Origin of the sequence: Pontibacter virosus, from assembly GCF_003096355.1 — a bacterium.
Taxonomy (GTDB): domain Bacteria; phylum Bacteroidota; class Bacteroidia; order Cytophagales; family Hymenobacteraceae; genus Pontibacter; species Pontibacter virosus.
Genome location: NZ_QEKI01000002.1, coordinates 401,905 through 459,575, shown reverse-complemented (window position 1 = coordinate 459,575; position 57,671 = coordinate 401,905). Strand labels below are relative to the sequence as shown.

At 51.3% G+C, this 57,671-nt stretch carries 50 protein-coding genes (2 of these 50 only partly in view); 34 read left to right on the top strand and 16 right to left on the bottom strand.

Going from position 1 to position 57,671, the window contains the following annotated elements; all coding sequences use genetic code 11:
* Together C8E01_RS05070 and C8E01_RS05065 are read right to left on the bottom strand one after the other, a co-directional pair.
* On the bottom strand, window positions 1–2,926 hold the 5' portion of the coding sequence (locus tag C8E01_RS05070) for a TonB-dependent receptor (RefSeq protein WP_243409436.1). 221 nt of this gene lie to the left of the window's left edge; 2,926 of the gene's 3,147 nt are visible here — the first part of the coding sequence; its start codon is at window positions 2,924–2,926; its stop codon lies beyond the left edge, outside the window.
* Between the two features lie 321 nt (window positions 2,927–3,247).
* A complete protein-coding gene (locus tag C8E01_RS05065) occupies window positions 3,248–3,886 on the bottom strand; it encodes a C40 family peptidase (RefSeq protein WP_243409435.1) in 639 nt (212 codons plus the stop codon).
* 72 nt (window positions 3,887–3,958) lie between these two features.
* Here C8E01_RS05065 and C8E01_RS05060 point away from each other — a divergent pair, with 72 nt between their 5' ends.
* Window positions 3,959–5,362 carry an FAD-binding oxidoreductase gene (locus C8E01_RS05060; RefSeq protein ID WP_116542256.1) on the top strand — a complete coding sequence of 468 codons (1,404 nt, stop codon included), beginning with the start codon at window positions 3,959–3,961 and terminating at the stop codon, window positions 5,360–5,362.
* A 79-nt stretch (window positions 5,363–5,441) separates the two neighbouring features.
* Here the strand turns inward: C8E01_RS05060 and C8E01_RS05055 are convergent, their stop codons facing one another.
* Both C8E01_RS05055 and C8E01_RS05050 read right to left on the bottom strand, forming a co-directional pair.
* Window positions 5,442–5,687, bottom strand: a complete 246-nt coding sequence (locus C8E01_RS05055) for a hypothetical protein (RefSeq protein ID WP_116542255.1) — start codon at window positions 5,685–5,687, stop codon at window positions 5,442–5,444.
* A gap of 17 nt (window positions 5,688–5,704) precedes the next feature.
* Window positions 5,705–6,604, bottom strand: coding sequence for an alpha/beta fold hydrolase (locus C8E01_RS05050; RefSeq protein ID WP_116542254.1), 900 nt, complete (start codon window positions 6,602–6,604; stop codon window positions 5,705–5,707).
* A 584-nt stretch (window positions 6,605–7,188) separates the two neighbouring features.
* Between C8E01_RS05050 and C8E01_RS05045 the strand changes: the two genes are divergently transcribed.
* Both C8E01_RS05045 and C8E01_RS05040 read left to right on the top strand, forming a co-directional pair.
* Window positions 7,189–8,541 (top strand): UDP-glucose dehydrogenase family protein, encoded by a 1,353-nt coding sequence (locus C8E01_RS05045; RefSeq protein ID WP_116542253.1) that lies wholly within the window; start codon window positions 7,189–7,191, stop codon window positions 8,539–8,541.
* Window position 8,542: 1 nt separating this feature from the next.
* Window positions 8,543–9,508 (top strand): UDP-glucuronic acid decarboxylase family protein, encoded by a 966-nt coding sequence (locus C8E01_RS05040; protein WP_116542252.1) that lies wholly within the window; start codon window positions 8,543–8,545, stop codon window positions 9,506–9,508.
* A 90-nt stretch (window positions 9,509–9,598) separates the two neighbouring features.
* Here the strand turns inward: C8E01_RS05040 and C8E01_RS05035 are convergent, their stop codons facing one another.
* Window positions 9,599–10,843 carry a tetratricopeptide repeat protein gene (locus C8E01_RS05035; protein ID WP_116542251.1) on the bottom strand — a complete coding sequence of 415 codons (1,245 nt, stop codon included), beginning with the start codon at window positions 10,841–10,843 and terminating at the stop codon, window positions 9,599–9,601.
* Between the two features lie 110 nt (window positions 10,844–10,953).
* Between C8E01_RS05035 and C8E01_RS05030 the strand changes: the two genes are divergently transcribed.
* The 12 genes from C8E01_RS05030 (at window position 10,954) to C8E01_RS04975 (ending at window position 23,201) form a co-directional block, all read left to right on the top strand.
* Window positions 10,954–11,868 carry a M20/M25/M40 family metallo-hydrolase gene (locus tag C8E01_RS05030; RefSeq protein WP_116542250.1) on the top strand — a complete coding sequence of 305 codons (915 nt, stop codon included), beginning with the start codon at window positions 10,954–10,956 and terminating at the stop codon, window positions 11,866–11,868.
* 251 nt (window positions 11,869–12,119) lie between these two features.
* Window positions 12,120–14,366: a sodium-translocating pyrophosphatase gene (locus C8E01_RS05025; protein WP_116542249.1), complete on the top strand. Its 2,247-nt coding sequence runs from the start codon at window positions 12,120–12,122 to the stop codon at window positions 14,364–14,366.
* Between the two features lie 98 nt (window positions 14,367–14,464).
* Window positions 14,465–15,007, top strand: a complete 543-nt coding sequence (gene hpt, locus C8E01_RS05020; RefSeq protein WP_116542248.1) for a hypoxanthine phosphoribosyltransferase — start codon at window positions 14,465–14,467, stop codon at window positions 15,005–15,007.
* A 113-nt stretch (window positions 15,008–15,120) separates the two neighbouring features.
* Window positions 15,121–15,711 (top strand): adenylate kinase, encoded by a 591-nt coding sequence (locus C8E01_RS05015; protein WP_101446122.1) that lies wholly within the window; start codon window positions 15,121–15,123, stop codon window positions 15,709–15,711.
* A gap of 111 nt (window positions 15,712–15,822) precedes the next feature.
* A complete protein-coding gene (gene obgE, locus C8E01_RS05010) occupies window positions 15,823–16,815 on the top strand; it encodes a GTPase ObgE (protein ID WP_116542247.1) in 993 nt (330 codons plus the stop codon).
* Between the two features lie 167 nt (window positions 16,816–16,982).
* A complete protein-coding gene (locus C8E01_RS05005; protein WP_101446118.1) occupies window positions 16,983–17,549 on the top strand; it encodes a nucleotide exchange factor GrpE in 567 nt (188 codons plus the stop codon).
* Window positions 17,550–17,552: 3 nt separating this feature from the next.
* Window positions 17,553–18,701, top strand: a complete 1,149-nt coding sequence (gene dnaJ / locus C8E01_RS05000; protein WP_116542246.1) for a molecular chaperone DnaJ — start codon at window positions 17,553–17,555, stop codon at window positions 18,699–18,701.
* A 197-nt stretch (window positions 18,702–18,898) separates the two neighbouring features.
* Window positions 18,899–19,810: an ABC transporter ATP-binding protein gene (locus C8E01_RS04995; protein ID WP_116542245.1), complete on the top strand. Its 912-nt coding sequence runs from the start codon at window positions 18,899–18,901 to the stop codon at window positions 19,808–19,810.
* On the top strand, window positions 19,803–21,137 hold the full coding sequence (locus C8E01_RS04990; protein WP_116542244.1) for an ABC transporter permease: 1,335 nt from the start codon (window positions 19,803–19,805) through the stop codon (window positions 21,135–21,137). The genes C8E01_RS04995 and C8E01_RS04990 overlap by 8 nt, the downstream gene beginning before the upstream one ends.
* A 91-nt stretch (window positions 21,138–21,228) precedes the next feature.
* Complete coding sequence (locus C8E01_RS04985; protein WP_116542243.1) at window positions 21,229–21,765, top strand: STM3941 family protein; 537 nt, start codon at window positions 21,229–21,231, stop codon at window positions 21,763–21,765.
* Window positions 21,766–21,823: 58 nt separating this feature from the next.
* Complete coding sequence (locus tag C8E01_RS04980) at window positions 21,824–22,711, top strand: ChaN family lipoprotein (RefSeq protein WP_116542242.1); 888 nt, start codon at window positions 21,824–21,826, stop codon at window positions 22,709–22,711.
* 10 nt (window positions 22,712–22,721) lie between these two features.
* Window positions 22,722–23,201, top strand: coding sequence for a hypothetical protein (locus C8E01_RS04975; RefSeq protein ID WP_116542241.1), 480 nt, complete (start codon window positions 22,722–22,724; stop codon window positions 23,199–23,201).
* A 67-nt stretch (window positions 23,202–23,268) separates the two neighbouring features.
* On the opposite strand, the gene C8E01_RS04970 is transcribed toward C8E01_RS04975, so the two are convergent.
* Window positions 23,269–23,616: a HesB/IscA family protein gene (locus C8E01_RS04970; RefSeq protein WP_116542321.1), complete on the bottom strand. Its 348-nt coding sequence runs from the start codon at window positions 23,614–23,616 to the stop codon at window positions 23,269–23,271.
* Between the two features lie 156 nt (window positions 23,617–23,772).
* On the opposite strand from C8E01_RS04970, the gene C8E01_RS04965 reads away from it, so the two are divergent.
* Complete coding sequence (locus C8E01_RS04965; protein WP_116542240.1) at window positions 23,773–24,306, top strand: DUF7935 family protein; 534 nt, start codon at window positions 23,773–23,775, stop codon at window positions 24,304–24,306.
* Between the two features lie 82 nt (window positions 24,307–24,388).
* Here C8E01_RS04965 and serA read toward each other — a convergent pair whose 3' ends face one another.
* The 3 genes from serA to C8E01_RS04950 all read right to left on the bottom strand — a co-directional run bounded on the left by serA (window position 24,389) and on the right by C8E01_RS04950 (window position 30,685).
* Window positions 24,389–26,281, bottom strand: a complete 1,893-nt coding sequence (gene serA / locus C8E01_RS04960) for a phosphoglycerate dehydrogenase (RefSeq protein WP_207774868.1) — start codon at window positions 26,279–26,281, stop codon at window positions 24,389–24,391.
* Between the two features lie 282 nt (window positions 26,282–26,563).
* The gene (gene bshA / locus C8E01_RS04955) at window positions 26,564–27,712 is read right to left on the bottom strand and encodes an N-acetyl-alpha-D-glucosaminyl L-malate synthase BshA (protein ID WP_207774867.1); all 1,149 of its coding nucleotides are present in this window, start codon (window positions 27,710–27,712) and stop codon (window positions 26,564–26,566) included.
* A gap of 69 nt (window positions 27,713–27,781) precedes the next feature.
* The gene (locus C8E01_RS04950; protein ID WP_116542237.1) at window positions 27,782–30,685 is read right to left on the bottom strand and encodes a glycoside hydrolase family 3 N-terminal domain-containing protein; all 2,904 of its coding nucleotides are present in this window, start codon (window positions 30,683–30,685) and stop codon (window positions 27,782–27,784) included.
* Window positions 30,686–31,091: 406 nt separating this feature from the next.
* Here C8E01_RS04950 and mutL point away from each other — a divergent pair, with 406 nt between their 5' ends.
* From mutL to C8E01_RS04935, 3 genes are all read left to right on the top strand, one after another.
* Window positions 31,092–32,918 carry a DNA mismatch repair endonuclease MutL gene (gene mutL / locus C8E01_RS04945; protein ID WP_116542236.1) on the top strand — a complete coding sequence of 609 codons (1,827 nt, stop codon included), beginning with the start codon at window positions 31,092–31,094 and terminating at the stop codon, window positions 32,916–32,918.
* Window positions 32,919–33,047: 129 nt separating this feature from the next.
* The gene (locus C8E01_RS04940) at window positions 33,048–33,809 is read left to right on the top strand and encodes a rhomboid family intramembrane serine protease (protein WP_243409434.1); all 762 of its coding nucleotides are present in this window, start codon (window positions 33,048–33,050) and stop codon (window positions 33,807–33,809) included.
* 71 nt (window positions 33,810–33,880) lie between these two features.
* Window positions 33,881–34,795, top strand: a complete 915-nt coding sequence (locus C8E01_RS04935) for a rhomboid family intramembrane serine protease (protein ID WP_116542234.1) — start codon at window positions 33,881–33,883, stop codon at window positions 34,793–34,795.
* Window positions 34,796–35,493: 698 nt separating this feature from the next.
* Here C8E01_RS04935 and mdh read toward each other — a convergent pair.
* Both mdh and tilS read right to left on the bottom strand, forming a co-directional pair.
* Entirely contained in the window at window positions 35,494–36,435 is a 942-nt protein-coding gene (gene mdh / locus C8E01_RS04930; protein ID WP_116542233.1) for a malate dehydrogenase, read from the bottom strand.
* Window positions 36,436–36,610: 175 nt separating this feature from the next.
* Complete coding sequence (gene tilS, locus C8E01_RS04925; protein ID WP_116542232.1) at window positions 36,611–37,942, bottom strand: tRNA lysidine(34) synthetase TilS; 1,332 nt, start codon at window positions 37,940–37,942, stop codon at window positions 36,611–36,613.
* 121 nt (window positions 37,943–38,063) lie between these two features.
* Between tilS and C8E01_RS04920 the strand changes: the two genes are divergently transcribed.
* The 9 genes from C8E01_RS04920 to C8E01_RS04885 all read left to right on the top strand — a co-directional run bounded on the left by C8E01_RS04920 (window position 38,064) and on the right by C8E01_RS04885 (window position 46,314).
* On the top strand, window positions 38,064–39,917 hold the full coding sequence (locus tag C8E01_RS04920; protein WP_116542231.1) for an OstA-like protein: 1,854 nt from the start codon (window positions 38,064–38,066) through the stop codon (window positions 39,915–39,917).
* A 55-nt stretch (window positions 39,918–39,972) separates the two neighbouring features.
* Window positions 39,973–40,797 carry an outer membrane protein assembly factor BamD gene (locus C8E01_RS04915; RefSeq protein ID WP_243409433.1) on the top strand — a complete coding sequence of 275 codons (825 nt, stop codon included), beginning with the start codon at window positions 39,973–39,975 and terminating at the stop codon, window positions 40,795–40,797.
* An 11-nt stretch (window positions 40,798–40,808) separates the two neighbouring features.
* Window positions 40,809–41,135, top strand: coding sequence for a DNA-directed RNA polymerase subunit omega (locus tag C8E01_RS04910; RefSeq protein ID WP_076671991.1), 327 nt, complete (start codon window positions 40,809–40,811; stop codon window positions 41,133–41,135).
* Between the two features lie 68 nt (window positions 41,136–41,203).
* Complete coding sequence (locus C8E01_RS22095) at window positions 41,204–41,701, top strand: flavoprotein (protein WP_317046895.1); 498 nt, start codon at window positions 41,204–41,206, stop codon at window positions 41,699–41,701.
* Window positions 41,685–42,344, top strand: a complete 660-nt coding sequence (coaBC, locus tag C8E01_RS22090; protein ID WP_207774866.1) for a bifunctional phosphopantothenoylcysteine decarboxylase/phosphopantothenate--cysteine ligase CoaBC — start codon at window positions 41,685–41,687, stop codon at window positions 42,342–42,344. Before C8E01_RS22095 ends, coaBC begins: the two co-directional genes overlap by 17 nt.
* Window positions 42,337–43,242, top strand: a complete 906-nt coding sequence (gene porD / locus C8E01_RS04900; protein ID WP_116542230.1) for a type IX secretion system protein PorD — start codon at window positions 42,337–42,339, stop codon at window positions 43,240–43,242. Before coaBC ends, porD begins: the two co-directional genes overlap by 8 nt.
* A 67-nt stretch (window positions 43,243–43,309) precedes the next feature.
* The gene (locus C8E01_RS04895; RefSeq protein ID WP_116542229.1) at window positions 43,310–43,540 is read left to right on the top strand and encodes a hypothetical protein; all 231 of its coding nucleotides are present in this window, start codon (window positions 43,310–43,312) and stop codon (window positions 43,538–43,540) included.
* A 74-nt stretch (window positions 43,541–43,614) separates the two neighbouring features.
* Complete coding sequence (gene recN / locus C8E01_RS04890; RefSeq protein WP_116542228.1) at window positions 43,615–45,294, top strand: DNA repair protein RecN; 1,680 nt, start codon at window positions 43,615–43,617, stop codon at window positions 45,292–45,294.
* Between the two features lie 201 nt (window positions 45,295–45,495).
* Complete coding sequence (locus C8E01_RS04885; RefSeq protein WP_116542227.1) at window positions 45,496–46,314, top strand: enoyl-ACP reductase FabI; 819 nt, start codon at window positions 45,496–45,498, stop codon at window positions 46,312–46,314.
* A 343-nt stretch (window positions 46,315–46,657) separates the two neighbouring features.
* Here the strand turns inward: C8E01_RS04885 and C8E01_RS04880 are convergent, their stop codons facing one another.
* Window positions 46,658–47,029: a cupin domain-containing protein gene (locus tag C8E01_RS04880; protein ID WP_116542226.1), complete on the bottom strand. Its 372-nt coding sequence runs from the start codon at window positions 47,027–47,029 to the stop codon at window positions 46,658–46,660.
* A 17-nt stretch (window positions 47,030–47,046) separates the two neighbouring features.
* Entirely contained in the window at window positions 47,047–47,277 is a 231-nt protein-coding gene (locus tag C8E01_RS04875; protein ID WP_116542225.1) for a Kazal-type serine protease inhibitor family protein, read from the bottom strand.
* A gap of 222 nt (window positions 47,278–47,499) precedes the next feature.
* Here C8E01_RS04875 and C8E01_RS04870 point away from each other — a divergent pair, with 222 nt between their 5' ends.
* From C8E01_RS04870 to C8E01_RS04860, 3 genes are all read left to right on the top strand, one after another.
* A complete protein-coding gene (locus C8E01_RS04870) occupies window positions 47,500–47,889 on the top strand; it encodes a CsbD family protein (RefSeq protein WP_243409432.1) in 390 nt (129 codons plus the stop codon).
* 180 nt (window positions 47,890–48,069) lie between these two features.
* Window positions 48,070–48,387 carry a YtxH domain-containing protein gene (locus C8E01_RS04865; RefSeq protein WP_116542223.1) on the top strand — a complete coding sequence of 106 codons (318 nt, stop codon included), beginning with the start codon at window positions 48,070–48,072 and terminating at the stop codon, window positions 48,385–48,387.
* Between the two features lie 245 nt (window positions 48,388–48,632).
* Window positions 48,633–49,112: a YtxH domain-containing protein gene (locus tag C8E01_RS04860; RefSeq protein WP_116542222.1), complete on the top strand. Its 480-nt coding sequence runs from the start codon at window positions 48,633–48,635 to the stop codon at window positions 49,110–49,112.
* A 74-nt stretch (window positions 49,113–49,186) separates the two neighbouring features.
* On the opposite strand, the gene lysS is transcribed toward C8E01_RS04860, so the two are convergent.
* Both lysS and C8E01_RS04850 read right to left on the bottom strand, forming a co-directional pair.
* Window positions 49,187–50,713 (bottom strand): lysine--tRNA ligase, encoded by a 1,527-nt coding sequence (gene lysS, locus C8E01_RS04855; protein WP_116542221.1) that lies wholly within the window; start codon window positions 50,711–50,713, stop codon window positions 49,187–49,189.
* A 178-nt stretch (window positions 50,714–50,891) separates the two neighbouring features.
* Complete coding sequence (locus tag C8E01_RS04850; protein ID WP_116542220.1) at window positions 50,892–51,920, bottom strand: hypothetical protein; 1,029 nt, start codon at window positions 51,918–51,920, stop codon at window positions 50,892–50,894.
* 266 nt (window positions 51,921–52,186) lie between these two features.
* On the opposite strand from C8E01_RS04850, the gene C8E01_RS04845 reads away from it, so the two are divergent.
* The 3 genes from C8E01_RS04845 to C8E01_RS04835 all read left to right on the top strand — a co-directional run bounded on the left by C8E01_RS04845 (window position 52,187) and on the right by C8E01_RS04835 (window position 57,473).
* Entirely contained in the window at window positions 52,187–53,344 is a 1,158-nt protein-coding gene (locus C8E01_RS04845; protein WP_116542219.1) for a trans-sulfuration enzyme family protein, read from the top strand.
* Between the two features lie 181 nt (window positions 53,345–53,525).
* Entirely contained in the window at window positions 53,526–56,933 is a 3,408-nt protein-coding gene (locus C8E01_RS04840) for a T9SS-dependent choice-of-anchor J family protein (protein ID WP_116542218.1), read from the top strand.
* 153 nt (window positions 56,934–57,086) lie between these two features.
* On the top strand, window positions 57,087–57,473 hold the full coding sequence (locus C8E01_RS04835; RefSeq protein ID WP_116542217.1) for a hypothetical protein: 387 nt from the start codon (window positions 57,087–57,089) through the stop codon (window positions 57,471–57,473).
* A gap of 115 nt (window positions 57,474–57,588) precedes the next feature.
* Here C8E01_RS04835 and ggt read toward each other — a convergent pair whose 3' ends face one another.
* Window positions 57,589–57,671, bottom strand: partial view of a gamma-glutamyltransferase gene (ggt, locus tag C8E01_RS04830; protein WP_116542319.1) — the 3' end only. The gene runs 1,657 nt beyond the window's last position; 83 of the gene's 1,740 nt are visible here — the last part of the coding sequence; its start codon lies beyond the right edge, outside the window — the gene reads right to left on this strand; it ends in the stop codon at window positions 57,589–57,591.

Genomic DNA, 57,671 nt, shown 5'->3' with positions numbered 1-57,671 from the left:
CATCGAGGGTCAGCTGCAGCCTGTGCGCGTTATCTTCCTGTCCTATCCTGAAATCCTGCATCAAACGCAAGTCAACCTGGTTCGTCCAGGGCAGTCTGTCCCCGTTGCGCTCGGCATACTGTCCCCGTCTGTCGCTCAGGTAGTCATTTCCGCTAATAAAGGCATCCAGCGCCTGCCATTGCTGCTCAGACGAAAATACGTTCCCATCCCGATCGGTATAAGGCACCAGGTTTATCTCTGAGGCATTGCCCGGGATATAGATCAGGTCATTGGTTCGGCCAGCATCGTTGTTCACGTCACCGTTGTAGATGTAAGAGAGCGGTACCCCTGTCTGTCCGTTGTAGAAGGCGGAAATAGTTGTGCCTGCGAAGCCCAGGTAATTCAAGTTATACGTAAGGCCCGCTACCACCCTCGACCGTACATCGTTGTCGGCAAAAGCTTCTCTTACGGTATTCAGGCCCTCTACCTGGTTGACGTTTATCCAGTTAGACCGTGCCTGGCTGGAGTTGCCGGGGTTCACATCCTTGGCTCTGGAATAGGTATAGGCCAGCGAACCCGAAATACCGTTCTCCACAAACGTCTTCTGCAGCTGACCCGTCAAACTATAGCCAAAACCGCGGCTGGTGTTTGTCAGGTAGATGATGTCCTGAAAGTTGTTACCCTGAATGCGACCATACACAGGACGGTTGTCTGCCCCTGCCAGTGTGCCGGTCTGCTCCAGGTTCAGGTTCTGGTAGTAGATGTTGTTCAGGTTTTTGGAGTATATACCTTCCAGTGTCGCCACGAGGTCGAAAGGAAGGCGTTGGTCAATGGCTGCATTGATCCGGAACAGCTGCGGAAACTTAAAATCAGGATCGGTGATGTTGATCTCAGCCGTTCTGTCTGACAAGCCCACTGCAGTGGCAGTCGGTTGGGTGTTGGGGTTTGGGTTAAAGCGGATCTGCTCCAGCAACGGACCAGAGGTAAGCGCAAGGCTGCCGAGCATTTGCCCTGTATTGGTGTACTGATTTGCTATCCACACAAACGGCGCTCTACCCGTAAAGACCCCGGCTCCACCCCGCACCTGCGTATTGCCATCGTCCATTACATCCCAGTTTACGCCCACACGGGGCGACAGCATAAATTGAGCGCCCGGCGTCTTGTCCGTCGCCAGGCCCCTGCTGGCAAATGCCTCGTTGAACTCTGCGTTGACGGCAGGCTCGTCATTAAAGGTCGGGATGTCGAGGCGTATACCTGCCGTTAGTTTTAAGTTGTTGCGTACGGCGTACTCGTCCTGCGCATAGAAACCGAGTTGGAAAGCAGAGAACTCAGCACCCTGCTGGCGGTTATCGGTGCGGGAGTAGTTACGGAAAAAGGCCCCGGGTGCAGTCTCGTCGGCAGTGCCAATTGCTTCAAAAGCTTCCAGCGAGTTGTATTCATAAGCCCCGAACTCCTGCCGGATGAACAGGTTGTAGGTTTTGTAAAACTCGTTGTGTGTTCCCAGCGTGATCGTGTGCTTACCCAAAAATGCGTTGAAGTTGTTGGTGATGGTGAGCACGTCCTGGTCAAGTTGGTTTTGGGCAGAAAAGGGCTCACTGCCCAGCGAAATGGTGCGGCCACCTGACAAACGAACCAGGACGCTTGGGAAAGGATCGCCAATGATATCGCGGTCGTCGCGCACAGCGGTGAATCCGATCAGGGCCTCGTTGGCGTACTGCCCGCCAAACTGACTGCGCAGTTGCAATACGCTGGAGTTGGTTGTGCTGGGGAAAAATTCGGCGTTGTTGGCAAAACGGAGGGCGTTCGGGGTGCGGGAGTTGTCAATGTTCTCGCCATACACATAACTGTGGCGGAGTGTGAGTTGGTGCTTATCGGTGATGTTCCAATCGAGTCGGGCAAAGATCTTGTCGCTCAGCGTTTCATCGTCTATCCCACTGAAGCTACCCGGGTCGTAGCCTAGTCTATTGGCGACACTCAGCACACGGTTGGCTTCGTCCACTGTGATGTTAGAGCCGGCGCTTCCGGGTTCAAACAGGAGTGGAGCCACTCTTTTAGTTTTTTCGCCATTCACGAAGAAGAACAGCTTGTCGCGGATGATCGGACCGCCTAATCGCAAGCCCATCTGGTAATCTGTGAAGTCCGGCAAGCGGGTTCGGGCATCGTCAGGACTTTTACCCACCAAATCTTCGTTGTTGCCGAAATAATAAGCAGACCCCGTAAACCGGTTAGACCCACTGCGTGTAATGGCATTGATACCGCCTCCGGTAAAGCCGCTTTGTCTCACATCGAATGGGGCAATCACCACCTGAATCGCCTCGATGGCATCTAGCGAAATGGGTTGCACGCCGGTTTGTCCGCCGTTAGTACCGCTGGCCGAGAGTCCGAACACGTCGTTGTTCACAGTGCCGTCTATCGAGAAGTTGTTAAAGCGGTTATTCTGACCTGCAAACGAGATGCCTGCTCCGGAGGTAGTGGCCTGTGGTGTGATGCGGGTAAAGTCATTCAGGCTGCGGCTGATGGTGGGAAGGGATTCCAGCTGTTCTGTGGATACGTTGGTGGCGGCACCCGTTCTGTCAGAGTTGATGACTTTGTCCTGAGTAGCGGTGATCTGCACCTCGCCGAGGGTGGTTGTGCTTTCTGAGATGGTCAGGTCGAGTCTGAAGTTCTGGCCGAGCGTCAGGTTAATGTTGTCGAAGCGCTGCTCTTGGTAGCCAACGTAGGAGGTTCTTACTGTGTAGGGGCCACCTACGCGCATGTTCTGGATGTTGTAGCGGCCTTCTGCATTGGTGGCGGCTACATACTGCGTGTTTGTAGGCGTGTGGACCGCAATAACTGTTGCGCCTGGCAGCGGGGAACCGTTCTGGTCCTGCACCACGCCGTTCATGGCCGCAGTTGTCGTACCCTGTGCCCACACCAAGTGGCCGCTAAGCAGCAGCAGTAGAGTCACAAGCAACTTTGTGTAAATAGTCCTCATAATACTTATAAGCTAAATTGAAAAAATATAACTTCTTATAAGTACGTATGTATGAGTATTTTATCTCCTTTTTAGTTTGAAATTTTGAGCCAGTGCAAGATTAGTACATACTTGTTATATAGTGAAGCCTGTTCCCTTGGCTCAGGTATAGCCCCTGCCGTATTCACCATAGGTATAGCGCACGCCACAGCTAAACCCAGGTATACCCATATTGGCAAGACATAGAATTATACCGTGAACAATTCAGTGCTGGAAAAGTACTTGCATGGAAATTTACACGATCTCTGGAAAGACTTATTCGTCAAAGGGCCGTACCGCTTTGATGAAGATCTTTTGCCAGTAATCAGAGTTCAGGTTGTTTTCTATCACACCCAGGCTAGTGGAGGCATGTATGAATCTGACTTCGTTATCGTTAACCACTTCCGTCACCATACCTACGTGTGTGATCTCCCTGCTGTACTTGTTGGCCCCAAAGAACACGAGGTCCCCTTCTTTTAGTTCTCGCACCTTTACGGTCTTGCCAAAGCGGCTCTGCTCCTCCGATGTGCGGGGAAGGTTCACGTTGATGCTCTGGAAAGAGGTGCACAGCAGGCCGGAGCAGTCCATCCCTACACGCGTGGTGCCGCCCCACTTATAAGGAGTACCTGTATAGGACCGGGCAGTCTGGATAACAGTAGCCACGTTCTCGTCGAGGCGCCTCGGGTTGGGCACGTTGGTGCGACTGGTGCGCTCTTTGGAGGCGACCTTGCCTTTTCCACCACTTCGGGCCGCAATTCTGGCTTGTTTACGGGCCTGTCGCTTCTCCTCGGCTATCTCTCTGGCCGACTTGTAAGTTTCGCCACGCTTACTGAATGTAGGCTTGGCTGACTGGCAGGAAGCCATCAAGCCAATGAAAAAGATAAATAACAGGTAATTGGTAATTGATGTTCTCAAAGCGTAACTTGGTAATTAGTGGCTAAAATTTTGTAGAGCTTGCTAAATTAAGCATAAGCTATTTAATATAAAATGAATTTCAATAAGATAACCCCCAATCTGGTAGAAGCTTTCGCTACCATCGTGGGGCAAGAGTACCTGGTGTTGCCCGCTGACCGGGAAGGTATGGTGCGCTATACCCACGATGAAACGGAGGACCTTCGCTACCTGCCTGAAGTGGTGCTAAAACCTAAGAACGCAGAAGAAATCAGTCGTATTATGCGACTGTGCTACGAAAATGCTATACCTGTTACGCCTCGTGGCGCCGGTACCGGGCTGAGTGGCGGGGCTTTGGCTGTGCATGGGGGTGTCGTACTATCCATGGAGCGGCTCAATGCCATCATCTCGATTGACGAGCGTAATCTTCAGGCCACCGTGGAGCCTGGCGTGATCACGCAGGTATTCCAGGAAGCCGTGATCTCGCGAGGACTTTTTTACCCACCTGACCCCTCCAGTCGTGGTAGTTGCCAGTTAGGGGGTAACCTGAGTGAGTCCTCCGGCGGGCCAAGGGCAGTGAAATATGGCGTCACCAAAGACTATGTGTTAAATCTGGAAGTGGTACTGCCTACGGGCGAGATCACCTGGACTGGGGCCAACGTCCTCAAGAATGCCACAGGGTATAACCTAACCCAGCTGATGGTCGGGAGCGAGGGCACACTGGGAATCATCACCAAAATTGTCTTCAAGCTTATACCGTACCCGACACAAAACCTGGTGCTGTTGGTCCCTTTCCGGAAAGAAGAGGAGGCTGCCGCTGCCGTATCCAAAATATTTACAGCAGGTATAGTGCCCTCTGCGCTGGAGTTCATGGAGCGGGAAGCCATTGAGTGGGCCTGCCGCTACCTGGGCCTGGAGGTACCCATGGCAGCTGATGAACGCGCCCACCTGCTCATTGAGCTCGACGGCAACGACATGGACCTGCTGTACAAAGATGCGGAGCGGGTGTACGAAGTGCTGGAGACCTTTGATGTAGGCGACATACTCGTTGCTGACACCGAAAAACAGAAAGAAGACCTCTGGCGCCTACGCCGCAGCGTAGGCCATGCCGTCAAAAGCAATTCAGTTTACAAAGAAGAGGACACGGTAGTGCCCCGCGCCGAGCTGCCTGTGTTGCTTCGGGGTGTAAAGGAAATAGGGGAGAGGTATAAGTTCAAGTCAGTTTGCTATGGGCATGCTGGCGACGGAAACCTGCACATCAACATTGTAAAGGGTGATATGTCAGACAATGACTGGAACAACAAGCTGCCTGAAGGGATAAAGGAAATTTTCAGATTGTGTGTCTCGTTGGGAGGCACCATTTCCGGCGAGCACGGCATCGGGCTGGTGCAGCGGCCTTATATAGGCATAGCCCTGAGCGAAGTGCAACTTAGGCTGATGCAAGGGATAAAGCAGCTCTTCGATCCGAAAGGTATACTGAACCCTGGTAAGATCTTCTAAAAATGAAAGCGGCAGTCATACAATGGCTGCCGCTTTTTATAGGTATAAGACCAAGGTATACCCTGGCTTTCGGTATTTATCAGGATTTAGGGTCATGGTCTGGCTTTTTGTCTGCCAAGGCCTCGTCCAACTGTCGCAACGTATCCCACGACTGTAACAGGTGTCGTGGTGACTCACGCAGCTCAGGCACTGCATTTTCATGCTGCTCTCCCTTGTGCTGGCCTGTACTCATGTTATAAAGCTCGCTCTGGTCATGGTTGTCCTTTTCTGTCGCCAGGTGACTGCGAAACAAGGCATCGTTTAGGTTTTTATCGGGTTCCGTCATAATTGCTCTTTTTAGGTTTAGGTGTTGTGTAAGGTCTTCTCCTTTTTCTTGTCTTCCTCTTTTATAAAATTACTAACGTACTGCGCCACCTCATCGGCATGCTCTTCCATCAAAAAATGTCCGCTGTCCTCAAAGTGCAGCACATAGCACTCGTGGAAAAATTTTTTCCAGCGCTGCAGCGCCTCTATCTTAACAAGCTTGTCCCGCTCACCCCATAGTATGAGGGTCGGAATATCCTGAATCTTTTTGCGCTCTTTCCACAATTCGTCATACCATTTGCTTACGCCCACCAACTCCCGGGCACAGGCCAGCGAACTAACCGTATCGTCAGGGTCACCAAGTGCATGGGTGTACTGGTCTTTCAGCTTTTCCGGCATATTGCTTTCCTGTCCGAATAGCTCATGCACCAGCTGGTCCGTTGTGAGGTTGAGTTTGGAGTGCAGAAACTTGCCAAGCGGGCCAACCAGGTACTTGCTGGCCTTCGAAAAGACCTGGTGGTTAGACAGGGACCAGGTCCAGGTATTGAGCATCACAATGCTCCGTACATTTTCGGGATATTTGATGGCATAGGCCAGGCCAATTGGCGCACCAAAGTCATGTACCAGCAGGGTGATTTCACTCAACCCAAGGTGGGCCATTAGCTGCTCAAAGTTGGCAGCATGGGCTCTCGGCTTGTAACTCCAGTCCTTGGGTTTGTCTGACAGGCCAAAGCCGATCAGGTCTAGTGCCACGCAGCGGTATTTTTTGCTCAGGAGCTTGATCAGGTTTCGGTAGGCAAAGGACCAGGAAGGCGTACCGTGAATCATAACGATCGGGTGACCTTGTCCCTCATCGATGTAATGCATCTTGCCGGCTTCTAATTCCAGGAATTTGGATTTGAAGGGATATTCTTTGGTGTCCAGCCAGTCTGGTTTCATAGGTGACTCAGGGTGTTAGCTACCCTCATCTATACTTGAGACAGGAACTCAGGTTGTAGAGAAAAGTAAAAATATGTCCTGCGGTTTTAAATTAACCGAAATAAGGCACCAGGGACATCAGGAAAGTATAAGGCACAGCAACACAGGCTGTCGGTCAAAAGAAAACTCTATTGATTTATTTTAATTTTTGATGATTTACCGCAACTCTTTTTTGCTGAACAAAGTAAGACAAGTCGCCGGTTCGCGGTATTTTGAAGGACAGGTGCTGCTACAAAATCAGATTACCGAGCAGCAAAAAGGTCATAGTTAAGTGATCAAATTCAAATCCTTCTTATAAAATGTTTAATTTTGTCTTTTCAACAACGTGTGTTTCATGGGGAACATCACTGTTTGGTTATTTACATTTTTATCAATAATTAAGCGTTAACCACATTAATTGTCACTTTCTGAAATAGCGGATATCTCGATTTAAGAGGATGTAGTTATGGGAAAAGGCAGCAATGACATGCGGGCAAGATTGTTGAGACTGCATATTGATTATTTTAAAAAACTCTAAGTTTGTACTTCATTAATAACATTTACCTATGAGAATAGCTGTAGTTGGCACCGGTTACGTGGGCCTGGTGACGGGCACCTGCTTTGCCGAGGTAGGCATCGACGTGACCTGCATCGACATCGACTCCAAGAAGATAGACAACCTCAAGCAGGGCATCCTGCCCATCTACGAGCCCGGTTTGGAGGAGATGGTGCTGCGTAACTCCCAGAAGGAGCGCCTTAGCTTCTCCACTAACCTTGCCGAGAGCGTGCAGGGCTGCCAGGTGGCCTTCATCGCCGTGGGCACGCCTCCGGGCGAGGACGGCTCGGCCGACTTGAAGTACGTGCTGGCCGTGGCCCGCGAGATCGGCCGCTCCATGACCGACTACCTGGTGGTGGTGACCAAGAGCACCGTGCCGGTGGGCACGGCCGCCAAGGTGCGCCGCGCCATCCGAGAGGAGCTCGAGGCCCGCGGCGCCGACATCGCCTTCGACGTGGCCTCCAACCCCGAGTTTTTGAAGGAGGGGGCCGCCATCGACGACTTCCTCAAGCCCGACCGCATCGTGGTGGGCGTGGACTCCGAGCGCGCCGAGCAGGTGATGGCCAAGCTCTACAAGCCCTTTCTGATGAACGGCCACCCGCTGATCTTCATGGACATCCCGTCAGCGGAGATGACCAAGTACGCGGCCAACGCCATGCTGGCCACCAAGATCTCGTTCATGAACGACATCGCCAACCTGTGCGAGATCATGGGCGCCGACGTGAACATGGTGCGCAAGGGCATCGGCTCGGACGCCCGCATCGGCAACAAGTTCATCTACCCGGGCATCGGCTACGGCGGCTCCTGCTTCCCCAAGGACGTAAAGGCGCTGATCAAGACGGCCTCCGAGAACGGCTACTCCATGGAGGTATTGAAGTCGGTGGAGACGGTGAACGAGAAGCAGAAGTCGGTGCTCTTCAACAAGGTGATGAACTACTTCTCGGGCGATCTTTCGGGCAAGACCTTCGCCGTGTGGGGGCTCTCCTTCAAACCGAAGACCGACGACATGCGCGAGGCACCGTCATTGGTGATCATCGAGAAGCTGCTCGAGCAGGGCGCCAGGGTGAAGGCCTACGACCCGGTGGCCATGAAGGAGGCCGCGCACTCGCTCGGCGAGCGCATCGAGTACGGCAAGGACGAGTACGAGACCCTGATCGACGCCGACGCGCTGCTGCTGGTGACCGAGTGGCCCGAGTTCCGCTCCCCTAACTTCGCGGTGGTCAACAAGCTGATGAAGGAGAAGGTTGTCTTCGACGGAAGAAACATCTACGACGCCCGCGAGATGGAGGAGAAGGGCTTTACCTACTTCGGCATCGGCGTCAAGCAGGCCCAGGTGGCCCAACAAACTAAAGCAACCGTATAGCATGGCCAGAAAAAGAGTATTGGTTACAGGCGGCGCCGGCTTTCTCGGTTCCCACCTGTGCGACAGATTCATAGCCGAGGGTTACCACGTGATCGCGATGGATAACCTGATCACCGGCAACCTCGAGAACATCGAGCACCTCTTCAAGCTCGAGCAGTTCGAGTTCTACCACCACGACGTGTCCAAGTTTGTGCACGTGCCAGGCAAGCTGGACTACATCCTGCACTTCGCCTCGCCGGCCAGCCCGATCGACTATCTCAAGATTCCGATCCAGACGCTGAAGGTGGGTTCGCTGGGCACGCACAACCTGCTGGGCCTGGCCATGGCCAAGAAGGCCCGCATGCTGATCGCCTCCACCTCGGAGGTGTACGGCGACCCGCTGGTGCACCCGCAGAGCGAGGACTACTGGGGCAACGTGAACCCGGTGGGGCCGCGCGGCTGCTACGACGAGGCCAAGCGCTTTCAGGAGGCCATGACCATGGCCTACCAGATGCACCACGGGCTGGAGACGCGCATCGTGCGCATCTTCAACACCTACGGGCCGCGCATGCGCCTCGACGACGGCCGCGTGCTGCCTGCCTTCCTAAGCCAGGCCCTGCGCGGCGAGCCGCTGAGCATCTTCGGCGACGGCAGCCAGACGCGATCCTTCTGCTATGTGGACGACCTGGTGGAGGGCATCTACCGCCTGCTGCTGAGCGACTACCACATGCCGGTCAACATCGGTAACCCGTCCGAGATCACCATCAAGCAGTTTGCCGAGGAAATCTGCAAGCTCACGGGCGTGGAGCTCAACATCGAGTACCAGCCGCTGCCGACCGACGACCCGCAGAAGCGCCAGCCGGACATCAGCAAGGCCAGAGAGGTGCTGGGCTGGGAGCCGAAAGTGGACCGTGCCGAGGGACTGCAGAGAACGCTTGAGTACTTTAAAGAGAAAGTGAAAGTGCCAGCCGAGCGTATGGTAAACTAGGCACCAAACGAGTCATAAAACACAAAGCCCTGACAGTTTCGCTGTCAGGGCTTTGTGTTTAAGGTAGAAGAAGCTCGTGGTTAGAGGAGCTTAGATCTTCTTATGTGACTTCATAAAATCTTTTGCCTCTTTATTAGCTGCATGTTTCTTGTCGGTAGCCTCCAGTACAATACCATAATAATGCTTCGCTGTTTTCAGCTCGCGCTCCTGCTTGGCAATGCGGGCAAGGTTTAAATAAGAATTGACAAAATAACCGGAATCACGCTCATTGCTCATTTCAGCGAATGTAATGGAGTTCTGGTAATATGCTTTTGCCTTCTGGAAATCGCGGTACTTGTTCTGGTTGATGTAGGCCAGGATGTAGGAGGCATAGCGTCCACTAACAGCTTCGTAGCCCGGCATACGCCGATCGAGCTTGCTCAGAATATCGAGACATACCCGCTCTGCCATGGTGAAGTGGCCCTGCACAAAAAGCGCACGTGCATAGAAACGCTGGAAATAGGCATTGTTAGGATATTTCTCTACGAGTCCTTTTACCAGATCAAGCGCCGCTTCCATGTTCCCCTCTTCATTGGCGTATATCTTCATCAAAAAGAACTTCGCCTCTGTACCGGTATAGAAACCATTGTTGGCTACGTAGCGCAGCTGTTTTATACCCAGTCGCTTATCACCGCTCGGGAAAAATGCCAGCACGGGGCGCAGCATTTTATAGTTTTCATGGATCCAGATGGAGTAGTAGTTAAAGAGCGCCTCCCCGAAAAGAAACTCAGGACTCAGGCCGTTACCGGCTTTTGCTTTCTCAAGGTATTCCAGGGACCGCTTGCTGGCAACAGTCGCTTTGCGCCAGTTGCTGCGCTCAGAATGCAGACGGCCGGCAAAGCCATTGGCAGCCGATAAAAAGAAAGCTGCTTCGTAGTCCTTGTTATTCTGGTCATATAGCTTTTCAGCTTTCTGGATAGTAGAATCCATGTAAGCGAAAAACAGGTCATCATACTCCAAAGTTTGAATGTTGGTAGGCACGATTTTCCACCATTGACTGAGGCCCATCAGAAAATAGGGGAGCGGGTGATGCGGATAACGGCGGCGCAGGGATTTGAATTGCTTTTCGGCTAGCTCGTACTTAAAATTGTACATGTTGTCCACGGCCCCCTCCAGTTCGTACTGGATGTCTTTGTCCATGAGCAGCATACCCTTGATATTGCCGGCCGCTGGAATCACCTCTACTGATTGTATGGTTACTTCTCTGATGGATGTATCGGATTGCGCCTTAGAACCTTGCCCAAAAGCAAAGTTAGTCAGGATGATACCGAGAAACGCAAGTACAATCTTCTTCATAGGTCAAAAGAAAAGTCCGGAGTGCCGTGCAAATAACCCCTTATCTGGAGAACAGGTAATAAAAGTACAACAATTATATTAATTTTGAATTGATACAAAATAAATATTGCATGAAACTTCTGAAACAACTCTGCAGCATACACGCACCGTCCGGCAACGAAAAAAAGCTATCCGATTTTCTGCTTAACTACATTGAGGAACAGAAAGTTCAGTGGAAACAGCAACCTGTTGTAATTCATGGAGAGGGTTTTCAGGATTGTATTTTGTTAATATTCGGTAAGCCCAGGACGGTGGTTTTTGCGCACATAGACTCCATTGGATTCACCGTGCGCTATGGCAAACAGCTGGTAAAGATCGGCGGACCTGACCTGGAAACCGGCTATACGCTGGTGGGGGAGGACTCGCAAGGGAAAATAGAATGTACGCTGGAGTTTGATGAAGAGGAAGGCGATATCAGTTACAGGTACGAACGCGAGATAGACCGGGGAACGGAACTTGTGTTCAAATGCGATTTTCGGGAAACGGAAGAAACGGTGCAATCCTGTTACCTCGATAATCGGCTGGGCGTGTGGAGTGTTTTAAAAGTCGCTGAGACTCTGGAGGATGGCATCATTGCGTTTAGTAGTTGGGAAGAACATGGAGGAGGATCGGTAGCATATCTGGCCAAGTATATTTCGGAGCGTTACGGTGTGCACCAGGCACTTATTTCCGATATCACCTGGGTGACGGAGGGAGTAAAGCCAGGAGAGGGCGTAGCAATCTCCATGCGCGACAGTCTGATACCCCGCCGATCTTATGTCGAGAAAATCATAGGTATAGCCAAGGCCTCCGGTATACCTTATCAGTTGGAAGTAGAAGGTTCAGGCGGCAGCGATGCCAAGGAGTTGCAACACGGACCATACCCCTGGGACTGGTGCTTTGTCGGCGCTCCCGAGGACAATGTACATACGCCCAATGAAATTGTGAACAAGAAAGACATCGAGAGCATGGTAGCACTGTATAAGGAGTTGATGGCGAAGTTATGATATAAATTGTTTGATAATATGAGAAGGCTGTCAGGTATAGACAGCCTTTTTTGTTTGTCTACAACGGTGCAGATAGCGTGGAAGTGGGACACCCGACGCAAATGACTTAACTCTAGTGCTATACCTTATGTCTTGGTTCTAGGTCTTTGGAAGTAAATATTTGGAAAAGTCAAACGAATAAGCTTTCTTTAATAGCTATATATAGCAATTTCAGAATCTCAACCCTTATTTACAAAACTAACTCTTACTGAATGGAACCTATTCTTTACGCAATTCCTGGATTTGGTCTGGCGGCCCTCATTTATACCTTTATAAGGTCGGCCTGGGTAACAAAGCAAGCAGCAGGCAACGAGCGCATGACGGAGATCGCCCGTCACATAGCTGATGGCGCCATGGCTTTCTTGAAGGCTGAGTATAAAGTGCTTTTTTACTTTGTAGTCATTGCCAGTATATTTCTCTTTTATCTGGGCTATACCGGTGAAAAATCGCACTGGACAATTGTATTGGCCTTCATCATGGGGGCGCTTTTTTCAGCCATCGCCGGTTTTATCGGTATGCGCATTGCTACCAAGGCCAATGTGCGCACGGCGGAAGCAGCCCGCAATAGCTTGTCGCGTGCCCTCAGCGTGTCGTTTGCCGGTGGTTCGGTAATGGGCATGGGCGTGGCTGGTCTGGCGGTGCTGGGCCTGGGCTCGCTCTTCATTGTCCTTTACTACTTTTTTGTGCAGAGTGTGAACGGCAGCGTGAACGGGCATGAAATGGAAGTAGCCCTGGAGGTGCTCACCGGCTTCTCGCTGGGCGCTGAAAGTATCGCGCTTTTCGCACGTGTGGGCGGTGGTATCTATACCAAAGCTGCCGACGTAGGTGCCGACCTGGTGGGTAAAGTAGAGGCAGGTATACCGGAGGACGATCCGCGCAATCCCGCTACCATTGCCGACAACGTGGGCGACAACGTAGGCGACGTGGCAGGTATGGGTGCTGACCTTTTCGGGTCTTATGTGGCAACTATTTTGGCCACTATGGTACTGGGCCGCGAAGTGGTTTCGGAAGATAATTTCGGTGGTATGGCCCCGATCATCCTGCCGATGTTCATTGCCGGTCTGGGTATCATCTTCTCGCTCATCGGTATGCTGTTCATCCGGGTGAAAGAAGGTGGCGACGTGCAGGGTGCCCTCAACCTGGGTAACTGGATTTCTGTTGCGCTGACTGCAGTTGGTGCTTACTTCGCCATCCACTGGATGCTGCCGGAGAACATGAACCTGCGCAACTTTGAGTTTACCTCTAACGGTGTGTTCATTGCCGTGATCGTAGGTCTGGTGGTAGGCACGCTCATGAGTATTATCACGGAGTATTACACGGCTATGGGCAAAAAGCCCGTTAATTCGATCGTGCAGCAATCCTCTACGGGGCATGCAACCAACATCATCGCCGGCTTGGCGGTAGGTATGCACTCCACGGTGTTGCCGATTATTGTACTGGCCGCTGGTATTGTGCTTTCGTACGCTTCTGCCGGCCTTTACGGTGTGGCCATTGCGGCGGCTGGTATGATGGCCACTACGGCCATGCAGCTAGCCATCGATGCCTTCGGCCCGATTGCTGATAACGCCGGAGGTATAGCCGAGATGAGCGAACTACCGAAAGAAGTGCGTGGTCGTACCGATATTCTGGACGCTGTGGGTAACACCACTGCCGCTACCGGTAAAGGCTTCGCGATCGCCTCTGCCGCACTTACATCCCTTGCTCTGTTTGCCGCTTTCGTAGGTATAGCCGGCATTGAGTCCATTGACCTGTACAAGGCGCCTGTGCTGGCCGGCCTCTTTATCGGTGCCATGATTCCGTTTATTTTCTCGGCGCTGGCTATTTCGGCGGTGGGTCGGGCAGCTATGGCGATGGTGCATGAGGTGCGTCGCCAGTTCCGCGAAATTCCGGGTATAATGGAAGGTACCGGTCAGCCGGAGTACGAGAAATGCGTGGCAATTTCAACCAAAGCCGCCATCCGCGAAATGATGCTGCCAGGTGCCATTGCCCTGATCGTGCCGGTATTGGTGGGCTTCGGTTTCAGAGGTGTGTTCGCCGATACCCCTTCTGCCGAAATTCTGGGCGGCTTGCTGGCTGGTGTAACCGTGTCGGGTGTGCTGATGGCGATGTTCCAGTCAAACGCCGGCGGTGCCTGGGACAATGCCAAGAAGTCGTTTGAGAAAGGCGTGGAGATTAATGGCAAGATGGAGTACAAAGGCTCTGATGCCCACAAAGCTTCCGTAACCGGCGACACCGTGGGCGACCCATTCAAAGATACTTCCGGCCCTTCGATGAACATCCTCATCAAGCTCATGTCAATCGTGTCGCTGGTAATTGCGCCGCACATAGCCACGGAGCGAACCCCGGCTATACCTGAGGAACCAAACCTGAATATGGAGATACAGCAGGAGGCACCAGCAACAGGCCAAGTCCTTAACGCGGAGAATACGGTCGTGATTGCCGGATTAACTTCCAGATAAAGAATACTATATCCATAAGTATAAATAAGCCCATCCTTTCGGTTGGGCTTATTTTTTATTATCCGTACCTTTGTTTACCAACAAGACCAATACGCTATATGGAGCCCCGTACAATCACGATTCACGATTGTGACTTCAGTACCTACATGTACGAAGAAGAAATTATTGCACGCATTGTGATGCTCGCAGAGCAAATTGAGCAGGACTACGCTGGTAAAAACCCACTCTTTCTGGCCGTGCTGAACGGGTCGTTCATGTTCACAGCCGATCTGATGAAGCGCATCAGCATACCTTGTGAGATCTCCTTTATCCGCATGTCGTCTTACCAGGACATGCAGAGCACCGGCCGCGTGAAGGAGGTGCTGGGCCTGACCGAGAATATAGAAGGACGCGATGTGCTGATCATTGAGGACATCGTGGATACCGGGCATACCGTTCACGCACTACTGCAGCAACTGCGTGAAAAAGCCCCTGCTTCCATCGAAATCGTGACCCTGCTCATGAAGCCCGAGTGCCTGCAGCACCAACTTGACGTGAAATATGTGGCGCAGTCTATACCAAACGACTTTGTAGTAGGCTACGGGCTTGATTATAACGGGCTGGGCCGCAACCTGCGCGATATCTACAAAATCGTGTCGTAGCCAGGGAGCTGGTTGCGTTGAAAGCAGTCGCCCATGATTTGGCGCATCTCAAAAAATATTGAACAGTACATCGATTTTATACTTAAATTTGTTTTTTATCATAAATCAAAGATATGCTCAACATCGTTTTGTTTGGCCCTCCAGGTGCTGGTAAAGGTACACAAAGCCAAAAGCTGATAGACAAGTATAACCTGATACACCTGTCAACGGGTGATTTGCTGCGCTCTGAAATTGCCGCCGGCACTGAACTGGGTATGAAAGCCAAATCGCTGATGGACAATGGACTGTTGGTGCCCGATGAAGTGGTGATTGGCATGATCGCAAACAAAGTGAAAGAGAACAAGCATGCGGGCGGGTTTATCTTCGACGGATTTCCGCGCACCGTGCCGCAGGCACAGGGCCTGGACAAACTGCTGATGGACCTTGGCACTGAGATCTCCTGCATGATTGCCTTGAAAGTGGATGACGAAGAGCTGACGAAGCGCCTCTTGCTGCGTGGTCAGACCTCCGGCCGTCCCGACGACCAGAACGAAGAGCTGATTCGCAAGCGTGTAGTCGAGTACAACACCAAAACCACGCCGGTTGCCGACTACTATGCCGGCCAGGACAAATTCTACTCTGTGGATGGCATCGGTGAAATTGACGAAATCTTCAACAACATCTGCGCGCACATCGACAACCTGAAAGAGAAGCAGAAGAAATAGCTTTTCGAGCGGTTTTTCAACTATTGACTACAAGAGGTATAAGCAGGCCGGAACTCAAACGCTCCGTACTTGCTTATACCTTATAATTTATACCTGTTAGCATTACCTACATTGGCCCAATCCAACTTTATTGATTACGTAAAAATCTGTTCCCGCTCCGGACACGGTGGCGCTGGCTCAGCGCACCTGCACCGCGACAAACGCACCGCTATGGGCGGTCCTGACGGCGGCGACGGGGGCAGAGGTGGCCATATCATCCTCCGTGGCAATGCCCAGCTGTGGACTTTGCTGCACCTGCAGTACCGCAAGCACGTAATTGCCGAAAATGGCCAGAACGGCGGTCCGAGCCACTCCTCTGGTGCGCAGGGCAAAGACGATGTGCTGGAGGTTCCACTTGGAACAATTGCCCGCAACGCTGAGACCGGCGAGTTTATGTGCGAGATTACCGAAGACGGACAGGAGATCATCCTGACGCCGGGCGGTCGTGGCGGACTGGGCAACGCGCACTTTAAGTCGCCTACCAACCAGACACCGCGTTATGCCCAGCCAGGCGAGCCAGGTATAGAAGAATGGGTGATTCTGGAGCTGAAACTACTGGCCGATGTCGGTCTGGTGGGTTTCCCGAATGCTGGTAAGTCAACTTTGCTGTCGGTGGTGTCGGCGGCCAAGCCAAAGATCGCCAATTACGCCTTCACGACGCTGGAGCCTAACCTAGGAGTGGTAGCCTACCGCGATTACCGGTCTTTTGTAATGGCCGATATTCCGGGTATCATCGAGGGTGCATCAGAAGGAAAAGGCCTTGGACTGCGCTTCCTGCGCCACATCGAGCGTAACTCCATGCTGCTGTTCATGATCTCGTGCGATAGTCCGGACATTGCCGAGGAGTATAAAATACTGGTACACGAGTTGGAAACCTACAATCCGGAGCTACTCGACAAGAAACGCATTCTGGCCATCACCAAAACCGATATGATCGATGACGAGCTGGAGGCTGAAATGCGTGAGACATTGCCAAAGGACATTCCGGCTGTGTTCATCTCGAGCATGACGCAAAAGAACCTGACGCAACTGAAGGACATGATCTGGTCAGCGCTTAATTCGTAACCACGTCAGCCAGTTTAAGAATACACATCGGTAGCGGCTGCAGGGCTTGCTACCGATTTTTTTTGAGGTGCAACTATTAAACAAATGCCAATCTGACACAAAACCAGAATTGGCAAGACAATTGAAAAGACAAAATAGACCTATCAACCTATAATTCTTAAGGCATTATGTCAGAGAAAGATATTCAGAAAGAGCAGGAAAACGCAGAACTACAGGATAACACTGCCAATACGGAAGAAAATAACGGACAGGAGCAGACGGAGGAGACAGTAAACGAGACTGGCGCTGAGACCAAAGCCGAAGCCGAACTGGCAGAGATGAAAGACAAATACATCCGCCTGATGGCTGAGTTCGAGAACTTCAGACGCCGAACAGCCAAGGAGCGTATGGATTTGCTTAAAACAGCCAACGAAGACCTGATGAGCGAGTTGTTGCCTGTGCTGGATGATATGGAGCGTGCCCGCCAGTCGATGGAGGCAACTAAAGACGTGGATGCAATGTTGCAGGGGCTGGAGTTGGTGTTCCACAAGCTGAAGCACGTTACGCAGCTTAAAGGTTTGAAGCCGATCGTAATCAACACAGGCGATGACTTTGACAGCGACTTCCATGAAGCTGTTACCCAGATCCCGGCTCCGTCAGAAGAGCTGAAAGGCAAAATAGTAGACGTGATCGAGAAAGGCTATACCTTGAATGACAAGGTGATCCGTTTCGCGAAAGTTATAATAGGAGCTTAATCAATGGCTAAGAGAGATTATTACGAGGTTTTAGGTGTAAGCAAAGGAGCAAGTCAGGAGGAGATCAAGAAGGCTTACCGTAAGCTCGCCATTAAGTTTCACCCCGACAAAAACCCCGACGACCACACGGCGGAAGAAAAGTTTAAGGAGGCGGCTGAGGCCTATGAAGTGCTGAGCGACCAGCAGAAACGCCAGCGCTACGACCAGTTCGGCCATCAGGGCATGAACGGCGGCTTCGGCGGTGGAGGCGGCATGAACATGGAGGATATTTTCTCCCAATTCGGCGATATCTTCGGTGGCGGCGGCGGTGGCTTCGAAAGCTTCTTTGGTGGCGCTGGCCGTCAGGGTGGCCGACGTACCCGCAAAGGCAGTAACCTGCGCATTAAGCTAAAACTCAACCTCGAGGAAATTGCCAATGGCGTTGAGAAGAAGATAAAAGTAAAGCGCTACGTTGCATGTGGCACTTGCGGCGGCAACGGCGCTAAGAACGGCACCGATATGCAGACCTGTGGCTCTTGCCAGGGCTCGGGTCAGGTGCGCAAAGTGGTGAACACCATGCTGGGCCAGATGGTGAGCACGGCAACGTGTCCTACCTGTAACGGCGAAGGCCGCATTGTAACCAAAAACTGCGAGGCCTGCCACGGTAGCGGACGCGAGCTGCAGGAAGAGGTGATAACGATCAACGTGCCGGCTGGCGTAATGGATGGCATGCAGCTGTCAATGAGCGGCAAAGGCAACGTGCCGGAGCGTGGCGGTGTGCCGGGCGACCTGCTGATTCAGATTGAAGAAGAAGAGCACCCAAGCCTGAAGCGCGACGGTAACAACGTGATATTCGACCAGTACATCAGCTTTATTGACGCTGCGCTTGGTTCAGATATCGAAGTGCCAACCATCGGTGGCCGTGTAAAGATCACTATAAAGCCGGGTACACAGAGCGGTGAGATCTTCAGACTGCGTGGCAAAGGCGTGAAAGACATCAACGGCTATGGCAAAGGCGATCAGCTGATCCACATCAACGTGTGGACGCCGAAAACGCTGAGCAGCGACGAACGTGCCACACTGGAACGTTTGCGAGATTCCAACAACTTTGCACCGCACCCGGGCAAGAGCGACAAAGGCTTCTTCGAGAAAGTGAAAGACTATTTTCAGTAAGCCAGTCAATGGCTAGATAAAAAAAAGCCTGCCTTTTCAGTAGAGAAGGCAGGCTTTTTTGTTGCTACTAAACCGCAGCACCCGTATTTGGTATAGCCCATACCTGCATTAGTCGATTAAGTATAGGGCTTTATTGATATTGCTTGTCACTCAGCCCTAAAAAGGCTATTTTTGAACATACCAAAAGGTTAACCGCATTGAGCATACTTAAAATAGATGGCGTCACCAAGCGTTACGCCAACCACACTGCCCTTGACAACGTCAGCTTCGACATCCCGGCCGGCTGCATTTTCGGCCTACTGGGACCAAACGGAGCAGGCAAAACATCCCTTATCCGCATCATCACCCAAATAACAGGAGCCGACTCTGGCGAGATATACTTCAAAGGCGAAAAACTGCGCCCGTCGCACATCAAGGACATGGGGTACTTGCCTGAAGAGCGCGGTCTGTACAAAAAAATGAAGGTAGGGGAGCAGTTGCTATACCTTGCCCAGCTCAAAGGCCTGACCAAAGACGAGGCCACGGCCCGAATCAAAGAATGGGTGGTGCGCTTCGAGATCAAGGACTGGATGAACAAGCACATCGAGGACCTTTCGAAAGGCATGCAGCAGAAAGTGCAGTTTATGGCCACGGTCATGCACGAGCCTTCTCTGATCATTCTCGACGAGCCTTTTTCCGGCTTCGACCCCATTAACGCCAACCTGATCAAAGACGAGATCCTGCGCCTGCGCGACAATGGAGCGACCATTATCTTCTCGACGCACCGCATGGAGTCGGTGGAGGAGCTTTGTGACAACATCGCCCTGATCAACCGTTCCCGCAAGGTGCTCGACGGGCCCGTGCGCGAGATCAAAGACACGTACAAGACCGATACCTACCAGGTGATTGGCAACGGGCAGTTGCTAATCACGTCGCCGGATTTTGAGGTGTTGGAACAGCACGATAACCATGGCGTGTTCCGTGCTTCCATTCGTTTGCTCGACGGCGCTTCGCCAAACGACTTACTGCGTTACCTGATTCAGCGCGTGGAGGTGCACTCCTTTGTGGAGTTGGTGCCGAGTATCAATGACATATTTATCCGAAAAGTAAAAGAAACCTACCATGCATAAGATCTGGCTCATCATACAACGCGAATACCTGACACGCGTGCGGAAGAAAAGCTTCATCATCATGACTTTCCTGACACCGCTGTTGCTGGCCGCTTTCATGGTTATACCTGCCTGGCTGGCCACTATATCGGACAGCGAGGATGTGGTGATGGTGCTGGACGAAAGTGGGCTCTTTGCCGATAAGCTGGAAAGTAAGGAAGACCTGAAAATCATACCTATAGCAGCTGGTTCGCTGGAGCAGGCCAAAACGGTATATCAGGAAACAGACTACACTGCCTTGCTGCACATCCCGCAGCTCGACCTGGACAAGCCGGAAGGTATACGCCTCTACTCGAAGAAGAACACCAGTCTGCAGGTGAAGTTCAGGCTAGAAAACATGCTCGAAAAGGAAATTGAGAGCCAGCGTTTTATGGCCTCAGGTATAGACCGCGAGATGCTCAACAAAATGAAAGCCAACGTGACCATGACGACCGTGAACCTGAGCGAAAGTGGCGAGCGTGACAGCAACGTTTGGGTGACGTCAGGGGCTGGTATCATCGGGGCGGTGATCATATATTTCTTCATCTTCCTTTATGGCGTGCAGATTATGCGCGGCGTGATTGAGGAGAAAACTAATCGCATTGTGGAGGTGATGATCTCTTCGGTGAAGCCATTTCAGCTGATGATGGGCAAGATCGTAGGTATAGCCGGCGTGGGCCTGACGCAGTTTTTGCTTTGGGTAGTGCTGTCGACCATTGTGGTGGGCGGTGTGCAGGCGGCTTTTGACATCAAGCCATCGCCCACACCCATCGAGCAGATGCAAGCCGGACGGGATTTAGCGACTGGCGAAGAGTCGGCCCAGACGCAGGAAGAAAGCCAGGCGAACATGTTGTCGGAAGTGAGCAGCGCCATCTCCAACCTGAATTTCCCACTCTTGCTGGGCTGTTTCCTGTTTTACTTTTTGGGTGGCTACCTGCTGTACGGCTCCCTCTTCGGGGCCATTGGCGCCGCCGTGGATAACGAGACCGACACGCAGCAGTTCATGTTTCCGATAACGATCCCACTGATCATCTCCTTCATCATGTCGTACACCGTGGTGATACAGAACCCGGATGGGCCTGTGGCGTTCTGGATGTCGATCATACCGTTTACATCGCCGATCGTGATGATGGTGCGTATTCCTTTCGGTGTGCCTGCCAGCGAACTCCTGCTTTCGATGGGTCTCCTCATTCTGGGCTTCATCTTCACTACCTGGATCGCTTCCAGAATCTATCGCGTAGGTATACTGATGTATGGCAAGAAGATTAACTACAAAGAATTGTCGAAGTGGTTGTTTTACAGGGTGTAGCTGATCAGGTATAGGTATAAAATTAGAATAGCTGGTTCTTCTGAGCCAGCTATTTTTTTGTACCTTGATAGGGGGAACTTAATATTTGACAATGAACCAGAAAATAGAAATACCGCTTAGCAAAGCGAAAATGATGCTCTTTTTGGTGGGAGCCGTCGCATTCGTCGTTATAGGCGTTTTCTTTGCAATAGAGCCGGCCAGATTCATATCTCCAATTTTTAGGAGTGAGGAGATTATCCGGATAGCTGGAGTTGCTGCTTTACTGTCCTTTGGGTTAGGCGCAGTGTACATCCTTAGAAAATTATTCGATAAGAAGGTAGGACTGACGATTGATGAAGAAGGTATTACGGATAACTCAAGTGCGGTAAGCGTTGGTTTAATTGAGTGGCAGGATATAATTGGCGTAGAAACACTGGAGATCGCATCGAATAAGATAATGCTATTGCATACTAACAATCCTGAGAAATATATGGCGCGCGCTACTAATATGTTCTCCAGGAAAGCAATGCAGGCGAATCACAAGATGTATGGAACACCCTTATCCATTACAGCAAATTCGCTCCAGATTAAATATAAAGAGTTAGAGCGGCTGCTGTGTGAAGGATTAGAAAACAGAAAAGTGCTCTAAACACTGAACCGAATAAGTTTCCCGAATAAAATGACCGTTAAAGAGTAATAACGAAAAGATGACCAATTTTTCCCTTCTCACACTCCTGTTGCTCATGTTCACCACAGGTATAGCCTCCGCCACAGACAAAGACAAACCCGCCTACCAGCTCTTTACGGCAAAGGGCAAGCAGGTAAGGTATAGCAAAATGCTGGACGACTTGCAGAAGGCCGATGTAGTTCTGTTTGGTGAGCAGCACAACGACCCGATTGCCCACTGGCTGCAGTTGGAAGTAGCCAAAGACCTGCACAAGGCACACCAGCAGAACTTTGCCATAGGCGCCGAAATGTTTGAATCGGATGTGCAACTGGTGCTGAACGAATACCTGTCAGGGCAAGTGGCGGAGAACAACTTTGAGCAGGAGTCGCGGCCCTGGAATAACTACAAGACCGACTACCGACCCGTGGTTCGCTTTGCCAAAGAAGCTTCTATACCTTTCATAGCGACCAACGTGCCGCGCCGCTATGCCGCCATGGTATCAGCCGGTAGCCTGAAGGCGCTGGAAAATGTGTCGGCAGACGCCAGGCGCTACATCGCGCCATTGCCCGTACAGGTGGATATGAACCTGCCGGGGTATAAGAACATGCTGGCTATGTTTGGCGGCAGCACCCACGGCAATACCAAAAGTGAAAACATCGTGCAGGCACAAGCCCTGAAAGACGCGACCATGACCCACTTCATATTGCAACAAGTGAGCATCGGTAAAAAAATGCTGCACCTGAACGGCGCTTATCATTCAGACAATTTTGAAGGTATAGGCTGGTACCTGAAGAAAGGTAACCCACAGCTTAAAACGCTGACTATCACGACCGTACTGCAGGAAGATCTGGACAAGCTGACGGAAGAGAACAAGCAGAAAGCGGATTTTATTCTGGTGGTGCCCTCGACTATGACACGTACTTATTAAATACAGTCTTATGCTGATAGCTACTTTTTCCTGGGTGATTTTCCTTATAGTAGCCTTCTCAGGCATTTGTATTGTAAGTTTTTATTACGCAAAGCCTTTGAGGGGAAAGTATCAGCTTGAAAAGTCTACAGCGTGGGTAGGGGGGCTATCCTTTATTCTCTTGAGTTTCCTGCTCACTTACTCTTCGAGCCTAGCTATCTGGCGCTATTACCCGGATACAGAGTTTGATCAGGCAAAATGGTGGGCAGAGCCGGATAAACGGTATAAGATGACAGAAGACTTAATCGCTCGTGAACTGCTTATTGGAAAGACCAGACCGGAAGTTGAAAAGTGGTTGGGTATAACGGGTAGAGAAAACCAAAGAAATGAAAGGTGGAAATATTATACAGGGCGGTTGCCAGGCCCGTTTTCGTTACAGCCTCATGTAATAGATGTTGAATTTAAGGCGGATACTGTAGCAAGAGTTACTCAATATGATGACCGCCATTGATTAAAATAACAAAGCCCGACCAATTGGCCGGGCTTTGTCTTTCTACTAAAGAGAAAGAAAGGTAATTTTAAGCAGAGAACGAGCTTCCGCAACCGCAGGTACTCTTCGCCTGTGGGTTGCTGAAAACGAAGCCGCGCGCGTTCAGGCCGTCCTGGAAATCAACTTCCATGCCCAGCACATACATCGCATGCTTCTTGTCCATAATCAGGCTCAGGCCGTCCAGGTTGTATACCTCGTCCGAGTCCTTTGCCTTGTCGAAGCCCAGCAGGTAAGACATACCTGAGCAGCCACCGCCTTGCACGCCAATTCGCAGGCCGTATTCGGCAGGCACGTTCTTCTCTTGCATTATATTTCTAACCTCAACCAACGCTTTTTCAGTAAGCGTTATCGGTGCAGTTTTTGTTTCAGTTGCCATAGTCTGTTCAAATTTGAAATGGAGCTGCAATTTACGCAATTACTCGCAATTTTGCTGCGGCTCCCCAATGTATTAGCAAAACAGCTATACCCTGAAAATGATTCATGCCAACCTAAATTAATTTTTTCCGATATTTAAGGTTCAAAACGAATGCAAATGGAAGAAGGTACCAATATTATACTCGATATACTTAAGATTTCTATACCTGCCATACTGGTGGCCGCAGTAGCTTACTCGATGCTTAAAAAAGTGCTGGAGAGAGATTACAAGCTACGCCTGCTGGAACTGCGTCAAAAAAATGCTGAAATCGTAACGCCCATCCGCTTGCAGGCATACGAGCGCATCGTGCTACTGCTAGAGCGTATCACGCCAAGTAACTTGCTGCTGCGTGTGAGCGGTGGAGAACACTCAGCCGCTGAGTACCACCGTATCCTGCTCACAGAGATCCGCAATGAGTTCAACCACAACATGTCGCAGCAGGTTTACATGACGGAACAATCCTGGCAGCAGGTACGGCACGCCCGCGAAGAAGTGGTGAACCTGATCAACAAATCTTACCAAAGTCTGGGCGAAAAGGCGAAAGGCACTGAACTGGCCAAACGCATCCTGGAAAACGTCCTCAACAACGAAATAGACCCAACCGCCAGAGCCATCAGCTTCCTGAAGCAGGAGATCGGGCAAGTGTTTTGAGTTATAAAGTAGAGAAGGTATAGCCTATAAGATTGTTCGTGATTTGACCGAATTATGGATCCGCTATACCTGAAACCGTGACTTAATACAAAATCCGGAACTTGATCGTGGCCGGTACCTGCTTCATCTCCTCGATCACTTTCTTATCATACAACTTGTCGATGTCGGTGATCACATAACCGATCTGTTCGTTGGTTTTCAAGTATTGGCCTAAGATGTTCACTTGGTTTCCAGCCAGCACACTGTTGATGTTGGCCAACACGCCCGGCACGTTCTGGTGAATGTGGATCAGGCGGTGTGCATTCTTAAGTTCTGGTAGTTGGATGTTCGGGAAATTGACGCTTTGGTAGCTGTTGCCTGTGTTGATGTACTCCATGATACGGCTCGGGACGAAGGTGCCGATATTTTCCTGCGCTTCCATGGTGCTGCCACCAATGTGTGGGGTCAGGATGACGTTGGGCAAACCGCGTAGTTCATTTACAAACTCTTCGTCGTTGGTGGCGGGCTCGTAAGGAAACACATCCACTGCAGCGCCATGCAACTTGCCTGATTTAATGGCTTCTACCAGTGCTGGCAAGTCCACAATATGCCCACGGCTCAGGTTCAGGAAAATGGCTCCGTCTTTCATAGCGGCAAACTCTTCTTTCCCAAACATGCCTTCGTTGTTGGTGCGGCCATCCACGTGCAGGCTCACAATATCCGATATCTCGAGGAGCTGCCTCAGCGTCTCACATTTACGGGCATTGCCGAGTTGCAGGCGCTCTATCACATCATAATAGTACACATCCATCCCCAGTGCCTCGGCCAGCACGGACAGTTGCGCCCCAATACTGCCGTAGCCGATTATACCTAGTTTCTTATCGCGCACTTCCACACTGCCTGTAGCCGATTTATCCCAAATGCCCTGGTGCATTTTGGTGCTTTTGTCCACCACGTTGCGGCAGAGCATGATGATCTCACCAATGGCTAACTCCACAACACTGCGGGTATTGCTGTAAGGGGCATTGAATACCGCCACACCTGCATCAAGGCAGCTGTTCAGGTCGATCTGGTTAGTGCCGATGCAGAAAGCGCCGATGCACATCAGTTTGTTGGCATGCTCCAGCACGCGCTTAGTTACCTGCGTTTTAGAGCGTATACCAAGCACAGATACGTTTCTGATGCGCTCACACAACTCGTCCTCACTTAAAGCGCCAGATACTGTCTCGATCTGGTAGCCTTCGCGTTTGAACAACTCGATTGCCCTCGGATGCACATTCTCCAGCAACAGCACCCGAATTCGGTTCTTGGGATAGGAGATAGCCATCGGCAGCTTGTGTTGGTACAGAAACTCGTCCAGGCTTGGGGCCACATTATCCGCTTTGGCTACCACGTTGTCCCGCACCACGTTTTCAGTAAAAGCGTAGAACTTATTGGCCAGACCTGCCTCCTTAATCTCGTAATCGGTATACCCATCTCCCAGCACGTACACATCGCCTTCCAGCGCCAACTCTTCCAGTAGCTTTATCTTGCCCCGGTCCAGGCTCAGCAAGTTTTCCTCGTCAAAGCCGATGATATTGCCCTGCTCGTCAAACTTAAAGGTATTGGCGTAGATGTTTTCTTCCTTGATGCCATACTCGGTTACAATCGGGGTGATGAACTCCTTGAAACCACTCGACACGATCAGGATGTTGTCGGCGTATGCCTGGAAGAAGTCTTTGTTGCGCCTGATGGAGTCCGACACCCTGTTTTGTAAAAGCTGGATCAACGGCTTTAGATGGCGACGGTTTGCTTTGAGCAAGGCCAATCGCTTGGACAGCCCCTCGGTAAACGAACTCTTTCCTTCCATGGCGCCGTTGGTCAGGTCACGGATTCGCTGCAGAATCTCCGCTTTGTTTTCCTCGCCTTCAAGCGTTATCTCGCCCAGTTCATCGAGCGCTTCTACCTGTGTAAAAGTGCTGTCGAAGTCGATGATATAGTATTTGTCCTTTGTCATAGTTTCTAATGTCGTAGGGTGAATATACATAGCGAGAGCGTGGACGCTCGCGCTATAAAGTCTCCCGATCCAGTTCTCTATCGCTCTTCTGGATTTCTCAATCCGGAAGAGCACGTGGCAGAAAAACTTGTGGTCAGAGTCTGCAACACACCTTACACTCGCCAGAGGCGAGCGAGGGCGTTGTTTTCTTCTCTCGTCGAGATGACATACAAAAGTAAATATAGGGCATAAAAAAATCCGGCAACAGGTATAGCGGCCGGATTTTTAGTCTTTATTTCTGAATTACAGCGGATTACTGGTTTCAGCCAATTGGGCATTGATAATGCGCAGGTAGAACTGCTCGTAGAGTGGCACAATCTTCTCGATATCGAAATCGTTGGCACGGGCCAGAGCATTTGCTTTGAAAGTAGATAGGTTGGCATCATCAAGGACATACAAGGCATTTCTCACCATGTCGTCCACATTGCCTACTTCACTCACAAAACCAGTTACGCCATGCACATTCAGCTCAGGTATACCTCCGGCGTTGGTCGAGATAACGGGCACCTCGCAGGCCATCGCTTCGAGCGCGGCCAGACCAAAGCTTTCTTTCTCAGACGGCATCAGGAAAAGATCGGCAACGGAAAGCACTTCTTCGACTGCCTCCAGTTTACCCAAAAAGCGCACGTCGTTGTAGATGTTCAGGTCGCGGCACAGCTTCTCCATTTTAGGGCGCTCAGGGCCATCTCCCACCATCAATAGCTTGGATGGCATTTGCTCACGCACTTTGGCAAAAATCCGGATCACGTCCTCCACGCGCTTCACGCCCCGGAAGTTGGAAGTATGCACCAGGAGTTTTTCGTTGTTTGGGCTGATCGCCGCTCTAAAGTGATCCTTTTTTTGGCGCTTGAATTTGTTCAGGTCGATAAAGTTTGGGATCACCTCTATGTCTTTCTCGATCTGGAAAAACTCATAGGTCTCAGTACGTAAACTCTCCGAAACAGCTGTTACGCCATCCGATTGGTTGATACTGAATGTTACCACTGGCTCAAAAGAGGCGTCTTTGCCAACCAAGGTAATGTCTGTACCGTGCAGGGTCGTGATAACAGGTATGTGGATGCCCTTGGTGCGCAGAATCTGTTTGGCCATGTAGGCCGCCGAAGCGTGCGGTATAGCATAGTGCACGTGCAACACGTCCAACTTCTCGAAACGGGCGATGTCTACCATTTTGCTGGCCAGCGCCAGCTCATAGGGCGGGTACTGGAAGAGCGGGTAATTCGGGATGTATACTTCGTGGTAGAACAGGTTCTCGTTGAAAAAGTCGAGTCGGGCCGGTTGGCTGTAAGTGATAAAGTGTACCTGATGCCCTTTGAGGGCCAGTGCCTTGCCAAGTTCAGTGGCGACCACGCCGCTTCCCCCGAAGGTAGGGTAACAAACTATTCCGATTTTCATGGTTTTATGCTGAGGAAACAACAAATGCAGCCCCACGCGGAGCTGCATTTGTCAACAATCCATTCTATGTTAAGTTTTAGGAACAATCGATTTATAAATCACATCGTGTATACGGGTGCGGATGTTATACTTCACCAGTTTGGAATTACCGGCATCCGGGTATACCCTGTTACTCAGGAAAATGTAGATCAGTTGGTTCTCGGGATCTACCCAGGCACCTGTACCCGTAAAACCGGTATGGCCAAAAGTAGCTTTTGAGGCCAGGTTCGAAGTCGGGCCGTTGCCGTCCGGATCGGGTTTGTCCCAACCCAGGCCGCGGCGACTGGTGGTGGACTGGCGCTTCGAAAACTCCGTCACCACCGGGGTGTTGTAGAACTTGTGCCCGCCGTAGTTGCCGTTTTGCAGGTTCATCTGCATGAGCACGGCCAGGTCGTTGGCGTTGGAGAACAGGCCTGCGTGGCCGCCCACACCGCCCATCATGGCAGCGCCCTGGTCATGCACCGTACCCCAGATCAGGTTTTTGCGGAAGTAATTATCATCCTCGGTTGGGACGATCACATCGCGTGAGTGCTTCAGGAGCGGGTTATAGGTCATGGTGCTCAAACCAAGCGGACCGTAGAAGTTCTGATCCATGAACTCATTCAGCGGCTGGTTGAGCATGCGCTCCGACATGCGCTTGAGGATGTAAAAGCCCAGGTCGCTGTACTGGTATTCGTAGGCCTTTGCAGCTTTCGGCTTTGTCAGTAACGGAGAACGCACGGTCCAGGCCCACAGCGAGTCTTCCATCGATTTGATGGAGTAGATGCCCGGTACTACTTCGTTGGGGAACACATCGTTCTGGGCGCTGGCGTAGAAGGTCTGGTTCAACTGCAGCTTATCCAGTGTTTTCTGCCAGTGCGGTATACCTGCGCGCAAACCAGACTGGTGCGTCAGCACATCACGAATCACCAGATTGGCTTTGTTCGTGCCTTTCAGCTCCGGCAGGTACGTGGCTACTTTTTCGTCGAGATTGATCTTGCCCTGGTCTTTCAGGAACATCACCGCCTGCAGCGTAGCCGCCACTTTGGTGATGGACGCGATATCGTATACCGTGGTGTTGGTTACCGGCTTTTTCTTGTCGTAGGTATAGTGGCCGTATGATTTGTTGAAGATCACGGTGCCGTTCTTCACCACCAGTACCTGCGCGCCCGGCGTCGCGGCATAGGCAATGGCTTCGGTGGCGATGTTGTCGATCTGAGCCAAGGTCTTGGAGTCCATGCCCACACTCTCCGGCGTGCCATACTTCAGGCGGCCGAGGGAAGGAGTAGTTATCCCTGTACCTGCCTTCAGCGTAGCAGAGGCGGTAATTGGCAGTTTGCCTTTCGCAGCGCGGGCGCCGAAGAGTACCTGTGGCACCAGCAACTGCGATATGGAATTATCTTCGTAACCTACTACTAGCCAGTCGCTTTTGTCAAAGTACTTCAGACTGTAGGCGTTTCCAAAAACGGCCACTACTACCTTCTTGTCAGTTCGCTCCTGCAGGTACTTGATGAAAGCACGTGTGCCTAGGCCGATGCCAAAATCACGGAAAGGAGTGTTGTTCATGCCGTGCACGCTCACTACTACCACATCATGGTCCTGCAGTTTTGCTATAAGTTTGGTAAAAGCCGTGTCTGGTGCAAACCGGTCTTTGATGTTAAACTTGGTTACAGGCGCGTAGTTACCCAGCGTTTGCTGGAAGATGTTGTTAGGGCCTGTGCCAATGGTTACGGATGCAATGCTCAGTGTATCCAGGTTGCGGAAAGGAATGAGGTTGCCTTTGTTGCGGGCTACCGTTACGGCATGCTCGTAAAGTTGCTCCTGCACCACATTGCTCAGCGGACGATCTACGTCCTGCTGCAGATTGGTCAGCGACACTGGCTTGTAGTTGTTCAGACCGGCCCAATATTTGGCGTGCAGGATCTTGCGTACACGCTGGTCAATGTCCTCCTGCTTGAGTTGCTTGGCAGTGATCGCCTCGTTGATCTTGCGCACTGCGGTCGGTACGTCTTCCGGGAAAAGCAACACGTCGTTACCGGCCATCAGGGCTTTCAGGTCCACTTCACCGGGCTTGTAAAAGCTGCTCACGCCCTTCATGTTCAGGGCATCAGTAAATACAAGGCCCTTGTACTTCATCTTTTCTTTCAGAAGTCCCGTCACGATTGGCTTGGAGAGTGTAGCCGCCTGGTTTTTAGTAGAGTCGATCTTTGGCATGTGCAGGTGCGCGACCATCACGCCCATTACACCGGCCTCAAAAGATTTATGGAAAGGGTATAGCTCCACATCTGTGAGGCGCTTCATGTCATGGTTCACCACCGGAAGGGTCAGATGGGAGTCGGTGTCGGTGTCGCCGTGGCCGGGGAAGTGCTTGGCCACGGCAATCACACCGTGGTCCTGCAGGCCTTTGATATAAGCCACGCCACGACGGGCTACTTCTTCTTTGGTCTCGCCAAAGGAGCGGTTGCCGATCACCGGGTTGGCCGGGTTCACGTTTACGTCCAGCACCGGCGAGAAGCTCACATGCACGCCCATACGCTTCATTTTAAGCGCAATTTCGCGGCCCATCAGGTATACGTACTTGTCGTCGTTGAGCGCGCCCAGCGTCATTTGCTTGGCAAAGTGCATGCTACTGTCGAGGCGCATGTTCAGGCCCCATTCGGCGTCCAGCGCGATCAGCATGGGCACGCGGGCCTTGCTCTGGAAACGGTTGGTCAGCTGGGCCTGTCGCACCGGACCGCCCTGCATGAACATGATGCCGCCAATGCCGTATCGGCTCACCAGGGTATCGATTGACTGGAAATGTTTTTCGTTTTTGTTGGAATAGGCAGCCACCATAAACAGCTGGCCCAGACGCTGATTGGGAGTCATAGACGTAAAGACACTGTCTACCCAGCTTTGCTCTTTCGAAGCCACAATAATGCTGTCTGACGGTGTCAGTGACATCAGTGGTCCCATTCCGAGAAAGATAAGTATAAGTAACCCTAAGCTAAAACTCTTCAACATCCTGTACTGGTATTATATATTGGAACAAGTCGAAATTACCCCTATTTTTGCAGAAGGCGGTTCAAAAAACAAGAAAAATTATTTCCGGTCTTTTTTGCCTCCCTTAGGCGGTGTGGTGGATGGTTCTTGCCAGTGCTAACGCCTCAAGAGACACAAGCCATATAGCTTCTTTTGTCAGAATCAGAATCCGGAAGAACTCTAATTTCCGGTCACTTGATGCAACCGGTCTGTAAATTAGTAATAAAATTCATTCCGAATAAGTTCTGTTTTGACAAAATAGTATATTCAAAAACCCGGCCGATTTCGGAAATTGGGTGCTTTGAAGGGAAGATACCACCAAATTGATTTGAAATAGCGGATGTCCGATATTATACACTTATTGCCCGATTACCTTGCCAACCAGATTGCCGCAGGCGAAGTGGTGCAGCGGCCCTCGTCGGTGGTGAAGGAGTTGCTTGAGAACGCCATTGACGCCCGCGCTACCAGCGTGCAACTGATCGTGAAGGATGCTGGCAAACAACTGGTGCAGGTAGTGGACAATGGGATCGGTATGTCGGAAACAGACGCTCGCATGTGCTTCGAGCGACATGCTACCTCTAAAATCAAATCCACAGAAGATCTTTTCCGAATCCGGACGATGGGTTTTAGGGGAGAGGCCATGGCCTCTATCGGGGCAGTGGCGCAGGTAGAGCTCAAAACCAAACCGCACGGCGCCGAAACGGGTACACGCTTGCTGGTAGAGGGCTCCACAGTAGCTGCGCAGGAGCCAGCCGCTGTATCTGCCGGCACATCGATTGCTGTCAAGAATCTCTTTTATAATGTACCCGCCCGCCGCAATTTCCTAAAGACGAATGCGGTGGAGATGCGTCATATCCTGGACGAGTTTCAGCGGGTGGCCTTGGCTTACCCGGAAGTGGCTTTCACGCTGCACCACAACGACGTGGAAATATTCACGCTGCCGGCCGGTAAGCTGAGCCAGCGCATTGTGGGCGTGTTTGGCAACAACTATAAAGAGCAAATGGCCGGCTGCGAGGAAGAAACGCCCTTTATGAGTGTGCGCGGCTACATCGGCAAGCCAGAGTTTGCCAAGAAGACCCGCGGCGAGCAATTCTTCTTCGTGAACAACCGTTTTATCAAGAGCGGCTACCTCAACCATGCCGTCATGACGGCCTACGAAGGGCTCCTGCCAAAAGACAGCCATCCCTTCTATGTGCTTTTCATCGACATTGAGCCGGAGCGGATCGACATCAACGTGCACCCGACTAAGACCGAGATCAAGTTTGAGGACGAGAAGACGGTGTACGCCATCGTGCATGCCGCGGTGAGGAAATCGCTGGGGACGCACAACATTGCCCCTTCGCTCGATTTCCAGAGTGACGTGAACTTTGCCCCGCTGCAGCCGATTCGCATGCAGCATGGGGGAGAGGGGTTTGAGAAAGAAGGCACGTTCCCAGGCTTTAAAGTACCATCCTCGCCTAAAAAGGCCAGTGCCAGTGGCTGGGAACAGCTCTACGAGCCGCTGAGGAATGGTCAGCCAATGCAGCAACAGGAGGAGCGGATTACGTCCCCATCCGGTATGGGCTTGCTCGACGATACGTTTGCCGCGCCCATGACCACCTCCAGCAAAACTTTGCAGGTGCATCACAAGTACTTGTTGGTGCAGGTGAAGTCGGGTGTGATGATCATCGACCAGCAGGCGGCGCAGGAGCGGATTCTTTTTGAAAAATACATGGCCTCGCTGCAGAAAAAAATGGTGACCTCGCAGGCACTTCTTTTCCCGCAGACCATTGAGCTTTCGCCGGCTGATTCGGCGTTGGTAAAGGAGCTTCGGGCAGAGTTTCAGGAGCTGGGTTTTCAATTTGAGGACTTTGGCGGTAACACCATCATCCTGAACGCTATACCTGCCGACGTACAGGCCGCCAACGAAAAAGAGCTACTTGAGGAGCTGATCGAACAGTACAAAAACAATTTGGCCACCTTGAAGCTTGATAAGCGGGAGAACCTTGCCCGGGCCATGGCCAAGCGACTGGCCTCCAAGCTGCAGCCGCGCATGTCGGACCTCGAGATGAACTCCCTCGTAGACAAGCTGTTTGGTTGCGAAGTGCCCAACTATACCCCCGGCGGACAGAAGACGCTGGTCATCATGGAGCTTAATCAGCTGCATGATCTTTTCCAGAAGGGGTGATTTGAATTGTTAAATGGTTGATTGTTAAATTGTTGTTTTAATTTAAGCTTTTGTCAAGCTCAGGTATAGGGACTACAGATATAGCAAGCGACGCGAGAAAAAGAAGATAAGATGTTCAATATAACCCCCATGGTCAGGAACCTCCTGATCATCAACGTGGTGGTGTTCATACTGCAAGCAAATGGTGTGTTCGACTACCGATCATTTGCGCTGCACCACTTCGGCTCCGACTATTTCCAGCCGGTCCAGATATTCACGCACATGTTCCTGCATGGCGGCTGGGCGCATTTGTTCAGCAACATGTTCAGCTTGTTCATCTTTGGCCCTTTACTGGAGCGGTTCTGGGGACCGCAGCGTTTTCTGAGCTTTTACCTGATCACTGGTCTGGGAGCCAGTATGCTCTACTCTGGTGTGCGGGCTTACGAGCTGAACACGATTGAAAACGAGGCGGTGCAGTACATCGAGAGTCCTACGCCAGCGGGTTTCTATAATTTTATGGAGTCCCACTACGCGGGTGGATACGAGAAACGCTTTGCGATAGAATACCAGCGCAATCCGGATAACGAAGGGTATATAGCAGAAAGCAAGAAAGCCGTTACGGCTGTTTTTAACCAGGCATTCAATATGCCAATGCTGGGAGCCTCGGGGGCCGTGTTCGGTATTCTGATGGCCTTTGGTATGCTGTTTCCAAATCTCGAACTCTTCCTGCTGTTCCTGCCCGTCCCCATCAAGGCCAAGTATTTTGTGCTCCTATACGGGGGTTACGAGCTGTATGCGGGCTTTAACAGGGTGCCGGGCGACAACGTGGCGCACTTCGCACACCTCGGCGGTATGCTGTTTGCGTATATTCTTATAAAAATGTGGCAACGCAACGATTATCAGGATACGTAATAGTAAAAACAATAGGTATATAAGATAGCAGGGCGCAAAAGCCTTTCCGCTCTTTTCAGCTAACAGGTATAATGAGCATTCTCCAAGACATAAAAGACTCTTTCCGGCAGCAAAACAACACCCTGAAGCAACTGATTCTCATCAACGTCATCGTTTTTGTGACTTTGATCGTGCTTCGTACAGTGCTGTACCTGACCAGTAGCAGCTGGGCTTACACGGGGCTGATGCGCTTTATCGCGCTGCCCTCTGACCCGCTCGTTTTCATCACCCGTCCCTGGACGATCATATCGTATTTCTTCACCCACGAAGGTTTCCTGCACATCATCTTCAACATGCTCAACCTGTACTGGTTCGGGCAACTGATCAGGGAGTACCTCGGCGAGAAGAAATTGCTGAGCCTTTATATATTAGGAGGTATAGCCGGTGGCTTGCTCTACATGCTAAGCTACAACCTGATCCCATACTTTGCCGACCGTGCTGCCTACGCCGTGATGATCGGTGCTTCGGCCAGTGTGCTTGCAGTGGTTGTTGCGTCTGCGACGTTGATTCCGAACTATACCTTCAACCTGATCCTGATCGGTCCTGTTCGCATCAAGTATATCGCGGCTTTTCTGGTGATCTTGTCTATCTCCGGCGCTGTAGGTGATAATGCCGGTGGTAACATCGCCCACTTAGGAGGTGCCCTGTTTGGCTGGCTCTTCGTGAAACAACTGCAGCGCGGCCGCGACATGGGCCGACCTTTACATAGCACCATGGATTTCTTTACCAACCTCTTCAAGCGTCGTCCAAAGCTGAAAGTAACGCATCGCCAAAAAGCCACAGTAGGGAATGATTCCCGTCCTTCCACCGGCTACCACACAGGGTATGCCGGCAAGCCCAGCCAAATGGAAATCGACCTGATTCTGGATAAGATTTCGGTGTCGGGTTACGAGAGCCTTTCCAAAGAAGAGAAGCAGAAGCTGTTTCAGGCAAGTCAGAAGGATTAATCAGGTATAACTGTTTTCTCGCTTAGCCAGCGTGGGGCCTTTATGCTATGGCGCGAGCGATCACGCTCGTGACTACTATGGTGGAGCCTCTTGCCCAAGTATAGCTTAGTTTGCTCTGTAGCTAATGCCTTTCGCAGGTATAGCTTCCTTATTTGTTTCATTGCTTGCCCTGGCCGGGCGGGCCCTACTTTTTTTCTTGATAAAAAGAAAGAGGGCCCCTACCCCCAGTAGGCAAAAAAATCAAGACGCTCCAAATCGAGGGCCCCTACCCCCACTCGCTGAACGCTCGAACAGTGGAGCGCCGAAAAGTGCACTTGGCTAAAGTTATCTGCTTCGTTGTGAGCGTGCAAGTTAGTCTCCTATACCTGCCAGTGGTCTGTCACAGGAACTATAAAGATTATACCCGTTGACCGCTAGTTGGAGCAGTTCCCCGCCTTGGATAAGGAGGGGTTAGGGGTGGTTGGACCCGGTACAGCAAAGGAACTGCTGCAACTACTCAGTTCATACCTGTGATTCGGCTGTGGCAGAAATTCCCCTCTGGGGGTAGGGGCCCTCTAAAAAGAAGGGGTAGGGGGATGACAATCGTGCATGAAAATCCTGTGAATCCACTAATCCTGTAAATCCTGATTCAGACAATAAAAAAGCGCCGCTCCTTTGCAGAAACGGCGCTTTTCGTATGGATAAGTAAGGTATAGCGATTAAGCTTTGGCGGCGTTGATGTTGTCGAGCGCGTCCATTACTTCTTTCACGTGACCGCGTGACGTTTCCAGCAGTTGCTTCTCGTCTTCGTTCAGTTGCAGTTCGATGATCTTCTCGATACCGTTTTTGCCCAGAATTACCGGAACACCCAGGTATACGCCATCGATGCCGTACTCACCTTCGAGCTTCACGCAAACAGGGAACACACGGCGCTGGTCGCGCACGATTGCCTCCACCATCTGAGCAGCTGCAGAACCTGGTGCGTACCAGGCAGAAGTACCCATCAGTTTCACCAGTTCACCACCACCGTTCTTGGTGCGGTCAACAATTGCGTTCAGAGTTTCTTCGTCGATGAGCTCCGTTACAGGTATACCACCCACAGTAGTGTAGCGTGGAAGCGGCACCATGGTATCGCCGTGGCCACCCATCAACACTGCTTGGATGTCTTTTGGAGATACGTTCAGGGCCTCAGCCAGGAATGCACGGTAACGGGCAGTGTCCAGGATACCGGCCATACCCATTACGCGGGTGCGTGGCAGCTTGGAAGTGATGTGCGCTGCGTACGTCATCACGTCAAGAGGGTTAGAAACCACGATGATGATGGCGTCAGGCGAGTGCTTTACGATGTTCTCAGTTACCGACTGCACGATACCGGCGTTGGTAGAGATCAGGTCGTCGCGCGTCATACCTGGCTTGCGTGGCAGACCAGAGGTAATCACTACCACGTCAGAACCAGCAGTTTTGGTATAGTCGTTGGTTACGCCGACAGTGCGCGTGTCGTATAGGTTGATGGGGGCTTTCTGCCAGATATCAAGCGCTTTGCCCTCAGCAAAACCTTCTTTAATATCCACTAAAACTACTTCGTTCGCGATTTCGCGGTAAGCCAATACATCGGCGCATGTTGCACCCACGTTACCAGCTCCAACTACGGTTACTTTCATTGTAGGATATACTTTAATTATGGTTTGAGATTCGGTTTACTTCCGTAAAATTAGAAAAATCTATTGTTAAAAGCGTGTTTTTTGGACAAAAGACTGAGTGGCAAAAGATAATAGATTTTCAATTTTCTACTATCACATTTTTTATCCTTTATCAGGATATCCTTTGTCACGTAGCTTAAGACTTCCGCTGCAATGATATCTCCAGCACTTGCTCGGTCTTCTCCGTTACTTTAAAGCGGTTGTCCAGCCGTTGGCCCACAATCCAGGCAATAGACTGCTCTGATACCAATACCAGCGTTTTGGCTTTGAGGTTGGCCGGGATCTTCTTATCGATCAAAAAATCGCTGATCTTCTTTTTGCCGTTCATACCCAGCGGTACAAACCAGTCGCCTTCCTGCCAGGGGCGTAACTTCAGCGGGAACTTGAGTAGGCCAGCGTCTAAGGCAGCCACATGCGGCTTGGTGTTGAACTTATACTCGTTGGCCGGCACGTAGCGTAGGCTTAGCTGCACGTGCTCTTCGTCTACTTCAGTCTGGCCCTCGGCTATCGTTATACTTCCAAAGCGACTCAGGTTGCGGGGCGTGATCACGAGTTGGTCGCGGTCCTTTACCAGGCTGTGGCTCGGAGAGTCAAACTGTTTGCCTGATAGCCCGTCCAGCGCCTCCACCAATTCCAGCACCACAGAATAACTGAAGTTGAAAGGGCGTAGCAGTTCGTGAAGCACCACGGGCAAGCCGGTGGCGTTTTGTAGCGGCACCAGCGACAGGTATACGGCGTCTTCGGTCTCCTTTATACTTTGCAGGCGCAGGTTGTCGATGTAGGCGTGCACAATGGCTTCGGCCTGACTTACCCGCTCGGCTGTGTGCTGCATAGTTTCCTCCAGTTTCGGGTTGATTTCCTTGAGAACCGGAATTACCTCGTGCCTGATTTTGTTGCGCTGGTACTTGGTCGTCTCGTTCGAGGTGTCCTCGCGCCAGATGAGCCGTTGCTCGGTCACGAAGTCAAAGATATCGTCTTTGGTGACAGTGAGCATCGGGCGGATGATGTGGCCGTTTTTGGCAGGTATACCGTGCAGCCCGGCTATACCTGTGCCTTTGGTCAGATGAAGCAATATGGTCTCTGTCAGGTCGTTGCTATGGTGGGCTGTGGCGATGTAGTCGTAACCTTCCTTCTGCCGTACCTGTTCAAACCAGGTATAGCGGAGTGTGCGGGCTGCCATCTGGATCGAGAGTTTCTCCTGCGCAGCAAAGGCTTGGGTATCGAAATTCTCGGTAAAGAAGGGCACCTCGTACTTTTTGGCCAGCTTTTTGGCGAAGAGCTGGTCGGCCTCCGCGTCCTCGGCGCGCAGCCCGAAGTTGCAGTGCGCAATGGCAAACATATACTTGAGTTGGTGCAGCGCTTCGCACAGCACAATGGAGTCGATGCCGCCACTCACGGCTACTAATAGCTTGCTATCGGGTTGGCAGAGTTGGTGGGATTGGATGAAACCGGAAACTTTCTGTAGCATAAGGCAGCGGCTGGTATATTTTTTATAATTTTGAAGTTAAGAACAGGCAAGGGCCCGCAGGTATAGGAGCGTCGGCATAAAACGTTAGTCCTGACAGGTCATTGTCTTTTGTCCATAAAGCATGAACATCACAAAATTAGTTTATTCTATTCTCTTTACGCTATTGTCGCTGACAGTTTTGGCGCAGGAGCAGCAGCAGCAGAAGCCGCCTGTGAATCCGCGCCAGGCCACGCAGCAGGTACGTCCGCCGCAGCCGCCCAAAATTGTGCCGCAGCAACAGCCACCCCAGCCGCGCCTCAACCAGCCGCAGCAGGCCCCTCAGCAACCCCGCACCTCACCGCAGGATACGGCGCGTCCTAGCCAGACACCGGCGCAGCAAGGCCCTCAGCAGCAGGGGCAACAGGATCGGGTGGAATTGAAGGGTGCTGATGAATTTATCGGTACCACGATCAATGGCAGGCGTGTTACAAAGTTGATCGGCAACGTTATATTTCAGCAGAAGGAGACATTGCTTTACGCTGACTCCGTGTACCAGTACCGTGATAGTAATATATTGGAGGCATTCAGCAACGTGCGTATAAACCAGGGTGATACCGTTACCATGACTGGGGCGAAAGCTATTTATGATGGCAACGGGCGCACCGCTAAAATGAGCGGCGGCGTGACCATGCAGGACCCCAACATGACGCTTACGACGCCAACCCTGGACTACAACCTGGATTCCCGTACGGCTGTTTATACCGAAGGCGGCACCATTGTGCAGCCGGAAAACCGCCTGCAGAGCCAGCGTGGCACGTATGACACCAACACCAAAGTCTTCACTTTCCAGCAAAACGTGAAAGTGTTCTCGCCAGACTATGAGATTACGGCGCAGAACATGCGCTACAACACGGAGAGCAAGGTAGTTTACTTCCAGGGGCCGACTTTTATCAAAGGCCAGAATGGCGACCTTTATGCTGAGCAGGGTACTTATAATACCGTTACTAAGGTGTCGCGCTTTGGTCGCAATGCGTATATCGTGACGCCGGAGTACCGGCTGGGAGGAGATGACCTGTACTATGACGAAGCCCGTGGCTACGGCGAGGCGAAGGTGAACATGACCATGCGTTCCCTCAAAGACGATGTGACCATACGCGGCCAGGTCGGCCGCTATTGGCGCGAGCAGGGCGTGGCCAAGGTATGGGGCAGCCCGGTAATGGAGACGATTATGGATGGCGATACCTTGTACATGGCTGCCGACTCGCTTATTTCCCGCGAGGCGAAAGCAGACGGGCAGCCGAGCATGCTGTTTGCCTTTAATAACGTGAAGATCTATAAGTCAGACCTGCAGGGCACCTGCGACTCCCTCAGTTACAACCGTACCGACTCGCTCATGTACATGCACCGCAACCCAACGTTATGGAGCGAGCAAAGCCAGATTGTGGGCGATACCATCCGCATCCACATGCGCAACAAAACCATTGACAAAATGTATGTCTTCAGCAACTCCTTTATTACCTCCGAAGACTCGCTGCAGAATTACAACCAGGTAAAAGGCCGCAACATGGTGGCGCATTTTCAGGACGGTCGTATGCGGCGGGTGAATGTGAATGGCAATGGTGAGAGCATCTATTTTGCGCTGGAGGGCGATTCGGTGCTGACAGGTATGAACCGGGCCGTATGTAGCGATATGGTTTTAAACTTTGCGGAAAATAAAGTGAAGTCTATTTCGTTTCTTGTAAATCCGGACGCGAAGTTCATACCGCCGCACGAGCTGCAGGCCTCTGACCGAAGGCTGGAGGGATTTGCCTGGCTAGAGGAACTGAGGCCAGACAAGAAAGAGGTGCTGGCGCCACGTGCACCGGTAAAAGAGCCGACTCCGCCTGCGAAAGCTGCTACGCCCGCCAAAGGCAAAGCAACCGGCACGAAGTCAGGCCAGCCTCAGCGCAAAAAGCCAGCTGCAGGAGCTGCCAAGCAGACACCAGTCCGCCAGTAAACGCTGTATATTCACGCTTGTAAATCACAGGGATATTGTATAATTTTGCCCGTTCATGAACAAAGGAATCCTGCATACCGTCGTAATGTTGTGCCTGTTGGTTTTTGCAACCAGCTGCAGCAACTTTCAAAAGCTATTGAAGAGCAACGACGTTGACCTGAAATACAAAGCCGCGCTCGAGTATTACGAGAAAGGGGACTACTACCGTGCAAACCAACTGCTGGAGCAGGTCATGCCTTTGATGACGGGTAGGGAAGAGGCTGAAAAAGCCCGTTTCTACTACGCCAATACGCATTATCAGCAGCGGGAATACATGCTGAGCGCCTTTCAGTTCCGCACCTTCTACGAAACATACCCACGTAGCGAACTAGCTGAGGAGGCTATGTTCCTGCAGGCCAAGTCGCTCTACAACGATTCGCCGGACTTTGAGCAAGACCAGACCAGCACCGTAACGGCCATGGAGTCGATTCAGGAATTTTTGGTGCGCCACCCGAACAGTCAGTACACGGCAGAGGCCAATACCATGTTTGATGATCTAAGTGCCAAACTGGATCTGAAGGCCTTTGAGAGTGCCCGGCTATACTACAAGCTGCGTTATTACAAGTCGGCTGTGGTGGCATTCACAAACTTTTTGCGTGAAAATCCGTCTTCGCCTTACAGCGAGCAGGCCTCATACCTGAGAATAGACGCGCAGTACCGCTTTGCGCTGGAAAGCGTGCCGGACAAGCAGCAGGAGCGTTTTATGGAAGCCATTGATTTTTACCAGGCCTTCATCGACCAGTATCCGGACAGTAGCTATCTGCGAAGTGCCGAGCAGGTATATACCAATACCCAGTCGGAGATCGAGAAAATAAAGAAAAATAACCCAAGCAATTCATAAATCAAGTATATATGGCAATCGTTCCATCATCAATCGTTACCCGTAACATGGCCGACTTTGCAGAGCAGACCGGTAATGTGTACAAGTCTGTTGCGGTTATCTCTAAAAGAGCCAACCAGATCTCTGTGAAGCTGAAAGAAGAGTTGAACTCTAAACTGGCTGAGTTTGCCACTACTGTGGACAACCTGGAGGAGGTATTCGAGAACCGTGAGCAGATCGAAATTTCTAAGTATTACGAACGTCTGCCAAAGCCTACCAGCCTTGCCATCGAGGAGTTCCTGGAAGCTAAAGTATACGTGCGAACACCAGACGAAGAAGGCGAAGAACTGTCGCTGTAAGGCGCATGCTCCGGAACCGGAAAATAGTATTGGGGGTTTGCGGAAGTATAGCTGCGTATAAAGCAGCCATGCTGGTCCGCCTACTCGTGAAAGCAGAAGCAGAAGTGCAGGTGATCCTGACCACTTCTGCTTCTGCCTTTATAACCCCGCTCACATTGGCTACCCTATCCAAACGGCCAGTGCTCACCGAGTTTGTACTCAATGAGCAGGGCGTCTGGAACAACCACGTGGAACTGGGCCTTTGGGCCGATGCCATGGTAGTAGCACCCGCCAGTGCCAACACGGTGGCCAAATTCGCCAACGGCTTTTGCGACAACCTGCTTTCAGCTACCTATTTGTCGGCACGCTGCCCGGTGTTTGTGGCCCCGGCCATGGACCTGGATATGTACCAGCACCCGGCAGTGCAGGCCAACTTTACCAAACTGCGTGGCTATGGTAACTTCATCATCGAAGCAGGGTATGGCGAGCTGGCCAGCGGACTAGTAGGGCAGGGGCGTATGGCAGAGCCCGAGGAAATTATACGCGTACTAGAAAACCACTTTTCAGGCATTGGAAAAACTGTTTAAGGGTAAGACGGTTATCCTGACCGCCGGCCCGACTTACGAACCTATTGATCCGGTGCGCTTTATCGGGAACCACTCGACCGGTAAAATGGGCTATGCACTGGCCGAATGCTTTGCCCAGCGTGGCGCTCAGGTAAAGCTGGTGGCAGGTCCCACCAACTTGCAGGCGCAGCACGAAGGTATAACGGTTATACCTGTTACGACAGCCGACGAGATGTATGCGGCCGTGAAGCAGCTGGCTCCCGCGGCTGACATTTGGGTGTTTGCCGCCGCCGTAGCCGATTACAAACCCAAAGTGGTGGCCGACCGCAAAATAAAAAAAGCCGGTGACGAACTGACCATCGAACTCGTAAAGAACGTTGATATAGCAGCGGCGCTTGGTAAAGAGAAGCGGAAAAATCAGTTTGCCGTAGGCTTTGCCCTGGAAACGGACAACGAAGCCAGCAATGCCCGCGAAAAGCTGCATAAAAAGAACCTGAACATGATTGTGCTCAACTCGCTCAACGATCCGGGCGCTGGTTTTAAGCATGATACAAATAAAATCACTATTATTGAGAAAGATACCACCACCGCTTTTGATCTTAAACACAAAAGCGAAGTGGCGCAGGATATCGTCAACCTGATCTGGGAGAGACTCTATGCTTAAGCGACTGTTTGTTTTGCTGTGTGTGATGGGAATGGCCTTGGGAGCTCGTGCCCAGGAGTTGCAGTGTGATGTGGTGGTCAACAGCGAACAGGTAGCTTTTGCAGACCGGCAACTGTTCACCGAGATGCAGAACCGCATTTTCGAGTTTATGAACAACCGCCGCTGGACGAACCAGTCCTATCGGGTGGATGAGCGCATCAAATGCCGCATCTTGATTAATCTGACCGAAATGCCTGAGGTAGGAACCTTTCGGGCCAATGTACAGGTCGTATCGGTGCGTCCAGCCTATGGCACTGGCTACGAATCCACGCTTTTCTCCTTTATTGACCGTGACTGGCTTTTCCAGTTCAACGAAGCACAGCCCCTCGACTTTGCCGAAAACAACTTCACGGGCAACCTATCCGCCATGCTGGCTTACTATGCTTACATGATCATCGGCATGGACAACGATAGCTTTGCCAAGCTAGGCGGTTCTCCCGCTTTCGACAGAGCACGTGGTATTCTCAACCTGGCTGCTTCACAGAACTCTATTTTCCCGGGTTGGCGTCCGTTTGAGGGTAACCGCAACCGCTACTGGATGATAGATAACCTGCAGGATCCGGTGTTTGTACCTTTTCGGGAGGGCATCTACACCATGCACCGCCAGGGGATGGACCTGATGGTGCAGGACCCGGAGAAAGCCCGCAAGGTTACGCTTGAGGTGTTGCGCAATATCCAGAAGATATCGCAGCAAAAGCCCGGCGCGGCAATCATCCGCTCTTTCTTTGAAGCCAAGTCAGATGAGTTAGTGAATGTCTTCAAAACTGCTGCTCCCGCCGATAAGCAGGCCGCCTATACCTTGCTCACGCAGGTGGACCCTACCAACAACACCAAATACGAAGTGCTACTCCAGCGCTAAGCCTTTTCCAAATTTCACAGAAAGCGCGTATCTTCACGGGGCGTAGCTATACCTGCGCGCTATACCTATGGGCAAACGCCAGATCAGGATCTATCGGAGCAAATTGGCTGACCACCTGCCCGAACTGCTGCAACAGCAGACAGTGCAAGTGGTGTTGAGCACCCGGTTGGTTGTGCAGGGCGTGCTGCAACATGTTTCAGCAGAAGAACTGGAGTTGCTGGACGGCCGGCGCAGCAAGCACACCATACCTGTGGCGGAGGTAGAAGAAGTGATTTACGACATAGAAGCACCTTATTAAAATACACCTGAATTATCGAACTAAGTCCGGGCGTTAAGTCTTATACCTTGTGACGAACGTCTTGCATCGGATATATGCTGATTGATCTTAAAATAAAAAACTACGCACTGATAGAGCAGCTGGAAATGAATCCATCGCCGGTGCTCAATATTATAACCGGCGAAACCGGTGCCGGTAAGTCCATTATGCTGGGCGCTATCGGTTTGCTGCTCGGCAATCGCGCCGATTCCAAGCTGCTTTTTAACCAGGAGCAGAAGTGCGTGATCGAAGGGGTGTTTGATATTTCGCAGTACAACCTCAAAGAGGTGTTTGTAGCCGAAGACCTGGACTTTGATGACCAGTGCATTCTGCGTCGCGAGATCAGCCCCAGCGGAAAGTCGCGCGCCTTTGTGAATGACACGCCCGTAACGCTTGACGTGCTGCGCAAAATAGGGGAGAACCTGATGGACATCCACTCGCAGCACGACACGCTGCAGCTGGGTGATACCAGCTTTCAGTTAAACATCCTCGATATTTATGCCGGTAACACCTCACTGGACATCTACGCGGGCAATCTCTCATACCTGAAAGACTATAACGAGACGTACCGCAGGTATAAGAAGCTGGAAGGCGACTACAAAAAACTGACCGACCAGCTGGCACAGGCACAAAAGGAGCTGGATTACAACACCTTCCTGCTCAACGAACTCGAAGAGATCAACCTGCAGCAAGACGAACAGGAGCAGCTCGAGACAGAGTTGAAGGAACTGGAGAACGCGGAGGATATCAAACTGAAGCTGACCCAGGCGGTGCAGTACCTGACGGAATCCGAGTTCAATATCACTTCAGCGCTGAAAGATACCGTGCAGCTGATCAACCAGTTGGCTGCTTTTTCACCGAAGTATGAAGAGCTCCGCACACGCACCGAGAGCTGCATGATCGAGCTAAACGACGTGGCCGGCGAACTGGAAGACGCTGAGCGCCGCACCGAAGCAGACCCGGCCCGCACCACGGAGGTGCAGGAGCGCCTGAACACCATCTATACCTTGCAGCGCAAGCACCAGGTACAAACCATTGCGGAACTCCTCGAGATACAGCGCGAACTAGAAGCCAAAGTAGGCAGCGTACTCAACCTGGACAATGCCCTATCGAGCACTGAAAGAGCGATGAAAGAAGCAGAAAAGGAAATGCTGGAGAAGGCCGCCGTGCTTTCGGAGCGTCGCAAAGTTTCGTTTGGCCAGTTCGAGAAAGAACTCTATACCTTGCTGGCCGAACTCGGGATGCCGAACGCCCGCATTGTTATTCAGCACAAAGCCGCCGCACCTACTGCTACTGGTACCGACGAAATCAGCATCCTGTTCAGCGCCAACAAAGGAGCGCAGCCGCAATCGTTGGTCAAGGCAGCCTCCGGTGGTGAATTCTCCCGACTGATGCTAAGCATCAAGTATATGCTGGCCGATAAGACAGCTTTGCCAACCATCGTATTCGACGAGATCGACACAGGTATATCGGGTGAGGTAGCCGTGAAAGTAGGCAGGATGATGCAGCAGATGGCACAGAAGCACCAGATCATTGCCATATCGCATTTGCCGCAGATAGCTGCGCAGGGTAACTCACACTATTTTGTGTACAAGCACGACACCGAAGACCGCACGATCAGCCGCATCAAAAAACTGAGTGAGAAGGAGCGGGTAGATGAAATTGCCCACATGATCGCAGGCGCCAACCCAAGTGCAAGCGCTTATAAGAGCGCCAAAGAACTGCTGTCGCTGTAAATCCTCTAAAGGAACATTCCTTTGCTTAGAATTCTGTTCCTAGGATAGGAGAGGGAGAAAACAGAGAAGCCAGCTTATGTGAATGTTGACTGCTTTGAACTTGAGTTATACCTAGTAATTACTATATTGCTGCCTGATTTGCGTTGGCTATACCTGTCTGGCGGGAATCATGAAATTTTAAAACATTAACCTGACAAATACATGTCTTATAATCTGCTTAAAGGAAAGAAAGGAATCATTTTCGGAGCGCTTGACGAAAAGTCTATTGCCTGGAAAGTGGCCATGCGTGCCAAAGAAGAGGGCGCTGAGTTTGTGCTGACCAACGCCCCGATCGCGATGCGTATGGGTGAGATCAATAAACTGGCTGAGGCCTGCAACGCACAGATTATACCTGCTGATGCCACTTCTGTAGAGGATCTGGAAAACCTGTTCGACAAAGCACAGGAGATTTTAGGCGGTAAGCTCGACTTCGTACTGCACTCCATTGGCATGAGCCCGAACATCCGCAAAGGCAAATCGTACGGCGATCTGAACTACGAGTGGTTCCAGAAGACGCTGGATATCTCGGCGCTGTCTTTCCACAAAGTGATGCACGTAGCTGAGAAGCAGGACGCCATGAACGAGTGGGGTTCGGTTGTGGCCCTTTCTTATATAGCAGCCCAGCGTGTGTTCCCAGACTACACGGACATGTCGCATGCCAAGGCATTGCTTGAGTCGATTGCCCGCAACTACGGTCACCGTTTCGGTAACCTGAAGAAAGTGCGCGTAAACACGGTATCGCAGTCGCCAACTAAAACTACAGCCGGTACCGGCGTGGGTGGTTTCGACGCGTTCTATGACTATGCCGACAAGATGTCGCCACTGGGTAACGCCTCTGCTGAGTCTTGCGCTGATTACTGCATCACCCTGTTCTCAGACCTGACCCGTATGGTCACCATGCAGAACCTGATGCACGACGGCGGCTTCTCTTACATGGGTATTTCTGAGGATGTAGTAGAGATGCTCAATAAGCAGTCTTAATATTAGATTTGAAAATATGGAGATGTGAAGATTTGTAAATGAATTTCGCATTCTCTGAAATAGGAAAAGCCCTTGGTGCAAGATGTGCCAAGGGCTTTTTTGATGTTATCAGCTTAAGAGGAATTTGAAGACAGGTATAGGAGAATGTATACCTCCTAAAACAAGCACAAAGGGACCACTGGAGACACCTGAGCTCCCCTATCTACTTGATTAGCTACGTTTTAAAGCGTGATCTCAAAATTTATTTCATTCTGTAAAGAAACTTGGTAGAAGCGAGTTAAGCGTTTGCTATTTACTTAAAAGATCCTTTCAGAATGACCATAAAATTCAGAATGAATTAGACTCAACCTTCCTCCCGATGCACTTTGGTGAAGTCGAACGCTGGTAAGCAAACGGACCAGTACTCGGTCTCCTCGTCGTAGGGGTTGGAGTAGCGGATGCGTGACCCGGCTTTGATCAGGATAGACTCGCCGGCTTCTACCACTACCTCCTCCCCGTCGATCTCGATCAGCTTGCGGCCGCGCAGCACGATCGTGATCTCGTCGAACTCCGGTGTCTGGTGCGGCTCGCTCCACTGCGGTGGGGCTACCATATGCGCCACGCTGAAGGAGTCGGTATGGGTGGAGGCTTTGCCGAAGTGCTCTTCTATCAGTTTCCCGTCTGTGGTAGGTACCCGGAATGGCTTGGTCTGCTTAAAATATTTCTTCTCAGTCATAGGCTGGCAGGTATAGCTTAAGATTTGGTGGAGCACTCGCCCTTGGAATAGGAAGTTACGCCTGACCGGTCAGCCTCGCAGGCATTGCCGTAGGTTTTTCCGTCGCAGCCGCACACGGGGTCATACTGCATAGTGCACATCTGATCGGGGTTGATCTTGGCCTGATCGATGCAGAGAATTTCGCTGTTTTTGCAGGAGTAGAAGGCGCTCATAGCCAGGAAGGCCGTTGCGAAAGCTGTTTTTTTCATGGTGTTTTATTTGTTATCGTTTATACGCACTTGTTGGTAGAAAGAGAGGTAAGCTACGGCTTAGAAGAACCTGCACGCAAAAATAGTATGTTGCAAACTAAGTATGCAGCGCCCCGTATGTAAGGGAACGTAAAATTAATGGAATACAAGTATAAGGACTATACTTTCTATTTTAAGAAACCACGCCTTATCAAGTAAACAGCACCAGAAATGATAAACAACATGAACGACGAAAAAGGAAAGATTTTGCTGGCCACGCTGGCCGGTATTGGAGTAGGCGTAGCCGCAGGTATACTGCTGGCCCCCAATAATGGTCCGGATACGCGCGACAGCTTAAAGAGAACGCTGAGCAAAGCAGGAGATGAACTGGAGCGTACCGTAAAAAACCTGATGGACAAGCTCGAGAGCAACAAGGTAACTGATGATGGCAGCAGCCTGGTAATGCGCGGCTCCTGGGACGACGTAAAAGGCCAGCTGAAGAAGAACTACGCAGAACTGACAGAAGATGACTTGACTTATGTAGAAGGACAGGAAGACGAACTCTGGGGCCGTTTGCAGCAGAAATTAGGTAAGACTAAGAATGAGATCATGAAGGTGATCAGAGACTTATAGAAGCATACTGATCATATTTAAAAGCTCAGCAAAGTGTTTTGCTGAGCTTTTTTTCGTTATTTAGATGCAGTATAGTATAAAACTGTAGTATAGTTATAACTTAATACATGGCTTCCTCGTTATTAGGTCAACAGTTGAAATTAAAGAAACCAAATCCAACAATTTATAATAAACAGAACTATGAAAGATAATAGCGGAAAAGTAATGCTTGCCCTGTTGGCAGGCGCCAGCGCTGGCGTAATTGCAGGTTTACTGATGGCTCCAGACACAGGTGAGCAGACTAGAACTGGCATCAAGAAGTGGGCTAATAAACTGAGCAAAGACCTGGAGAAAAACCTGCAGACCGGTCTTGATGAAATCAAGAACATGAGCAGCGAAGCCATGAACAAAATGGGTGGAGCTAACAAAAATGGTGGCAACACGGGTGGCAATGCATCCTCTTCATCGACTGGCTCTACTGGTTCATCTGCCGGTGGCTCTAACGTGACGAACGTTTAGTATACTGCACAGGGCCTAGCCCGTTCAGCAGGTATAATACAAAACTCAGCTTGTCCGGTGCATACGTGCCTGCTAAATCGGAACAAGCTTTGTGAAAAGCAAAGGCCTGTCCCTTACCGGGGCAGGCCTTTGCTATTGGGGTCGATGAAGTGAATTGCGCTAACCTTAGCAACTTACTCCCGTTATTATTTTAGAGAGTATAACAAGTTGGCAAGAATGAATTCACACTAAAACCAAAGCAAACTATGAGAACGAAATCGGATTACAGCAGCCTGGGAGAGTCCAAAAGCACATACAGCAACACGCCACGGTCTTCCTCAACTTATAGCCATGTGGGCAAAGAATCAGGAGAAAACGTAACGTACTCTTCTGTTCGTGAGCCAAAGCACCAGCAGCAAACACAGCAACGAACTGTATATAGCAGCGGCAGTCGTAAGGCCTCGTCTTATAGCTCGCACGAGGAGAGCAGCGGCACCTTGGGGGTCGCCATGGGCTTGCTCGCCGGCGCCAGTGTCGGTGTGCTGGCCGGTATACTTATGGCGCCCGACAGTGGCCGCATTACCCGTCGCCGCCTGTCAGACTCCGCCGCCTGGGTAGGCCGCGGCATCAACGAGAAGTTAGGTGCTGGTAAGACTAAGATTGACTCCTGGGTCGGAAAAGAAGAAAGCCTGAAAGATGCCACCGATAAAGTGAAAAACAGAATCTCTGGCGAAGAGAAGCTATAGAAAGGAAACTAGTTATAAACAGAAATGGCCCGCTATACCTTAGCGGGCCATTTCTGTTTATAGCAAATTATCGCTTACTCTTCTCTCTTCTCCGGCTTCATCTGCGGGAAGAACAGCACATCCTGAATAGAGTGCGAGTTCGTCATGATCATGCTCAGACGGTCGATGCCGATGCCCAGACCAGCTGTTGGTGGCATACCGTACTCGAGAGCACGTAGGAAGTCTTCGTCCAGCACCATGGCCTCGGTGTCGCCGCGCTTGCCAAGTTCCAACTGCTCCTCAAAACGGGCGCGCTGGTCGATCGGGTCGTTCAGCTCGGAGAAGGCGTTGCAAATCTCCTTGCCGTTGCAGATCGCCTCGAAACGCTCTACCAGACCCGGCTTGTCGCGGTGCTTCTTGGCCAGCGGGCTCATCTCTACCGGGTAGTCCGTGATGAAAGTAGGCTGGATCAGGTATGGCTCGCAGGTCTCACCGAATATCTCGTCGATAATCTTGCCTTTGCCCAGTTTCGGATCCACTTTTATACCTAGCGATTCGGCTGTTTGACGCAGTTCCGGCTCTTCCATTTCCGAGATATCAATCTTGGTGAAGTGCTCGATGGCCTCAAACATGGTGAAACGCTTCCACGGACGCTGGAAGTTGATGATGTTCTCACCCACCTGTACCTCTGTGGTACCGTGCAGGTCCATGGCTACTTTCTCCACCATTTCCTCTACCAGGTCCATCATCCAGTTGTAATCTTTGTAGGCTACGTATAGCTCCACCTGCGTGAATTCCGGGTTGTGGAAACGGCTCATTCCTTCGTTGCGGAAGTCCTTGGCGAATTCGAACACACCGTCGAAACCACCCACGATGAGGCGCTTCAGGTATAGCTCGTTGGCAATGCGCAGGTATAGCGTCATGTCCAGCGTGTTGTGGTGCGTCTTGAACGGACGCGCCGCTGCACCGCCATACAGTGGCTGCAGGATAGGCGTTTCTACTTCCAGGTAGCCTTGGTTAGTCAGGTACTGGCGCATGGAGTTTACCAGCTGCGTACGCTTACGGAAAGTCTCGCGCACATGCGGGTTCACGATCAGGTCGACGTAACGCTGGCGGTAACGCAACTCCGGGTCAGTAAAGCCATCGTGCACGATCTCATTGCCGTTCTCGTCGATCTCACGCTTCACGATTGGCAGCGGACGAAGCGACTTGGTCAGTACTTTCAACTCCGTAACGTGTACCGAAATCTCGCCTACCTGTGTGATGAAAGCGTATCCTTTGATGCCGATAAAGTCACCAATGTCGAGCATTTTCTTGAACACCGTGTTGTACATGTCCTTGTTCTCTCCCGGCGCAATGTCGTCACGGGAAACGTAGATTTGGATACGACCGGTGCTGTCCATTAGCTCAGCAAACGAGGCTTTGCCCATCACACGGCGGCTCATCAAACGGCCCGCCAGGGTAACTTCCTGGTAGTTGTTTTTGTCCTTATTGAAATTCTCCTTTATCTCTTTGGCCGTAGCCGTCACTTCAAATGTTTCGGAGGGGTATGGGTTAATGCCCATTTTCTCCAGTTCTTCGCGCTCGTGGCGTCTGCGCAGTTCCTGTTCGCTGAGTTGCATGCGATTTTAGTACTAAAGGTGACTGTTAAATACAAGCTGCAAAATTGCTAAATAAACAGGAGGTTTTAAACATTAAATTGCTAATTGTTAGCCGCTAAATTGCTGCGGGGCATAAAGTAAAAGCCCCGGCAAGCAAAACTTACCGGGGCTCCCATATATGTAGTAGAACAAATCGGACTTAAGCAGCTGTGCGGAGTTGCTGCTCGTCGTCCTGCAAAAGCGGTTTCACTTTGTCTTGCAATCTGGCCGCCACAAAGGAGTTTTGCAGATAGGCCGGCAGTTCCTGCACAAATGCCTCGTATTGCTGCAAACTCATGGCCTGCGCCACATAGCACTCGTGTATACCGTTGAGGTAGCTCACAATTTGGAGCAGCGATTCGTGGAACAGCCTGAAGTCGATGTCGGACTGCACGAAACGCTCGATCTCGCGGTGTGAGCTGGAGATGCGCAACCTGGCCAGCAAATCGAACAGCGTGGTATAGCCCACGCGCCAAGTCAGCTGCTGCCAGTGCTGCGGACCAAACTTCTGCAACACCTCACCTGTACGGCTGCTGCGGATGGCAGTATTCGGGTTAGACTGTACCTGCTGTCGCACGGACTTAGCCTTCATGCGACGCGTGGTCTTCAAAAACTGCCCAATCTGTGACTGTGCTTCCAGCTCTTTGCCTGCAATTTGCAAACCCGGCTTGTAATGCGCCAAGGGCAAGCGGTTGATGCGGAAGTCATCGTAATGCCCCGACGCATAAAAGCTCATTGCCTGCGGGTAGGCATTCTTCACGATCAGGCGGCCTGCTTCACGCATCACCAAAGACTCGTTGCTGGTCTTGATCTGACGGGTATGCAGGAAAGCCTGTAAGCTCGCGAACACAGTATAGTAAGCCTGCGGAAATGTCCAGTGCAAAGCATTTCGGATATAGCTCTCATCGCCCAGCTCGGCCGTGGTACGCAAAGCATACTCTGTATTCCAGCTGTTCAGCAACAGTTTCTTCACTGCTTCCAAATCTTCTTCAGATAACTCAGCAGGCACATCCTTAAAATAGGCCAACTGCTGCAGACCCATCCCTTCGTAGTGGTCGAGGTGGTAATTGATCGCGAAAAAGTAGTTCAGAAACACCTGCGCCGGGATGGATTTATACCATTCCTTGTCCAGCTGTTTCTGCTCTTCCGGATACATGGATATGATGTTTTCTTCTTCTTTCTCTTTCATGTATTTACAACATTTTTAGCTTGCTAACAGTTGCAAATTTTAGACTAAATTGCAGAGATTTAATGATTCTAATTGCCTGTTAATCAGTGTATTGCACACTTGATGAAAATTTATTTTCAAGTTCATAAAATGCTGTTGTTGAGACCGCTTCAAGAGGCAGTTTTTGGCCATGCCTATACCTGTAAAAGAGAGGGAAATGCATGAGAAAGCGTGAATAACCCGAAGCTCGAAATAAGAGTACAAGAGTGGGACCAAACCCTTATGCCATGGAGCTATCTTACATCCTCAACGAGTTGGGCGAAGACCGTGAACTGTATTTTAATGCAGTAACGCCTCCCATCCTGCAGACCAGCAATTTTGCCAGCAAAACGGTAGCCGATATGCGGCGCATGCTCCAGAATGAGGCGGAGTCTTACCTCTATACCCGCGGCAATAACCCGACCGTGACCATGTTCGAGAAAAAGATGGCGGCACTGGAAGGAGCGGAGCATGCCATTGCCTTTGGGAGCGGAATTGCGGCCGTTTCGGCAGCAGTGCTTTCGCAACTCAAAGCGGGCGACCATGTGGTGTGCATTGACAAACCCTACGGCTGGACCAATGTTTTGATGAACCGTTTCCTGCCCAGGTTTGGCGTAGAGGTGACCATGGTGGACGGTACCGACACGGAGAACTACCGCCAGGCCATGCGCCCTAACACGAAGTTGCTATACCTGGAGAGCCCGAACTCTTTTACCTTTGAGCAGCAGGACATAACGGCCATTGCGGCGCTTGCCAAAGCGCAAGGCTGCAACACCATCATCGACAACAGCTTTGCCTCCCCGCTCAACCAGAACCCCTTGCAGATGGGCGTGGATCTGGTCGTGCACTCCTGCACCAAGTACATCGGTGGCCACTCCGACACTATGGGCGGCGTCATCTGCGGTAGTCGCGATATGATCAACAGGATATTCCAGGGAGAGTTTATGACGCTGGGTGCCATTCTGTCGCCGCACGATGCCTGGCTGCTCATACGCGGCCTGCGCACACTGCCCGTGCGGATGGAGCGTGTAGCAGAAACGACCCGGAAAGTAGTGGCCTGGATGGAAAAGCAGGAAAAGGTCGAAAAGATCTATTATCCTTTTCTGCCCTCCAACCCACAGTATGAACTGACCAAAAAACAGCTGCGCAACAACACCGGCCAGTTTACGATTGCGCTCAGAACAGACGATATGCAGCGGGTAGAGGACTTCTGCAACAGCCTGCAGCACTTCCTGATGGCCGCCTCCTGGGGTGGACACGAATCGCTGATTTACCCAGCCGCCGCCTACTATAGCGACGGTAGTCACAAAGGAAAACTCGACTTTAATCTAGTGCGCTTCTACATTGGGCTGGAAGATGCGGACTACCTGATCAAGGACATTGAGCAGGCATTAAGCAAGGTATAGCACGTCTAAAATATACGATAGAAATTATATTGATGATTTGGTAACATTGGATTAAAATCGTCTGCTTACCTTTGTTACCGATGGATACTCATGCGCTTTTCTGTGCCCATATCCCATTGCACGTCAGTGCAGTACACTTTCGTGCTCCGTACACGTCACAAATCAAATCTCTCTTATATTTATGTTTAAACATCTACACAAAGCCTCTGCTTTTGTGCTGGTCTGCTGTGCCTTTTTGGCTGGCGGCGAAGCCTTAGCGCAGACCAATCCGCAGCCGCAGCCGCTGCCTTATTCCCAGGACTTCAACGACCTGCCACACAGTTCTACCGAATATCCGGAAGGCTGGCAGGGGTGGTTGCTATCTACTAGTCCTGGAGCAAACTTCCGAACCACTCCGGCTACTGCCGACAGAGCCATGTTGGCTAGCAGCACATCCACTACTACCAATGGTGCGATTCACAACTACAATGGCAAGATAGGTTTGCTGAACAGCGGTTCCGTAGACCTGAGCATAGCCTTTGCCATCAGTACGCTGCAAAAGCAAGCTGTCAATGTGGCTTTTGATATGATGACGCTGCGCAACCCCTATGACGGCGGAAGCAACACCCGTATCAACGAAATCGTGCTGCAGTACCGCGTTGGTACAAGCGGCGATTTCATCAACGTTGAAGGTACAGGATACCAGAACAACACAGAAAAGTGGGCCACGAGCGGTAATACCGAGCCTCAGAAGGTAGAGTCCTTTACCGTAACCCTGCCAGAGGCAGCTGAAAACCAGGAAGTGGTGCAGTTGCGCTGGGCTACACGCCAGATCAGCGGCGGCGGCTCCAGACCAGGCTTCGCCATCGATAACATAGCAGTAACTAGCCTGAGTGACAGCAAGAACCCAATCGTGCTAGCTCCTGCTACCCTTGCCTTTGGCGATGTAGTGTTAAACCAAGCCAGCGTTTCTTCTTATACCCTGGCAAGCGCAAACATAATGGGAAACGTGCAATTGACTGCCACGGGAGGCTTCACTGTTTCAAAACTGACGACTTCTGGTTTCACTACCAGCATTTCTTTCTCTGCTGAGGAGATGGCCGCTAACCCTACTGTATTTGTGCAGGTGAGGTCAGCTACAACAGGTACTTTGTCAGGGTCGATTTCGCATAGTGGCCAAGGTATAGCTACTGTTGTAACCGAGCTGACAGCCAATGCGGTTAGCCCATTTGTGCAGGACTTCAACAATTGCGGCACCACATTGCCGGGCGGCTGGAAAGCCTATAGCGTAACTGGTGACCAGGTATGGGCCTGTACTACGTTTGGCAGAGAGACGGCCGAGAGCCCGCGCAACAACGGCGTGCAAATTAACGGCTATGCCGGCGGCGCCCTCGACAACGAAGACTGGGTGATTTCTCCTGCACTGGATTTGTCTGATTTCAACATCGCCGCTCTTTCTTTCTGGACCAGAACCGCCTTCCAGGGCCCTGGTCTGAAATTGATGGTGTCGACGAACTACGACGGCAGCAGCGCGCCTGCCACTGCCACCTGGACAGAGCTGAACGGTGATTTTCCTGCTGAGGCTTCTGATGTATGGAAGCAGTCGGTTGTGAACCTCACTGCCTACAAAGGTGCTGCTGTGCATGTGGCGTTTGTGTATGCTTCAGAAGCTGAGACAGACAGAGCCGCCCGTTGGACCCTGGATGATTTTGCAGTGGAGAACGTCGACCAATTGCTTGCAACAAGTGATTTTAATGTAGATTTCGGAGTGGTGGAAGTGCCAAATGCTTCTGCTCCACATACCTTCAACTTCTCTGCTGCAGGCTTTCCGCAAGGTATGGCCTTGTCAGTGGGAACTGATTTCGAGCTTTCGAAGAATGACCAGACCTATGCTTCTTCACTGGTTTATACCGCTGCCGAAGCGAGCGTTTCTAACACGGTATATGTTCGCTTTAAGCCAGAAAGCATCAAGTTGAAGTCATCAGGCAGTATCACATACACAAGCGGTGATTTTACTGCTGTAAAAGGAACCATGACCGGTTCTTCACTTCCAAAGAGCAGCACCCTGGACATCGTGTCCTGGAACCTGGAGTGGTTTGGTGCTGACAAAGACGATAGAGGTTCAGAACTTGGTCCTGACAACGAGGAATTGCAGTTTGCTAATGCCAAAAAAGCGCTACAGACACTGGATGCTGACATCGTTGCCTTCCAGGAAATTGCAAATGATGAAGCTATGGCTAGCCTAATGGCTGAGTTGCCAGCATACGACTTCGTTCGCTCTGATGTGCATTCGTATTCATGGGACCCAAGCCGAAACCTGGTGCCACAAAAGCTTTATGTTGCCTACAAGAAGGACGTGGTAAAAGTGAAGAGCCAGAAAGTACTGCTTCACAAACTGTATCAGGATGTGCTAGCCGGTACAGCTACTTTGCCAGACTATCCTGCTGCCCAGACTAGCTTTTGGGCCAGCGGTCGCTTGCCTCTGATGGTGGAACTGGAAGCCACCGTAAACGGCGTGACGCAGCAAATCTATGTGGTGAACCTCCACACCAGAGCCAACTCCGGCACCAACGTGACGCCATACAACCAGCGCAAGTACGACGTGCAGGTGCTCAAGGACAGCCTGGCGGCACAGTATCCGAACGTGAACCTGGTGATGCTGGGTGACATGAACGACGATGTAGACATCTCTGTAGTAAACGGTCTGCCTTCTACCCTGAACCCCTTTGTGCAGGATGAAAATTACAAAGCACTGACTTATGACCTCAGTGTAGCAGGTGGCTATACCTACGCTGGAGGTTCTTTCCAGAGCTTCCTGGACCACATCATCGTGTCCAAGTCACTGGTGGATGAGTACATCGAGGAATCTGTTGCAATTGAAAACCAATTGCTCAGCCTGATCCCAAGCTACAGAAATACCACATCTGACCACGTGCCAGTATCGGCCCGCTTCAGCTTCAGCGCTACGCCAGCGGTTGCTTTCTCAGCACCCACACTGACTGCCACTGAGGGCGATGCACTGGTAGCTGTGAACATGAGCATCTCTGCCGCGCAACCAAAAGCCCATACCGTATACCTGACGGTGAAGGACGGCGCCACTGCCACCGCCGTGGATTACACAACGGCCCCGGTAGCTGCCAGCAACGTGATCGCTGTTGAGGTGCCCGCTTATGCTACATCAGCCACATTCGACGTGAGCATCGCAGACGACAAGCTGACAGAGCCGACGGAGCATGTGACTTTCTTCATCAACGGCGTGACAACTGACTTGGGCATGGATGCTGCAGCCCGTCAATTCACCTTGTCTATCCGCGACAACGACTTCCCGGCAGGTATAGCCCATGGTCAAAATTTGGCTTTCCGTCTGTATCCGAACCCAACGCAGGGCCCTGTGGTGAACATCTCGTTGCCAGTAGAAGTATCGGTGATGGATGAGATGACGCTGGAGCTACGTTCTGCTAACGGCACCAAAATGTACGAACTAAACGGTAACCTCAGCAGTGTGCAACAGCAGCTGAATGAAAAAGTAGCCGACCTGCGTAACGGCATGTACTACGTGCAGGTAGTGGTACAAGGCAAGGTCTACCAAGCTAAACTGGTAAGAAACTAGTTTATATTAACTCAGTAAAAGCGGCCTCCTGTCTTACGGGAGGCCGCTTTTTTTATACCCAGGTATAGCAGTTCCCTATCTGGAGTCGTTCTTACAGGTATAACCAAGCCGTAGTGCAATCGGTATGAAGTAAACAAACTAATGTAAACCACTATGACAGACAAACCGCAAATCATAAACAATGTGCATGCCGCTACCCTGATTGGATCAGGCTTGAGTAGCTATTTTATGAACGAGAAGCGTCCGAAGACGGCGCTTATACCTGCGGTGGCCGGAAGCGGGCTGCTGCTATTGAGCAAAAACCTGGAGAAAGGTGACCAAACCATGGCGCATGTGGCAGTCGGCATCACGGGTCTTTTGCTGGCTCAGACACTGCGCTCCTTCCTGCAGGCTGCCGTACCTGACGCCGAGACAGAGGAGAAGTTCGACAAGGCTACCCTCAATCGGCGTAAGCTGGTCTTTGGGCTGATGAGCACCACAGGTATAGCTGCCATGGCTACGTATATTGGCGGATTCATCGAGAAGCGAAAAAACAGCTAAGGTATAGCCGGCACAAAACAGAGAGCCCGCAGATGCTATACCTGCGGGCTCTCCCTGTTATTGAGGCTTATGCAATTGATGGACCTTTGTCAAAAAGCCAGTTGGCTATACCTGCCTAGAAGCCAACTGCTGTATCGTCACCGCGAGGGTCAGCACCGCCCTCCAGTTTGCCGTTGGGTAGCACCAGTATACCTTCCA

What these genes read in the sequence shown, in the direction of transcription:
- C8E01_RS04875 (WP_116542225.1), bottom strand. Translation starts at nt 47,277, where the DNA reads ATGAAAAAAACAGCTTTCGCAACGGCCTTCCTGGCTATGAGCGCCTTC.
- serA (WP_207774868.1), bottom strand. Translation starts at nt 26,281, where the DNA reads ATGACAAAGGACAAATACTATATCATCGACTTCGACAGCACTTTTACA.
- C8E01_RS04940 (WP_243409434.1), top strand. Translation starts at nt 33,048, where the DNA reads ATGGTCAGGAACCTCCTGATCATCAACGTGGTGGTGTTCATACTGCAA.
- C8E01_RS04980 (WP_116542242.1), top strand. Translation starts at nt 21,824, where the DNA reads ATGACCAATTTTTCCCTTCTCACACTCCTGTTGCTCATGTTCACCACA.
- C8E01_RS04865 (WP_116542223.1), top strand. Translation starts at nt 48,070, where the DNA reads ATGAAAGATAATAGCGGAAAAGTAATGCTTGCCCTGTTGGCAGGCGCC.
- C8E01_RS05045 (WP_116542253.1), top strand. Translation starts at nt 7,189, where the DNA reads ATGAGAATAGCTGTAGTTGGCACCGGTTACGTGGGCCTGGTGACGGGC.
- porD (WP_116542230.1), top strand. Translation starts at nt 42,337, where the DNA reads ATGCTTAAGCGACTGTTTGTTTTGCTGTGTGTGATGGGAATGGCCTTG.
- C8E01_RS04910 (WP_076671991.1), top strand. Translation starts at nt 40,809, where the DNA reads ATGGCAATCGTTCCATCATCAATCGTTACCCGTAACATGGCCGACTTT.
- C8E01_RS04870 (WP_243409432.1), top strand. Translation starts at nt 47,500, where the DNA reads ATGAACGACGAAAAAGGAAAGATTTTGCTGGCCACGCTGGCCGGTATT.
- C8E01_RS05055 (WP_116542255.1), bottom strand. Translation starts at nt 5,687, where the DNA reads ATGACGGAACCCGATAAAAACCTAAACGATGCCTTGTTTCGCAGTCAC.
- C8E01_RS04970 (WP_116542321.1), bottom strand. Translation starts at nt 23,616, where the DNA reads ATGGCAACTGAAACAAAAACTGCACCGATAACGCTTACTGAAAAAGCG.
- C8E01_RS04885 (WP_116542227.1), top strand. Translation starts at nt 45,496, where the DNA reads ATGTCTTATAATCTGCTTAAAGGAAAGAAAGGAATCATTTTCGGAGCG.
- C8E01_RS04860 (WP_116542222.1), top strand. Translation starts at nt 48,633, where the DNA reads ATGAGAACGAAATCGGATTACAGCAGCCTGGGAGAGTCCAAAAGCACA.
- mdh (WP_116542233.1), bottom strand. Translation starts at nt 36,435, where the DNA reads ATGAAAGTAACCGTAGTTGGAGCTGGTAACGTGGGTGCAACATGCGCC.
- C8E01_RS05025 (WP_116542249.1), top strand. Translation starts at nt 12,120, where the DNA reads ATGGAACCTATTCTTTACGCAATTCCTGGATTTGGTCTGGCGGCCCTC.
- C8E01_RS04920 (WP_116542231.1), top strand. Translation starts at nt 38,064, where the DNA reads ATGAACATCACAAAATTAGTTTATTCTATTCTCTTTACGCTATTGTCG.
- C8E01_RS05030 (WP_116542250.1), top strand. Translation starts at nt 10,954, where the DNA reads ATGAAACTTCTGAAACAACTCTGCAGCATACACGCACCGTCCGGCAAC.
- C8E01_RS04965 (WP_116542240.1), top strand. Translation starts at nt 23,773, where the DNA reads ATGGAAGAAGGTACCAATATTATACTCGATATACTTAAGATTTCTATA.
- hpt (WP_116542248.1), top strand. Translation starts at nt 14,465, where the DNA reads ATGGAGCCCCGTACAATCACGATTCACGATTGTGACTTCAGTACCTAC.
- C8E01_RS04895 (WP_116542229.1), top strand. Translation starts at nt 43,310, where the DNA reads ATGGGCAAACGCCAGATCAGGATCTATCGGAGCAAATTGGCTGACCAC.
- C8E01_RS04840 (WP_116542218.1), top strand. Translation starts at nt 53,526, where the DNA reads ATGTTTAAACATCTACACAAAGCCTCTGCTTTTGTGCTGGTCTGCTGT.
- C8E01_RS04975 (WP_116542241.1), top strand. Translation starts at nt 22,722, where the DNA reads ATGCTGATAGCTACTTTTTCCTGGGTGATTTTCCTTATAGTAGCCTTC.
- C8E01_RS04880 (WP_116542226.1), bottom strand. Translation starts at nt 47,029, where the DNA reads ATGACTGAGAAGAAATATTTTAAGCAGACCAAGCCATTCCGGGTACCT.
- C8E01_RS04845 (WP_116542219.1), top strand. Translation starts at nt 52,187, where the DNA reads ATGGAGCTATCTTACATCCTCAACGAGTTGGGCGAAGACCGTGAACTG.
- bshA (WP_207774867.1), bottom strand. Translation starts at nt 27,712, where the DNA reads ATGAAAATCGGAATAGTTTGTTACCCTACCTTCGGGGGAAGCGGCGTG.
- dnaJ (WP_116542246.1), top strand. Translation starts at nt 17,553, where the DNA reads ATGGCTAAGAGAGATTATTACGAGGTTTTAGGTGTAAGCAAAGGAGCA.
- C8E01_RS04990 (WP_116542244.1), top strand. Translation starts at nt 19,803, where the DNA reads ATGCATAAGATCTGGCTCATCATACAACGCGAATACCTGACACGCGTG.
- C8E01_RS04915 (WP_243409433.1), top strand. Translation starts at nt 39,973, where the DNA reads ATGAACAAAGGAATCCTGCATACCGTCGTAATGTTGTGCCTGTTGGTT.
- C8E01_RS05040 (WP_116542252.1), top strand. Translation starts at nt 8,543, where the DNA reads ATGGCCAGAAAAAGAGTATTGGTTACAGGCGGCGCCGGCTTTCTCGGT.
- recN (WP_116542228.1), top strand. Translation starts at nt 43,615, where the DNA reads ATGCTGATTGATCTTAAAATAAAAAACTACGCACTGATAGAGCAGCTG.
- C8E01_RS05015 (WP_101446122.1), top strand. Translation starts at nt 15,121, where the DNA reads ATGCTCAACATCGTTTTGTTTGGCCCTCCAGGTGCTGGTAAAGGTACA.
- C8E01_RS05050 (WP_116542254.1), bottom strand. Translation starts at nt 6,604, where the DNA reads ATGAAACCAGACTGGCTGGACACCAAAGAATATCCCTTCAAATCCAAA.
- C8E01_RS05060 (WP_116542256.1), top strand. Translation starts at nt 3,959, where the DNA reads ATGAATTTCAATAAGATAACCCCCAATCTGGTAGAAGCTTTCGCTACC.
- tilS (WP_116542232.1), bottom strand. Translation starts at nt 37,942, where the DNA reads ATGCTACAGAAAGTTTCCGGTTTCATCCAATCCCACCAACTCTGCCAA.
- C8E01_RS04985 (WP_116542243.1), top strand. Translation starts at nt 21,229, where the DNA reads ATGAACCAGAAAATAGAAATACCGCTTAGCAAAGCGAAAATGATGCTC.
- lysS (WP_116542221.1), bottom strand. Translation starts at nt 50,713, where the DNA reads ATGCAACTCAGCGAACAGGAACTGCGCAGACGCCACGAGCGCGAAGAA.
- C8E01_RS04950 (WP_116542237.1), bottom strand. Translation starts at nt 30,685, where the DNA reads ATGGGACCACTGATGTCACTGACACCGTCAGACAGCATTATTGTGGCT.
- C8E01_RS04835 (WP_116542217.1), top strand. Translation starts at nt 57,087, where the DNA reads ATGACAGACAAACCGCAAATCATAAACAATGTGCATGCCGCTACCCTG.
- C8E01_RS04935 (WP_116542234.1), top strand. Translation starts at nt 33,881, where the DNA reads ATGAGCATTCTCCAAGACATAAAAGACTCTTTCCGGCAGCAAAACAAC.
- C8E01_RS22095 (WP_317046895.1), top strand. Translation starts at nt 41,204, where the DNA reads ATGCTGGTCCGCCTACTCGTGAAAGCAGAAGCAGAAGTGCAGGTGATC.
- C8E01_RS05005 (WP_101446118.1), top strand. Translation starts at nt 16,983, where the DNA reads ATGTCAGAGAAAGATATTCAGAAAGAGCAGGAAAACGCAGAACTACAG.
- C8E01_RS05035 (WP_116542251.1), bottom strand. Translation starts at nt 10,843, where the DNA reads ATGAAGAAGATTGTACTTGCGTTTCTCGGTATCATCCTGACTAACTTT.
- C8E01_RS04850 (WP_116542220.1), bottom strand. Translation starts at nt 51,920, where the DNA reads ATGAAAGAGAAAGAAGAAGAAAACATCATATCCATGTATCCGGAAGAG.
- mutL (WP_116542236.1), top strand. Translation starts at nt 31,092, where the DNA reads ATGTCCGATATTATACACTTATTGCCCGATTACCTTGCCAACCAGATT.